This is a genomic window from Caballeronia sp. LZ003 (assembly GCF_031451465.1).
In the GTDB taxonomy this organism is placed as follows: domain Bacteria; phylum Pseudomonadota; class Gammaproteobacteria; order Burkholderiales; family Burkholderiaceae; genus Caballeronia.
The window spans coordinates 250,094-307,764 of record NZ_JARUXJ010000002.1 but is presented as its reverse complement, the minus strand read 5'-3'; the positions used below and the strand labels follow the sequence as shown (position 1 = coordinate 307,764).

The following is a 57,671-nucleotide window of genomic DNA, read 5'->3' as shown; positions in this document are numbered from 1 at the left end:
TAAGCGGCGAGCCGATCAGTCCCGCCAGCGCGAGCGCCGCGTAGAACATGCTGAGAATGCGAGCGCGCCAGTGCCTCGGAAACGACTGGCTGATATAGAAGATGATCGCCGGAATGAAGCCCGCTTCGGCGACGCCCAGCAAACAGCGCATGGCATAGAACTGCATCGGCGTGGCGACGAACGCCGTAAGCCCGGATACGATGCCCCACGACAGAATGATCCGCGTGATCCAGCGGCGTGCGCCGACGCGCTGCAAAATCATGTTGCTCGGCACTTCGAAGACTACATAGCCGAGAAAGAAGATGCCCGCGCCGAAACCGAAGACGGCATCGGAGAAGCCGAGTTGCTGGGCCATCTGCAGCTTGGCGAAGCTCACGTTCACCCGGTCGATATACGAGGTGATGTACGCGAACATCAGAATGGGAAGGATCTGTAGCGCGAGGCGCCGGAAAATCCGGTCCTCGGCGGCCGCGTCGCGCGCGGGTGCGGACGGCAGAGCGCCGCCCGGCATGCTGGTCGCATCGATTTCCACGTTTGTCTCCGTCATGTATGTACTGATTTTTTTAAAGCCCTGTCAGTGTCGCCGGATTCGTGGCAAACGGCGGACGCAGCAGGACATGAGAAATTTAGCCTGTGCCGCGCGCCGTCGATATGCGAATTCCTTGAAGCGGGCTTTCGAATTGTTCGAACGCCCGATGCGAGCGGCCACGCGCGTGCATCGCTCAGGGTAATCCTGTAGGGCGCGAAGACTGAGGGCCGCCGCGAGGGTGCCATACTGCGCGGCATGATCCATTCACGGAGCGTCTGGTTTGTTCGATCTCACCTCACTGGCTCTCTTTCTGCGCGCAGTCGAGACGGGGAGTCTGTCGAAGGCGGCGCAGCATTCGCATATGTCCTTGTCGACGGCCAGCCGGCGCATTGCGCTGCTCGAGCATCATTTCCGGGTGGTGCTGCTGAATCGAACTTCGGCGGGCGTCGAGCCCACGCCCGCCGGAGAAGCGCTCGCGCGCCACGGCACCGAGCTGCTGCTCAAGACCGACGCCATATATAGCGAGCTGTCCGACTACACGAAAGGCTCGGTGGGCCGGGTGCGCGTCTTCGCCAACATCTCCGCGATCAGCCAGGAGTTGCCCGAGCATCTGCGAGCGTTCTCGCAGAAGTATCGCGACATCAAGCTGCATATCAGCGAATTGCGCAGCGCCGACATCTTGCAGGCGTTGCGCGATGGCCGGGCGGATATCGGCGTCGTGACGTCGCAAACGGGCATGGAGGGCATTCGCCTCGCGCCTTATTGCAGCGACCGGATCAGCGTGGTCGTGCCGGAGGATCATGTATTGCAGGGAGACGAGATCGAGTTCGCCGCGCTGCTCGAACACGATATCGTCGCGCTCGACGACAAGGCCGAGGTCACGCGCATGCTGGTCAAGGAAGCGGCGCTGGCGGGCAAGACCATCCGCTTTCGCGTGCAGGTGCAGAGCTTCGAGGCCATGTGCCGGTTGATCGCCGTGGGGCAGGGTATCGGCGTGTTGCCCGAGGGCGCCGTGAAGCTGTTTCTTCAGCCGATGCGCTTGCGCTTCATTCGCCTGACCAATTCCTGGGCCGAACGGATGATGTCGGTTGGCATGCGCGAAGGCGCGGCGGCCTTGCCTACGCGCAGGCTGTTCGACTTTCTGAGTGAGATCGGACCCGCGAGCACGGCGCAACTCGATACCGAGCGCCCCGCGCGCTGAGCCCTTGCGGATTTTCGAAGCCACCGTTCCTCGATTCGCACTTCCGTCGTTCGAATGCGTCCGCTAGATTGGCATTCGACATAGTCCGATGCCCGGGCGCGGCCGCGCTCGCGAGCAAAAGAGACGCAGGAGACAACGCAATTTCCATAGAGGCGCGCCTTGGGTGCGCCCGCCTCCTGTGCCGTCTCGCCGGTCATTTCCGCGTCGCACTTTCGGAGGCTTTGCAGATCATGGCAACAACTCATAACATCGCCGTCATTCCCGGCGACGGCATCGGCAAGGAAGTGATGGTCGAAGGCCTGCGCGTGCTGAAGGCCGTGGCCGCGCGTTACGACATTGCGCTCAATTTCGACGAATTCGGCTCGTGGTGCACGGAGCATTACCTGCAACACGGCACGATGATGCCCGCGAATTGGGACCAGCAGATCGGCAAGCACGACGCCATCTTCTTCGGCGCGGTCGGCACGCCCGACGTCGTGCCTGATCACACCGCCGTGTGGGAATCGATCATCAAGATTCGCCGTGAATTCGACCAGTACGTGAACCTGCGCCCCGTGCGATTGATGCCCGGCGTGCCGTCGCCGCTCGCGAACCGCAAGCCCGGCGAGATCGACTTTCTGGTGGTGCGCGAGAATACCGAAGGCGAGTATTCGTCGGTGGGCGGGCGCATGTTCGAAGGCACCGAGCGCGAATTCGCCACGCAGCAGGCCGTGTTCACGCGCACGGGCGTGGACCGCATTCTCAAGTTCGCGTTCGAACTGGCGCAAAGCCGGCCACGCAAGCAACTCACGGCCGCGACCAAGTCCAACGGCATCTCCATCACCATGCCTTACTGGGACGAGCGTCTGGCCGAAGCCGCGAAGCGCTATCCGGACATCGAAACGCGCAAGTACCATATCGACATTCTGTGCGCGCACTTCGTGCAGAACCCGGACCGTTTCGATGTGGTCGTCGCATCCAATCTGTTCGGCGACATCCTGTCCGACCTCGGGCCGGCTTGCACGGGCACCATCGGCATCGCGCCTTCCGCGAACCTGAATCCGGAGCGGCGCTTTCCGTCGCTGTTCGAGCCGGTGCATGGTTCCGCGCCTGACATCGCCGGGCGCGGCATCGCCAATCCGATCGGGCAGATCTGGTCGGCGGCGCTGATGCTTCAGCATCTCGGACGCGGCGAGGCGCGCTACGAAGCGGCCGCCAAAACCATCGTCGCGGCGATCGAAACCGTCCTCGACAAAGGTCCGCGCACGCCGGACATGGATGGCGGCGCCAACACCGTCGAAGTTGGCACGGCGATCGCCGATGCCGTCACGGAACACGCACTGATCACGGAGTAAGACATGGAATATCGACACTTCATCGGCAACGCATGGAAGGCGCCGGATAGCGGCGCGACGCTCGATGTCATCGATCCGAGCACGGGCGAGCCGTTCGCTCACATCTCGCGCGGCAACGCCGCCGATATCGATGCTGCGGTCGCCGCCGCGCGCGGCGCGATGGGCGAAGCGCTCGATGGAGCGTGGGCCAAACTCTCGCCGGCCGAGCGCTCGAATCTGTTGTTCGCGTATGCCGCCGCCGTGCTCGAACACGGCGACGAACTCGCGCAACTCGAAGCGCGCGACACCGGCAAGGCGCTCAAGACCGCGCGCACCGACGCGGCCGTGCTCGCGCGTTATCTTCAGTACTACGCGGGCTGCGTCGACAAACTGCACGGCGAGACCTTGCCCTATACGACGGGCTTCACCGTGTTGACCGTGCGCGAGCCGATTGGCGTGACCGGGCACATCATCCCGTGGAATTATCCGATGCAGATTTACGGGCGCAGCGTCGGCGCATCGCTCGCGGCGGGCAACGCGTGCGTGGTCAAGCCTGCCGAGGACGCGAGCCTGTCGATTCTGCGACTCGCCGAAATCGCCGCGGACATCGGCTTTCCGGCGGGCGCGATCAACGTCGTCACGGGTCTTGGCAGCGAAGCGGGCGCGGCGTTGTCGGCGAACGAGGGCATCGGCCACATCTCGTTCACGGGCTCGACGGTCACGGGCGCGCTGGTCGGACGCACGGCGGCGGAACGTCATTGCCCGAGCGTGCTCGAACTCGGCGGCAAGTCGCCGCAACTCGTTTTCGACGATGCCGATCTCGACGAAGCGCTGCCCGTCATTCTCAACGCGATCATCCAGAACGCGGGGCAGACCTGCTCGGCGGGCAGCCGTTTGCTGGTCCAGCGCGGCATTTACGAAAGCGTCGTCGAGCGGCTCGCCGCGCGCTTCGAGACGCTGCGTTCCGGTCCGCCGTCGATGGACCTCGACATGGGGCCGCTCGTCAACGCGAAGCAGCAGGCGCGGGTGCGCGGCATCGTCGAGCGCGCGGAAGGCGAAGGTATACGTGTCGCGGCGCGCGGCAAGATCGCGGCGGAGTCATCGCGTAATGGCTTCTTCCAGGAAGCCGTGCTGTTTCGCGACGTGCCGCCGGACAGCCGGCTCGCGCAGGAAGAAGTCTTCGGGCCGGTGCTTGCCGTCATGCCTTTCGACGACGAAGCCGAAGCGGTGCGACTCGCCAACGGCACGCATTACGGCCTCGTCGCGGGCGTCTGGACGCGCGATGGCTCGCGTGGTCTGCGCCTCGCGCGCAAGCTGCAGGCGGGGCAGGTTTTCATCAACAACTATGGCGCGGGCGGCGGCGTCGAACTGCCGTTCGGCGGCGTGAAGGCGAGCGGCCACGGGCGCGAGAAAGGCTTCGAAGCGCTCTATGGCTTCACGAGCCTCAAGACCATCGCCATTCGGCACGGTTGAGGCGCACGCGCTTTCGCATCATGGCGAAACTCAACATCATCGGCGCGGGGCGCGTGGGCGCGACGCTTGGCAATCTGATCGTCGCGAACCGCGTGCTCGATATCGGCGATGTCTTCGATACCGACGCCAAACGCGCCGCCGAAGCGGTCGATTTCATCGGCGCGGGCCGCGTAGCCGAAGACTTGGCCACGATGCGCCCCGCCGATATCTGGCTCTTGTCGGTGCCCGACATGCGCATCGCCGAAGTGGCCGAGCAGCTCGCTCGCGCGCACGAAGGCCGGGGCGCGTCGGTGGCGGTGCATTGCAGCGGCGCGCTCGATGCCGACACGCTCGCGCCTTTGCGCGGCATCGGCTGGAGCGTTGCGAGCGCGCATCCCATGTTGAGCTTCGCCAACCCCGGCACCTCCGTCTTCCAGTTCGAAGGCACGCCATGCGGTCTGGAAGGCGACGCCGCCGCGCGTGGCGCATGGAGCGAGGTGCTGGGCGCGATCGGTGCGCGGTGTTTCGACATCGAGCCGGGCAGCAAGGCGCTGTATCACTCGGCGGCCGTCATGGCGTCGAACTTCTTGCCGGTGCTCGCGGCGATGTCCGTCGAGATGTGGCAAGCGGCGGGCATTCCGGACACGCTGATTCAGGACATGAGGCATACGCTTGCGCGCAATTCCGTCGATAACGTACTTGCCCTCGGCCCGCGCGATGCGCTGACAGGCCCCGCCGCGCGAGGCGACCGCGCGGTGGTGGAAGCGCAGTCGCGGGCTATCGCAGCGTGGGACGAGGTATCGCGCGAAGCCTACGATGCGTTGTCCGTGCTGGCCGCGCGCCTTGGGCGGACGGGAACGGTGCGGGGAAGTTAAGGGCACACGTCAGCACGCTATATCGCCGCGATGCAGTCAATCTCGATATCGAAATGTCCCGGCCACGCAGGCACATTGACGAAGATTCTCGCGGGCGGATTGGGGCCGAAGAATCGTCCGTAGATGTCGTTCACGACCGGGAAAGCGGCGACTGAGGTGCAATAGACGTTGCACTTGAGAACCTGATCCAGCGATGAACCCGCCGTCTCGACGCACAGCTTCAGTTGCTCCAACACGCGTTGGGTCTGCACTTCGATCGATGCTTGCATGATCTCGCCGGTCTGCGGATCGAACGGAGGAAAGCCTGACACGTACACCGTGTCGCGATGACGCGTGACGGCGGAGGTCGGCGCATTCCAGCGCTCGAGCCAGCTTGAAAGCGGTTCGACACGAATGATTTCCCGGCTCATGATGTGTACGCTCAAAGAGTTGTTCATCGAGTCCGCGAAGTTGCTAGCGGCGCGTGACTGCAGTATCGCCGATGCCTGAGTGGAAACGTTTTGAGTTGGAGTGAAGTGTGGAATGTCGACGATTGCATTCAAGCGCATGCTGCATGACATGGCCGGGGCAAGCGCATCACTCGAATTTACGGATTAGGGTAAACTACGAGCCTTCCCGGGCGATCTCGCGCCCACACCGAATTTCTCACGCACCCATGTAGCTTTCCGAGAACCTCCGACCGTTCAGACGGCTTTGCACCTTGGGGGTTCGCGTGTACGGGTGCGTTCGCCTGGCTTGCTTCAGGCGACGTGCTGCCATCTCGTCGATTCGACACCGGCGACTCCGTTCGACACCATCGGCGTTTTGCGCCGGCTTTCAAACGCAGTGCGCCATGTGCGGACTGCGGAACTCATTCGATGCAGATTCAATCTCTCAAGCAGCAATGGCTCACGCATGTTCCCGCGAATGTGCTCGCGGGCCTTACGTCATCGTTTGCGCTCGTTCCCGAGTGCATTGCGTTCGCGCTCGTCGCGCAGGTGAATCCCTTGATGGGCCTTTACGGCGCTTTCATCATCTGCGCGCTGACCGCCATTTTCGGCGGCAGACCGGGCATGATTTCCGGCGCGGCGGGATCGATGGCGGTCGTCATCGTCGCTCTCGTGGTCGAGCACGGCGCTCAGTATCTTCTCGCTACCGTTATTCTTGGCGGCGTGCTGATGACCGTCTTCGGACTTTTGCGTCTCGGCAAGCTGATCCGCATGGTGCCGCATCCCGTGATGATCGGCTTCGTGAATGGCCTCGCGATCATCATTGCCATGGCGCAGCTCGAGCATTTCAAACGCGCCACACCGCAAGGCGAAGTCTGGTTGCAGGGAACGCCGTTGATGGTCATGTCGGGTCTCGTCGCGTTGACGATGCTGATCGTGTATCTGCTGCCGCGCATCACCAAGGCGGTGCCGCCGGCGCTCGTCGCCATTCTGAGTATCGGCCTGATAAGCCAGTTGCTCGATTTGCCGACGCGGACACTGGGCGACATGGCGCACATCGCGGGCGCGTTCCCGAGCTTTCATCTGCCGACGATACCGCTCGATCTCGATACGCTCAGAATCGTCTTTCCTTACGCGCTTCTCATGGCGATTGTCGGCTTGCTGGAAACGCTCCTGACCTTCAATCTGACCGATGAGATCACCGAAACGCGCGGACAGCCCAATCGCGAATGCGTGGCGCTTGGCGTGTCGAATATCGTATCCGGCTTGTTCGGCGGCATGGGCGGTTGCGCCATGATCGGTCAGACCATGATCAACCTGAGTTCGGGCGGACGCAGCCGCTTATCAGGTGCGACGAGCGGCATCATGATCTTGCTGTTCATCCTTTTCCTGTCGCCGCTTATCGAACGAATTCCTCTCGCCGCGTTGGTCGGCGTGATGTTCGTCGTGGCGCAGCAGACCTTCGCGTGGGGATCGCTCCGTGTGCTCGGTAAAGTGCCGCGTAATGACGCAATCGTGATCGTTGCGGTCACGGTTATCACCGTGTTCACCGATCTGGCGATTGCGGTGCTATGCGGCATCGTGATCGCCGCGTTGAACTTCGCCTGGCAACATGCCCGCGAGATTCGCGCGGAGTCGAAATCCGATGAAAAGGGCACACGTACTTACGGATTGCACGGAACCCTGTTTTTCGCATCGACGGCGAATTTTCAGGACCTTTTCGATCCGCAGAACGATGCGGACGATGTCATCGTCGATTGTCAGCATCTGCATGTCGCGGATCACTCTGCAATCGTGGCGTTCGAAATGTTGCAAGACCGCTATCGAAAGGCAGGGAAGCGTTTGCAGTTCGCGAACTTGTCACCGCGTAATCAGCACATTCTCCAGCGCGCGGGCGTTTCGGTCGCGAATGCGTGAGACCTTGAAATGCGAAACACCCGGCGGAAGGCATGTTGAACCTTGCGCCGGGTGTTTTGGTACTACAGCAAAACTCGATTACTTCGAAGCCGCCACTGCTGCCTTCATCGTCGAATAGATCGCCTTCTTCGCGCCGCTATTCGTGAGAATGCCGTAGTCGCCGGTAGGATCGTCGTAGAGCTCGTACCACTGGAAGCCGATCACGTTATACGTGCTGCGTGCCGCGTAAAGTTCCGGGACCGTCTTCGTGATATAGGCCTGCGCCTGAGCCGTCGAAAAGTCCATATTCACGCCAATTTCCGTGAACATGATCGGCAGGTTGTACGTGTCGTGCATGATCTTGAGCACGTTGTAGTTGGTGCCGTCCTTGCCCCACGTGTTCTCAGGATCGAGACCGTCCGAGTACCAGTGCAACTGGATGATGTCGGTCTTCACCTTCGGATGTCCCGTCGAGCCATCCGGCTGCACGCCTGTCAACATGCCCTTGTACCAGCCGAGGTACAGGAAGCCCGCCGAAGCCGTGGCAATGACCTTCGTCTGTCCGGCCGTATCCACCGAGCGCCAGCCGTCGTAATAGCCGCGCAGCGCGCCGCGCCAGATTGGCCACGTGGTGTTGTCGTAGTCGGAAACGTTCACGCCATCGTTTGCAATCTTGCGGTTATGCGTGTCGAGGTCGTACTCGTTACCGAACTCGACGACCGGCACGCCCTTGAGCTTGGTCGCGGCGTAAGCGGCCATGGAATACGCATATGCGTAGGCGCTGTCTTCGGTCGGCGTCTTGCCGTTCAGCGAAGGGTCGTCCCACGGATAGGCATCGATCAGCGGCATCACCGTGACACTGGAACCTAATCCGGGAATGACCTTGTTCGCGAGCGTGTCGATCTGATCGTAACCGTGCACGTCCTGCCGAATGCCCGTCAGGCCGAGGTCGACCATGGTCGAAGCCTGCGTGCTGAGCGGCGTCGACGAATAGACGCCGCCGTAGGCATAGTGCTCGTTGACGCCGAAGAACGGCATGGCTGTCGTGGTCGAACCGGAAGCAGAGCCCGAAGTCGAACCCGCGTTCGTCGATGCCGGCGTGCTGGCGGGCGTCGAAGCTGCAGGGCGCGGATCGGCCGAAACTGCCCACGTGTTGTTCTGCCAGACCCACCAGAGCTTGTTCACGTTCTGCTGATAGATCTTGCCTGCGTACCAAAGCAGCGCGATCACGTCCTGCGAGAAGCCGGCTTTCTGATTGGCGCGATACACCACGCCGCTCTTGACCGTCCACACCGCGCCCGACGAGTCGCTGATCGACGTGGCCGGGGGAATGACGGTGCCGCTCACCGAAGCAGGATGCTTGGCGATATCCACCACCGCAACGGGATCGGTTGCGCTGTTGACGACGCTCGACGGCGTTCCGTCACTGCCACCGCCACCGCATGCGGACAAGATTAGGGTGCCTAAATAGCACGAAATTACGACCAGACGATTATTCTTCATTTTGGATAATGGCTCAGTGTGCATTGATTCTGACCGCGCAAAGGGTCTCCCCCGAGTGCCTTAAAGGACCTCGGTAAGCAGTGCTTTGGGAGAGAGAGGCGAATCAGCCTATGCGCCTGGACAATTAAGGCGCGACCGTCATCCGTTTATTGCCGGAGGGGTCATGAGGAATGTTACACAGTTGAAACGTCGTTAAGTACGATAAAAGACGTAACAGCATGTAACCAGTTGGACCAAACGGAAAAACGTACTTTTATAGTACAAAACCGTGAATAAATAATCTGTTTTCCACCCTAAAGTTTGACGCGAATGATGTTGGCTTTTGAATCGTTTTCAAACCTTTCAATAACAGGAAATTCTGTAATCTTCATACGCGATAGCGTCGCCGCGCCATTGTGGCTAAGGCTGTGGCGGAATGCGACAGCGTGCCTTTTCGGTCCGGATAAGAGCCGAATTTATTGCGTATTAATCGCCTGCGATCAACCGCGGTTTCAGTCGCGAAACGCACGAAGATAATCGCCCGCATAGACCGCGCACGAGTCCTGTGATTCCCCCCTTCAAACCGCTCGCCTAAAAGCTTTAGCCGGGCTTCAACTGGCATCGCGATAAGTGGCTTACCGCACGCTCGATGTGCTTGAGAGGCGGTTTGGACCGTGGCGCAAACGTTTAGCTGTCGCCCGCAAATTCATGCGTGCGTGCGCGCACAGAGTCACTTGTCGTACAAAGGTAATTTTCGGTCCTGAGACGAGTCCGGCCAGACTTGAATCGACTCTGCGCCAAGCGTGCAAAGAACACGAAGCGGTTGCCGATTTGATCGTGCAACCGACTTTTCCTTCCGACGGACATGCGACGGTCACTCGATGAACAAAGCATCACTAAAAGACAAGCTATGGGTTGCGACGTTTATCGTCGCAGTGGCGAGCGACGTGCTCTCCGGCGTGATCCGCTACTACACGTCGACGATGGGCATGGCGCCCGCCGCGTATCTTCCCAAGGTGCTGATGTTGGGCTGGGTGCTATACGTCCTTCTCACGCGGCCCAAGGCGACGCACGCGCTCATCGCGCTATATCTGCTTACGCAGACCTTCCTTTCGCTGTCGCACGGCGTCGAGCCTGCCGCAGTCGGATTCTGGCTGTGGAGCGTGACGCCTCTGCTTTTCGCACTCACCGCGTCCCGCGAGACGCTCGCGCTCATGAACGGACGCTCGGCGTTCCTCGGACTGCTCACACTCGCCGCGCTTTGCGGCATCGGTATTCTCGCCAATAGCATGCTGAAGCTGCCCTGGGTGGGCGCAAGCGTATCGGTCGGTGGACACAACGTGACGATGGCCACGTCCTCGTACGTCGGCGTTGCATCGCGGCTGTCGGGATTCGGTCGCGACAGCGCATCGGTGGCGCTCATGGCCGGCCTTCTGACCACGTGGCTTTTGATGCACATCCGCTCGAAGGCGCTGCAGTTCGTGCTGCTCGCGCTCGCCGGCGCCACCATCTACGCCACGACCAACAAGACCGCGCCGGTGTCGCTCGCAATCGTCGTCATCGTGCACATGCTGTTTTCTACGCGCGGCATCAAGCGAGCGTGTCTGTGGGCGAGCGGCTTCCCGATCGTCTTGCCGATCGTCGCATTCTTCGCCGCCTCCGCATTCAATCTGGCGAGCCGCGGATACGTCACGCTGTCGTCGTTCCAGGATCGAATGATCAACACATGGCCGCTTCTGATCGAAGGTCTCATGAAGCACGAACGCATCTGGTTCGGTCTCGGGCCGGGCGCGTTCGGCTCGGCCGCGAGCTATTACGAAAGCCCGTTCGGCTTCAACGTTGCGTATGCCGATAACACCGTGCTCTATGCAATTGCGTGCTTCGGTTTCGTCGGCGCGCTGGTGCTCGTCGTGTATCTCGTGCGGCTCATGCTGAATTCGGCGTCGAACGATCGCGCTGCGTGGTCGGTGCTGCTGTATCTCGTCTTCAGCGCGGCGAGCACGGACATCTGCGAATCGATCGGCTGCCTGCTGTTCCTGGGTCTTGCCATCAGCTACCTGCGACAGCCGGCGCTCATGGCTCGACCGGTTGCCCCGTGGTATCCGCAAGCGCCTTCGCGTGGCTATGGCTTTAACGGGTTCGCGCCACAGTCGAACGAACATTGGCTGCAAGCGAGCCGCGCGAACCAGCAGGTCGCGGCACTCGAAGCAAGCCGTCATACGTTCGGAAGGCATTCGTCGTGATCCGGACCAACGTAAGCTTGGCGCGGCGCATCGTGCTTGCCGCGCTCATCTCCCTTTGCGGTTCGCTGCACGCGGCGTCCGCCGCACCGACGCTCGTGCTCGACGGCGCGTCGCAATCGACGGAGCATCCGTACATCGAGTTGCCGGGCTTTGCCGCGTCGCGCGCGAATACGGGCGTCGCCATTCATCAAATCGCCGATCTGCATCTGCTCGATGCCGTGAAGGACGTCGGCTTCTCCTTCGTTCGCACGGACCTCTTCTGGGAAGCGGTGCAGGCGCCGGATGGCTGGCATTTCGGCGGCTTCGACGGTCTCGTCTCCAATCTTTCGGCACGCGGCCTGGGCGCGTTGTTCATCCTCGGCTACAAGCATTACGCCTTCAGCCCGGACCAGCCACCGACCTCCGCCGTGCAATTGAGCGCGTTCAGTACCTACGTGCACATGGCGGCGTATCGCTACCGTAACGCGCCGGTGCGTTTCGAAGTATGGAACGAAGAGGACGACGAGAAGTACTGGCTCGCGCCGCCTTCGCCGCGTGCCTATCGCACGTTGCTTGAAACAGCGGTGACGACGGCGAAGTCGGCCAATCCGCGTGCGATCGTCGCGACGGGCGGCGTGCAACAGATCGATCGCGCATTCATCCGTGCCGTGGGCGACATGAGCGCAACCGCGCGACAAGCCGGCAAGCCGCTCGGTCCCGATGCGGTGAGCGTGCATCCGTATCGACAGCAGAACCCGGAAACCGTGCTCGACGACTATCGAGTGTTGCGCGAAGACCTCAACGGTTATACAAAACGCCCCCAAGTGTGGGCAACCGAATGGTCGTACCCAAGCGTTGGATACGAATATGTGTCTGAGATCAACGACGGCCACGCACCCGAAGCAAGAGCGCGGCAAGCTCGCTACGCGGTGCGGCTACTGTTGATGAACTGGATCGCGCAAGTCGGACTGACGTCCTACTACGACATGCGCGACGATGGGACCGACCCGAAGGAAATGGAGCACAACTTCGGCTTGCTCGATGCCAACAATGCGAAGCTGCCCGCGTACGACGCAGTCAAGCATTTGTTCGGTTTCACCGCGGGCGAAGTGCACGCTCGCTATTTCATCGATGAGAAAGCGCGCTACGTCGTGCTGAAACTCGATGGCGCGCACGCAACGAAGTACGTCGTGTGGTGTTACGGGAATGGGAACGTGATGGACCTCGATGTATCGCATCTGCCGGCTGATGCGATCGTCACCGATGTATACGGCGTGCCGCACGGGGAACGTGGCACGCTGTCGTTGACCGAAGCGCGGGGACCGGTGTTCGTCACCATCGCTTCGAAGTAAGGCAGCAAGGCGCGAATGGACCAGCGCGCCACTTGAAGTTCGATTTCGATCGAATCACACAACGTTAGGTTTGACGGCGGACCTTGCCACTGACGTCACGACTTTTGTTTTCTTGGTTGGGATATAAAATGCTTACATATAATATGCAGCCCGAAATGACGGCGGCTTCGCAACGGGGCGATGGCGTCGTGGACCTCTGGCGCAGTGTCGTGCGCCACAAGACTCTGCTGGGTACGGTAACAGGCGTATGTTGCGCCGCTGGCGTGCTCTACGTCCTGCTTGCCACGCCGCAATATCGCGCCGAAGCGCTCTTGCGCGTGCAGAGCACCAAGGCGGGCACGTCGATCAGCTCGCTGAACGACGTCTCCGGCTCGATGGCGGCAGACGCCTCCGCGAGCGATGAAAGCGATGTCCTGACCTCGCGCTCGGTCGTCACCAGCGCCATTACGCAGACCGGCGCGGATGTCGTCGTCGAAACCGAAAGTCACTTTCCGCTGATCGGCCGCTGGTACGCCTCGCGTCATGCAGGCGACCGCGAACTCGCGCCTGCACCGTTCGGTCTCGATTCCTACGCATGGGGCGGCGAGCGCATGAAGGCCGGCGTCTTCAACATTCCGAGCGCGGCTTATCGCAACAAATTCCACGTGGTCGCCGACAAGGATGGTCAGTGGACACTCTTCGACAAGGACGATAAGCAACTCGCCAAGGGCCGCGTCGGCGAACTCGTGCCGTTCCAGGTCTCGACCGTCGACGGCCAGGCGCCTGCAGAAGTGCGTATCGACACCTTGCGTGCACGTCCCGGCGTGAGCTTCGAGATCACGCGTTACTCGCAGCAAATGACGCTCGAAAACGTGTTGCTGCGCATGCGTACGTCGATTCCGCCGCGCGATTCGTCGCTGCATGATCCGTCGCTGATCCATCTGAGCTATCAGGCCGAGTCGCCGTTCGACGCGCAAGCGATGGTCAACGCCATCGTCAAGACGTATCAGGAACGCGATGTCGAACGCCGCGCCGCGCAAGCCCAGACGAGCCTCGACTTCCTGAAGAAGCGCCTGCCTGGCCTCAAGCAGGATCTCGAAACCGCCGAAAGCCGCCTGAACGCATTTCGCACGCAGACGGGCACCGTGGACATGGCGCAGCAGAATACCGCGCTCATTACCCGCATGAGCCGTCTCGAAGAGCAGCAGACCACGTTGTCGCTCGCGCTGGATGCCGCGCAGCACAAGTTCCGTCCGGAAAACGAGAACTATCAGAGCGCGCTCACGCAATTGAATCAGGTGAAGCACGAGATCGCCGAGACGGCCAAGACGGCGGCGAACCTGCCGACCGTGCAACGTCAGTACGTCGAACTCGCACGCGATGTCGCCGTCACCACGCAGCTTTACACGAGCGTGCTGACCAACGCGCAGCAGCTCGAAGTCGCTGCCGCCAGCACGCCGCCGGGCGTGGCCGTGGTGGACTGGGCGCTCGCGCCCGAGAAGCAATCGTGGCCGCGCGCGTGGATCGTGTTGCTCGGTTCCATCTTCGGTGGCTTGTTCGTGAGCACGGTGGCGATCTATCTGATCGCGTTGAATCGCCGCGAATTGCGCAGCCCCGAGGAGATCGACAGCTTCTCGGAAATCCCGCGCCTCGCCGTGGTTGCCCGCTCCGCCGCGCAATTGCGCCAGGACGTTCGCGCACTGACACACAACGCCGCACCGGCCAAGCTGCTTGCCATGACGAGCCCGACCGACCCGAGCATCGAAGCATTGCGCTCCTTGCGCAGCAGCGTTCGTGCAATGCTGAACGGCGTGCCGATGACGGCTCATCCCGCGCTCAATAGCTGGAACCCGATGAACCCGACCGCGCCGATGAACCCCATGTCCACGTTGAGCGCCATGCCTTCGATGAACATGAGCGTGATGAACTCGGGCTATGTGGTCGATGCAGACAACCACGAAGGCAAGATCATCCTCTTCACGGGACCGACGCAAGGTGTGGGCAAGAGCTTCGTGTCGTCGAACTTCGCTTATCTGCTCGCCGAGACGCAGGCTTCGGTGCTCTTGATCGATGCGGACATGCGTCAGGGCCGGCTGCGTCATCTCGTCGACGGACGCACGGGTCCGGGCCTCGCCGAAGTGCTCGAAGGTTCGGCACGCGTCGAAGATGCCATCGTGCGGATTGGCACGAGCGGCCTTTCGATGATGGACGCAGGCGCGCTTTATCCGGAGAACCCGGCAGAGCTGCTTGGACGCCCGGCCTTCCAGGAAATGCTGGCGATGGTGCGTGGCATCTACGACTACATCGTGATCGATTCGCCGCCGGTGCTGCCTGTTGGCGACGCGCAATCCATCGCGATGCAGAACTGCGATCTCGTGCTGCTCGTGTCGCGTGCCGATCTCACTGGCGCACGCCAACTGGAAGAGACGCTGCGCCGCCTGCGCAACGTCGGCGCGAAGATCGGCGGTCACGTGTTCAACGGCTTTGCGCCGGGACGTTACGGCGCGCGCGAAGAGTACGGCTTCACGACGGCCACGCGTTAAGGAAGGGCGGGGCGAACGCCCTGCTCATCGCTGGTCTTGCGAACGGGCGCCGCATATGCGGCGCCTTTCGCATTGGCGGGAACGCTGTGATAACGTCACGCAAAACGCGCCAAGGAAACGAGAGTGACGTCGCAGATAAAACGAGCGGTAGACCGGCAATCGAGGCACGAGTCTTCGTCCACGGAAGAACACTTCGAACACGGGCGCGCGCTCATGCTGGCCGTTGCGTTGTCCCTGGGAAGCGCGATCGCGCTGGGGCTGGCCCGCTTTTCCTACGCGCTGTTGTTGCCCGCGATGAAGCTCGACCTCGGCTGGAGCTTCGCGCAAGCAGGCGCGATGAACACCGCCAATGCATTCGGCTACTTGCTAGGCGCGCTGGCTTTTCCACGCATGTCCCGCCGATGGCCGCCCTCCGCATTGCTTCTCGCAGGCTGCGCTTCCACGACGTTGTTAATGGCCGCAAGCGGCCTCGCGTTCTCGACCTGGCTGCTGCTGTTCCTGCGCGTTGCCACCGGCTGCGGCAGCGCGCTCATCTTCATCAGCGGCGGCGTGTTGGCGGCGCGGCTTGCATCGCTTTCCACGCGCGGGGCCGGGCTCTTGCTCGGCTTGTACTACGGAGGCACGGGCTGGGGCATCCTTGCGTCGGCGGTGCTCGTGCCTTTCACGGTGGCTCCGCGTCTGCATGGATGGCAATACGCGTGGTTCGCGCTCGCCGCAGTCTGCGCGCTCTGTTCAGCCGGGGCGATCGTGGCGGCGCGCAAGATCGAATCGAATCATGCGAGAGTTGCGCGCGGTGCCGAAGCGAATGCGGCGCCTCCGAGCGCAACGGTGGCAGTGTCGCGCATGTGGCTCGTGCTTGCGGGATACACGCTCTTCGGCGTTGGATACATCGGCTACATGACGTTCATCGTCGCGCTGCTTCGCAACGCCTCGATGAGCGCGACTGTCATCACGAGCTTCTATGTCTTGCTCGGCGTCGCCACCGTGGTTTCGGCGCGTCTGTGGTCCGGGCTGCTCGACCGCATGCGCGGCGGCCAGGCGCTTGCGGTGCTCAACGCGCTATTGGGTATCGCCACGCTCGTGCCCGGGCTCTTCATGCATCCCGTGGCGGCTTTCGCTTCGGGTCTCTTATTCGGCGCAACTTTCTTGTCCGGGGTCGCGGCAACGACAGCGTTCGTGCGGCACAACTTGCCGGCCGATCAGTGGGCGAGGGGAATCAGCGCGTTCACCATCGTGTTCGCGCTCGGGCAGATCGTCGGCCCTATTGTGATCGGATGGGTATCGGACGGCGCGGGGCTCGAACGAGGCATGCTCTACTCGGCGATGCTGCTCGTCCTCGGTGCAATTCTCGCTGCAAGTCAGAAGCCGTTGCAAAGCGCGATGGCGCGATAACCTCACTCGAACGCCTTCGCCGTCAACGCCTCGCATACTTCCCACAGGCGTTTGGCCGCGTCTTTATCGAGTGCCTGCGATGCAACCTTCGCCGGTCCCACGGTGTCGCCGCGTGCTTCGAATAACCCGAGCGGTCCGTAGTAACCGCCATCGACGACATCGGGCGCGGTCGCTGCATAGAGCGTTGGCAGCGCGCCGCTCAGATCGCTGTTCAATAACGCGCCGATAAACCCGCTCAACACGGTGCGCGCCGCCCGGCTCACAGCCGACCGATCGTCGCGAAACAGGTTCGTGTTGGCTACGCCCGGATGCGCGGCCACCGACATCACGCGCGATCCCGCCGCACGCAAATGACGGTCGAGTTCGAACGCGAACATGAGGTTGGCGAGCTTGGACTGGCGGTACGACGACATCGGCGAATAGTGACGCGTTGCCTGGAGATCGTCGAAATCGAGCCGTCCCGTCTTGTGCGCGATGGATGCAATCGTGACGATGCGCGGGCGCTCGGACGCGCTTTCCGCCGCCATTTCGATTGCGGGCAGGAGCAGGCCGGTCAGCGCGAAGTGCCCGAGCACGTTGGTGCCGAACTGAAGCTCGAAGCCATCGGCGGTTTCGGCGCGGCGCGGCGGCGCCATGACGCCCGCATTGTTGACGAGGATGTCGAGCGGCTTGCGTAAAGCGAGCTGACGGTCGGCGAAAGCGCGCACCGAGGAAAGATCCGCGAGTTCGAGTTGATCGAATTGCACGCGCGCGTCGGGCACTTCCCGTTGCAGCCGCGCGAGCGCTTGTGCGCCGCGCTGCGGATTGCGGCATGCGAGTACCACTTCGGCGCCGTGCCGGGCCAGCACGGCGGCGGTGTGATAGCCGATGCCGCTATTCGCGCCGGTGACGATGACCCGGCGGCCCGTCTGCGACGCGATGTCATCGATACTCCAGGGTTTGCTCATGTGCGTGCGGGTTTCAGTGCGAACAGCGGTCACTATGCCATGCGCGGTGCACGGCGCGCGGCAAAGAGGCCCGAGCGATCGCCGCATCGGACGCCAATTTTCGGCGATTCGACAACGGCGGGCGAATCGCCGACAATCGCTACTTCGCTTTTTCGCTGTCCAGATCGGGCCCCGCTGCGGGCGTGGGCCCCCGCGTCAGGTAATATGTCGGCGCTTGTCCAGGTAATCCAGGTAACCCTCAAATGACCACGATTCTCGAAAGCCTCCCCGTTCAGCAACGCGTCGGAATTGCATTTTCCGGCGGTTTGGATACCAGCGCCGCGTTGCACTGGATGCGTCTCAAAGGCGCAGTTCCGTTTGCATACACGGCCAATCTGGGCCAGCCCGACGAGGACGACTACGAGGAAATCCCGCGCCGCGCCATGCAATACGGCGCGGAAAACGCCCGCCTGATCGACTGCCGCGCGCAGCTCGTCGCCGAGGGCATCGCGGCGCTGCAATCCGGTGCGTTCCATATTTCCACCGCGGGCGTGACCTACTTCAATACGACGCCGCTCGGGCGCGCCGTGACGGGCACCATGCTCGTCGCCGCGATGAAGCAGGACGGCGTGAATATCTGGGGCGACGGCAGCACGTATAAAGGCAACGACATCGAGCGCTTTTATCGTTATGGGCTGCTGGTGAACCCGGATCTCAAGATCTACAAGCCGTGGCTCGACCAGACCTTCATCGACGAACTGGGCGGCCGCGCGGAGATGTCCGAATTCATGCGCAAGGCAGGGTTCGACTACAAGATGTCGGCGGAAAAGGCTTATTCGACCGATTCGAACCTGCTCGGCGCAACGCACGAAGCCAAGGATCTGGAAAGCCTCGAAAGTGGCATGCAGATCGTCAAGCCGATCATGGGCGTGGCGTTCTGGCGTGACGACGTGCAGATCGCGCGCGAGACCGTCACCGTGCGTTTCGACGAAGGCGTGCCCACCGCGCTTAACGGCGTGGAATTCGGCGATCAAGTCGCGCTGCTGCTGGAGGCAAACCGAATCGGCGGGCGTCACGGGCTCGGCATGAGCGATCAGATCGAAAACCGCATCATCGAGGCTAAGAGCCGTGGCATTTACGAGGCGCCCGGACTTGCGCTGTTGCAGATCGCGTATGAGCGGCTCGTGACGGGTATCCATAACGAAGACACGATCGAGCAGTATCGCGAAAGTGGCCGCCGGCTCGGACGCCTGCTTTATCAAGGCCGCTGGTTCGATTCGCAAGCCATCATGCTGCGTGAAGCCGCGCAGCGCTGGGTGGCGCGCGCCGTGACGGGCGAAGTGACCATCGAGCTTCGCCGTGGCAACGACTACTCGATCATGAGCACGAAGTCGCCGAATCTGACGTATCAACCGGAACGCCTGTCCATGGAAAAGGTGCAGTCGACGTTCTCGCCGCGCGACCGGATCGGCCAGTTGACCATGCGTAACCTGGATATCGACGACACGCGCGAGAAGCTTCGCGTGTATGCGCAAGTCGGCCTTCTGACGCCGGGCGATACCTCGGCTCTTCCGCAACTGGATGAGCCATCGAAGGCGGGTTCCAAGGAGTAACGCGTAAGAACGCGCGGGAGCCAGGTGAAAATCTGGCTCCCGCTTTTTTTTGGTTTGGCGTTCCGCCGCCGCGCGTGTTTGCGATCAGCCGCGCGAATTAAAGCATCCGCATGCATTCGAGCGCCAGTAAAAACCTCCAGCCGTAAAATCCCGTTTCGAAAAAATCGATTTTACGGGTCAGCGTGTCATGCGGTTTTCTTATGAAGGCGCGCTTTCTCGCCAAGTCTTTAGCTAAATCAAAACATGCACTATTCGCGTGATTTTCGGTTGCGGCGCGCGCCATCGGGAAAGTGGGCTTCGAATAAAGGGAAGAGTTACCCGCGAAATGAAACTTCCGAATCATTCCGCTTAAATCCATAATCGCAAACAAATAGACAATGAGCGAGGCGTTCGTCATTATCGGAGAGATTCTCACGCCGGAGCGCATGCATGATCCGATCGCAGGAAAACGCCATCGCCGGGCGGCTCTCGACCAGGAAGGTGCATACCAGTGCGCAAAAGGCGCGAGTATTGGTTGTCGATGACAATCAACACGGCGCGTGCGCCACGAGTGCGCTTCTCGACGCCGACGGTTTCCACGTAAGAACCGCTTTCAGCGGCGTGGAGGCAATCGAGATATTGCAAGACTGGATGCCGCACGTCATTTTGCTCGATATCAATATGCCCGAATTCGACGGATTCGCGGTTGCGTCCGTGATTCGGAGTATCGGCGCGACTAGCGATCTGGGCATCATCGCAATGACCGGTTACGACGAAGCGGAATTACGCCTGCGCGGATCGCTCGATGCATTCGACGGCTACTTCAGACGCGGAGACAGTGAGCTCAACCTTGTTGCGCTTCTTGAAGACATCGTCGAAGGGTGAGTGCAGCGACTGCTAATCTGCGCGATCAGACAGTTCGTACAGCGGTATTTGCGCAATGCTCGATTCAACCAGACTTTTGCCCTGAATCAGATGGGCCGTTAAATCGCGCGTGGTGGACGGGCGTGTCAACATCAGGCACGTCACTTCCGGCTGTTCCACTCTCGTCGCGTGCCACGTGCGCGGATGCATGCACAGTCCGGTGCCCGGCGCAATCTCGAACGCGCGCAGCGTTGCCGGATCGGGCAACCCTTCGGCATTCGATACAGCAACGATCTGAACAATCGGCCCGGTCAGCGGCACGATAGCCTGCTGCGTCAGAAGATGCGCTTCGAGTCGCGCCACCGTCGCGGGCTGCTTGCGATAGATCACCCAGAGAATCTCCGCGGGCTGATCGTCACCGGGCGCGAAGAGATGCGTGCGCCAGTAGTCGGACGCGGGGCTCAGGTAGGTGGCGGGATCGTCCGGGAGCGCGGGCGTGCCGAGCATCACGCCGTAGGGCGCGCAGGCGAGTGGATCGAGCGGTTCGATATCAAGGACGTTCGGCATAAGTCTCTAAGTGTTCAGGGCGAGGTACGGGCAAAGCCGGCGGCAATATCGTCAGCGGTTTCCGGCACGAGCGCGAAGCGCGGTCCGTGCTTCAGGCTGTAATCCAGCATGATCGCGCGTGCAAGCCGGGCGATGGACTCGGGCAACAGGCTGTCCGCGCTGCGCCGATACGACACGACGAGCGGCAGGCCAGGCACGTGGTGCGCGACACGCAGCGTCTGCAATTGCCCGCTTTCGATTTCGCGCATCACGAAGGCGGCAGGCACGGCTGCAATGCCGAAGCCATCGACGACGAGCCGGCTGATCGCCGCAGCGGACGAAAGACAATTGATCTGCACCTGGTTCTCGCCGGCCGCCGCGAACAGATCGACGAGAAAGGCGTGCGGCTGCGAGTGCCGCGCGAAGCTCACGATCTGAAACGCGGCAAGCTCGCTCTCCGAGAGCGTCTCGTCGGACAAGCCCAGCGCCGGGCTCGCGACCCAGCACATGGGCAAGCTGCCAAGCAATGCGTTGCCGACATCGGCACCGTTGATCGGCGTGCTTAGCAACGCGGCATCCAAATGACCGTGCGCAACTTGAGCCGACAAATTCGCGGATGTGTCGCTCGTCAATTCGAGCGTGAGACGCGGGTACTCTTCGCGCACCCGCTTGAGCAATTCGGGCAGCCATGTATGCACGACCGATTCGATTGCGCCGAGCCGCAACATGCCCGCGATGTTGCGCCGGTCGCCCACGCTCTCGACCATCGCGCGGTTGATCTGCACGATCTGTTCGGCGAAGGCGAGCGCCTTGGTGCCGTCCTGAGTCAGCGTGACCTCACGCGGACCGCGCTCGAAGAGCTTCACGCCGAGTTCGAGTTCAAGCGCTGAAATGCGGCTCGAAATCGCGGCTTGCGTGGCGTGCATGCGCTCGGCGGTCAGCCGGAAGCTACGCAAGCGCGCGAGCCAGACGAAGGTCTCGAGAAAGCGGACGTTCATGGTGGATGCCAGGGCGAGTCGTATCGGACGGCCCAGTGTAGCGCCGCAATAAGCGTCGAACGACAAGAAATTCTCCGCACTTGCCTCAAGTTTTATTTGTTGGACACGGCACGCGCTCGACGCGAACACTGTGGGCGTCGTCATCCTTATCTCGAAGCTCACATGTCAGCCATTTCATTCGTCATCGAAGATGGACCGCGATTCGCGTTCAGTCCCGCACGGCTCATTATCGCCGGCTGGGCGGGGCGCGACAGCGCTGAAGTCGAGCACCATATCGCCGAACTTGCCGCGCTGGGCGTAAAGCGCCCGGCCACGACGCCATGCTTCTACGAAGTCGCGGCGTCGCTGCTGACCGTGGACGAACGGATCGATGTCGTCGGCGGCAATTCTTCGGGCGAGGTGGAGGCCGTGCTCGTGTCGGACGCGAGCCATGGTCTGCTGGTCGGCGTCGGCTCGGACCATACGGACCGCAAGGCAGAAAGCTACGACGTGGCCGTTTCCAAGCAGATGTGCGCGAAGCCGCTCGGCGCGACGCTCTGGCGCTACGACGATGTCGCTGCCCATTGGGACCAGTTGATTGCGCGAAGCTGGCGTATCGATCCGCATGGCGAGCGCGTGCTCTATCAGGAAGGCTCGCTTGCACGATTGCTGCCGCCGGCCATTCTGTTGACCGGGCTCGGGCACACGCGTTCGTTACCTTCCGGCACGGTGCTTTATTGCGGCACGCAAGCACTGCTCGGCGCACTGCTGCCCGCGTGGAGCTTCGAGATCGAACTGCACGATCCGGTCTTGCGGCGCACGCTGGTTCATCGTTATGGCGTGAATGCGCTCGCGCACGTGGAGTGACGGCCATGCCGACCATCAGCACCATTCAGCACGCGCTCGCAACGGGGCAAGCCACGGCGTCGAGTCTCGTCGACGCCTCGTTCGAAGCGATCCAGCGCGATACCCACGTAGACCCGAGCACCTATGTGAGCGTGGATCGCGAGTCGTCGCACGCGGCCGCCATGACGAGCGATGCCTTGCGTCTGCGCGACTACGTACCGTCGTCGCTCGCGGGCGTTCCCGTCTCCATCAAGGACCTGTTCGATGTGAAGGGCGAAGTCACCGCCGCCGGCTCGCGCGTGCTGCAAGGCGCTGAACCGGCCACGCGCGATAGCGTCGCGGTCTCGCGTCTGCGCGATGCGGGCGCGGTCTTCGTCGGCCGGACCAACATGAGCGAGTTCGCGTATTCGGGGCTCGGGTTGAATCCGCATCACGGCACGCCGCGCAATCCGCATGATGCGCGTCGGGTGGCGGGCGGATCGAGTTCGGGCGCGGCGGTCTCCGTTGCGCGCTTACACGTGGCGTGGGCGCTCGGCACGGATACGGGCGGCTCCTTGCGCATTCCGGCGGCATTCTGCGGCCTCACGGCGTTCAAGCCGACCGCGCGTCGCGTGCCGCTCGACGGCGTATTGCCGCTCGCAAGCGCGTTCGATTCGGTCGGCGCGATTGCGAACAGCGTCGATTGCTGCGCGGCGGCCGACGCCATTCTGTCCGCCGAGACGCCCGATACCACGGCGCGCCCGCTCGATATGCTGCGCTTGTGCGTGACCTATGCCGATGTCGTCGATGACGCGGAGGATGCCGTGCGCGCGGCGTTCGAACGCGCCCTCGATGAATTGCGGACGGCGGGCGCGACTATCGAGTCAATCGACTTTCCGGAGTTGCGCGACGTGCTCGAACATGCGCCTCAACCGGGCATCACGGCATCGCAGGCGTGGGCGTGGCATCGGCATCTCGTGACTCGGGAAGGGCATCGGTACGACCCGCGCGTGCTCGCGCGCCTGCGTCGGGGAGAGCGTTTTCTGGCGGCGGATTACATCGATCTAATGGCCGCGCGCGAGCGTTTCATTCGCGGCGCACGACGACGGCTCGCGCCCTTCGATGCATGGCTCATGCCGACCGTCGCCATCGTTGCACCGTTTCTGGAAGCGCTCGAACATGACGACGAACACTTCTTCGCGGTCAATGCGAAGACCCTGCGCAATCCAGGCATCGTCAATTTGCTCGATGGCTGCGCGCTCACATTGCCGTGTCATCGCGAGGGCGAATTGCCGGTGGGAATGTCGATCGTCGGTCCCGCATTCGCCGATGCCGCCGTTCTCGCAATCGGTCGCGGCGTCGAGGCGCGCTTCAGGCAAATGCGCTCGAACGCTTAACGAATTCTTATCGCGGGCGACAGGAATTACTCGTTGGACAACGTATATCGGCCACCGAATACTGCGTTCACCTTGTTGCTAACCCCTTGTTGCCAACCCGATATCCACGATCAAAGAGGTCCAACCATGAAACCACGCGCTATGTATCCGTTGTCCGCGACGCTTGCTGTCTGTGCATCGTTCGCTCCGCTTGCCGCGCATGCCGCCGATGCGGTCGTGCTGATCGGTCATGCCGCGCCGTTGACCGGCCAGCTCGCCAACATCGGCAAGGACAGCGAGAATGCGGCGCGCTTGGCTGTCGATGAAATCAACGCGCGGCATCTCGTCATCGGCGGCAAGAACCTAACGCTGCAACTCGATTCGCAAGACGACGCGGCCGACCCGCGCACCGGGACGCAGATCGCGCAGAAGCTGGTCGATGATGGCGTGGTCGCGGTAGTCGGCGACATCAACTCGGGCGTGTCGATTCCGGCATCGCGCATCTATAGCGAAGCGGGCGTCGTGCAGGTCACGCCCGCGTCCACCAATCCAGCTTATACGCAGCAGGGCTACAAGACGGCGTTTCGTCTCGTGGCGACGGATGCCATGCAAGGTCCCGCGCTTGCACGCTTTGCCACCAACACGCTGAAAGCACGGCGCGTGGCCGTGATCGACGACTCGACCGCTTACGGGCAAGGGCTTGCCGAACAATTCTCGAAGGCGGTGTCATCGGGCGGCGGCGCTATCGTGACGCACGAAGCGACCAGCGACAAAGCCACCGATTTTCGCGCGATCCTGACCAAGGTTAAAGGTTTGAAGCCGGACGTCATCATGTACGGCGGATCGGATGCAACGGCTGGTCCGCTCGTCAAGCAGGCGGCCAATCTGGGCATCAACGCGCGCGTACTGGCAGGCGATGGCGCATGCACGGACAAGATGAGTTCGCTTGCGGGCGATGCCATCGTCAATCTGGTCTGCTCCGAAGCGGGCTTGCCGCTTGCACGCATGCCGCGTGGGGCGGAATTCGAAAAGCGCTATGTGGAACGCTTCAAGACGCCGATCAACGCGTATGCGCCGTTCGCGTATGACTCGGTCTATGTGATCGTCGATGCAATGAAACGCGCGAACTCCACCGACCGCGCGAAGATTCTGGCCGCGATGCCCGCAACTCGCTATGACGGCGTGACGGGCAATATCGCCTTCGATCCGCATGGCGATCTGACCACTGCGGCGATCACCGTGTATCAGTTCAAGGACAACAAGAAGATCGTCGCGGACGTCATTCACAACTGACCGTCTGCATCACGCGGCCTTGGAAAAACTAACGTTTTCTCCGCGTCCGTCTTCCTGAAAACATCGACGCTATCCGTATGCGAAGCCGCGAACGCCCTGACGAGCATCAAGCCGACGACACCGAGTATGACCGCGACCGAGGACAACTCATATAAAGACACGCTCATGAGAAATGCTCCTGGGATGATTGACATCCCAGTCTAAGCCGGCCCGGTGTCGTCGCAAAACGAGCATATTTCACGTGCATGTGAGAAATATTGAGATAACGCGCGACGCGCCCTCAAGCGTTCATTGCCGTTCCGGGAAGCGCAGTTTCGAATGTTTCCGGCCATACGACACATAGATCACCATGCCGATGACGAGCCAAACCACGAGCCGAACCCACGTGACGAGCGGCAAACCGGACATTAGCAGGAGGCAAAAGAGGATGCCCAGAATCGGGACGATGGGCACGCCCGGAACCCTGAACGGGCGATTGGCGCCGGAATCGCTGCGCCGCAGATAGATCACCGCGCCGCACACGAGAATGAACGCGAACAAGGTGCCGATACTGACCATCTCGCCAAGCACGCTGATGGGCGTGAGCGCCGCGACGATCGCCACGATCGAACCAATGAGAATCTGGCTCAAATGCGGCGTCTTGAGCCGCGGATGCACCCGCGCAAAAAGCCCCGGAAGCAGGCCGTCGGTCGACATCGTGAAGAAGATGCGGCTTTGTCCGTAGAGCAGCACGAGAATCACCGTGGTCAAACCCGTCAGCGCGCCGATCTTGATGAGAATGGAGAACCAGTTCATGCCGATGGCATCCACGCCCTTCGCGATGGGATCGGGCACGTTGAGTTCGCCGTAAGGCACGAGCCCGGTGAGCACGCCCGCAACGAGGATGTACAGCACCGTGCAGATGACGAGCGATCCGAGAATGCCGATAGGCATGTCGCGCTGCGGTTTCTTCGCTTCTTGCGCGGCAGTGGAGACGGCATCGAAACCGATGAACGCGAAGAACACCACGGCGGAGCCGCGCAAGATGCCGCTCATGCCGAAGTTGCCGAATTCGCCCGTGTTCGGCGGAATGAACGGATGCCAGTTCGCCGGCTTCACGAAGAAGATGCCGAGCGCGATGAAGGCCACCACGACGACCAGCTTGACCGCCACCATGATGTTGTTGAGCCGTGCGGATTCCTTCGTACCGAGCACGAGCAGCGTGGTCAGCACGCCGATGATGAACACCGCCGGTAAATTGATGACGCCCGTCACGGTGCTTCCGTCGGCGAGCTTGATGACGGTGCCGGGTGCGGCCGCGAGCGCAGGTGGAATCGTGACGCCCACGTTATGCAAGAGGCTCACGATATAGCCCGACCAGCCGACCGCCACCGTCGCCGCACCCATCGCATATTCGAGGATCAGATCCCAGCCGATGATCCACGCGAAAATCTCGCCGAGCGTGGCATACGTGTAGGTATAACTACTGCCGCATACAGGCAGCATGGCCGCCAGTTCCGAATAGCACAGACCCACGAACGCGCATGCAATGCCACCCAAAACGAACGACAACATGATGCTCGGCCCCGCGAATTGCGCGGCGGCGGTGCCCGTCAGCACGAAGATGCCAGCGCCGATGATCGCGCCGATACCCATTGCCGTAATGCTCGTGGCGCCGAGGGTTTTCGATAGGTGACTGCCTTCCGCGTCCGCGCTTCCCACGATATCGGCGACGGATTTGCGCGCCATGTAACTCGTATCGGCCATGATGAGTCGTCCCGTTCAAATGATGTTGGGCACGGACCGACTCGACATGCTTCGGCTCGCGGAGGACTACAAACGCGCCTGCTGAGGAGTTGATGGGTTAATCGGTGGATAGGCGATGAATTCAGTGTAGACCGAAAATAATAAAGTCGACCAATGGATTTCCCGCGCCCGCCGCGCGCAAGGCCCGGCGTTCGCGGATTGCCACGAGCGATGGATTTACTTCGGAGAGACGTCGATATCGCCGAGATATTTCCTTGCCAGGGTCTTGACCGTGCCGTTCGCCTGCAGTTTGGCGATAGCCTTGTTCAGGCGCTCCTTCAACGCGCCGTCGTCCTTGCGCACACCGAACGCAATGCCGCTGCCGAGGATCGCGTCGTCGTTCACCGGGCCGCCCGCGAAGGCGTAGCCCGCGCCATCCGGTTTCGACAGGAAGCCGGATTGCCCGGCGGCGGAAAGCACCAGCGTGCCGTCGATACGGCCGGACTTGAGGTCCGTATAGATCTGGTTCTGGTCCTGATAGGTCGTGACGGTCACGCCGTTATTGGCCCACTTCGCCTTTGCGTAAGTCTCTTGAGTGGATCCCTGCAACACGCCGATGTTCTTGCCTTTGAGCGATTCGGGTGTCGGCATGAGGCCGATGCCCGCTTTCGCCACGAGTTGCGTCGGCACCTTGTAGATGATGTTGGTGAAGTCGATGATCTGTCGACGCTTCTCCGTGACGTTCATCGCCGAATTGATGACGTCGAATTTGCGCGCCTGCAACGCGGGGATGATTCCGTCGAACGAACTCTCGGTCCATTCGCATTTCATCTTGAGTTCGGCGCAGACCGCGTTGCCGATATCGACGTCGAGACCCTGCAGTTCGCCCGATGCCGACTTGAACTCGAACGGCGCATACTGCGCTTCCAGCCCGTAGTGAACCGTTCCGGCCGCCGATGCGGCGCCGGCACCGAGCGTCGCGGCGAGCAGGACAGCAGCCTTGAAAGAGGCGATCGACGTTACATTCCTCATTGCTTGATCTCTTAAAGGGGTTGAGGTTCGCTTCGCCGGATTAAAGCATAGGAAACGCATGGACAAACCGGCGCGGCAGCACTCGATTTAAGCAGGAAAACAATCTGGAAAAGTATTAATGCGGGTCGGGTTGCGGCTTGCCGGTAGGACGGCCTTCACGCTTACGTTCTGCATTTGCGCTACCCGATCCGGTCGATCGGACGGAAAACGCCCGTCTGAAACGGCATCGTTTTTGCTCCGCCGTTGGCTCTTAATCGTTGCCCGTGCGTCCCGACGCACAAGCCCAGGCGCGCGGCTCGTTCCAACTTACCTTCGCGAGGACTTATGCATCTTCTTCATGTGATTGGTTCGCCCCGTGCCGGGCGTTCCGCTTCGCAGCAAGTGGCCCGGGCGTTCACCGATGCGTGGAAGGAGCGCCACCCCGATGGAAGCGTCGATGAACTGAACGTATGGGAAACCGATCTGCCCACGTTCGATGGCCCGATACTCGAAGCAAAATACGCGGGCATCCAGGGCCGTGAGCTCGATGCCGCTCAGGCATCCGCATGGCGGACCGTGCACGCGCTCGCCGAACGGTTCACGAAGGCCGACGTGATCGTCTTCAGCGTGCCGATGTGGAATTTCGGCATTCCGTATCGCCTGAAGCATCTGATCGATGTCATCTCGCAGAAGGACGTGCTCTTTACTTTCGACGAAAACGGCTTGAACGGCCTGCTCGGTGGAAAGACGGTCGTGACCATCGCCGCGCGCGGTGTTCAGATTGGAGGGGACTTTCCGCCGGAGGAATACGATTTCCAGTCGGACTATCTGAAGATGTGGTCGCGCATGGTCGGCATTACCGATGTGCGCGTCGTCACCGTCGAGAAGACCCTGGCGGGTCCCGAGCAGGACCATGCATCGCGCAATGACGCAAGCGAGAAGGCACGGGAGCTTGCCTTGAGCCTGTGAGCGCTAAGACGCGGCGCTCGAATACGCGGCAGAAATGAGCCGAACGGCACGTTTGCGCGACACGAGCGAAAAAGCGTTTCACTTCAACGCGATACGTCTTTCGCGAGCGAGTTATCCACGATCTTGTCCACTGAAACTGTGGACAAGATCGTGCGACTTCGATCAGTCGCCGTGACCGTGGCCATGACCGTCGTGATCGTGCTCGTCGTGCTCGTGATCGTGACCGTCGTGATCGTCCCGGCATGCGCGATCGTCGCGGCCACCCGCTCCGGGCAAGCGCTGCGCCACATATCCCGGCAGATCCGCCGAATCCATGGCAAATACGAAGAACCGGTTCGGATTGTCGATCCCGTTCGGATGATTGGTATCCGTGACCGTTCCCACGAAGTCGTTGTCGTTAGCGATGAAGAGCGTGTGCCTGACCGCGCCCTTCACGCGGATATCCGGCCCGAACGCGAGGCTTTCGAGCTTGGCGGGAATGTCCGTCGGCGCGAAGCCATAGGCCGTCAAGGCCGCGACGACATCGAGGAAGAGCGTCTTGTTCAACGCGTAGGGCGCGAGGCCGCTCGCGCCGCTTGCCTGGCTCACGTCCTGCGCGCCGTTCAAATCGACGTGGTACACACGTTTGAACGCGGCCTTCGAATCGTCGCCGAGACCTTTGCCGTCGCGTTCGTCGAGCAGCAATTCATGCTCGTTCACGGCGACGATGTCGCTGATGGTGGGATAGTTCGGCTTCGCGTCCGTGCCGATGTTGGTCAACGGATATGCAAACTGCGTGGTCTTGCCGGTACGCACGTCGATGCGCAGGATTCGCGTGTACGGGCCGTTCGTGCCGCCGTCCTGAATCAGCGGGCTTTGCATCACGCCGAAGAGCGTATCGCCATCGGGTGAAATGGCGAGACCTTCCATGCCCTTGTTCGCCACGCGGCCCGAGGTGTTCTCGCTGATCTCATCGTTGCCGATGGACGATAGCGTCGTCACGGCGAACGAGGCCGGCACACGATACACGGCGATCCGCTCGCCCGTGCGACGATCGAAACGATAGATATACGGACCGTACTCATCGGAGATGGAGACGCTCGCGCCATCGCGCGCCACGCGAATGCTTTCCGGGTCCAGACGCGCATCGCGCGGATACGTGGACGGCTGCGTCGGCGTGAAGTTGTCCGAGCGCCCGGTGAAATAGTGCGTGTGATTGGTGGCGTTCAGCGCAGGCGCGCCATTGCCGACGCCGGCCGCCGCGCCATCGCCATAGACGAGCGGCTCATGGCTGTGCAGCAAGGTCGTGTCGAGCAGCTTCGGGCTCAGCGAATACGGCAGCTTGCTGCCCTTGCCGCCGGCTTCGAGACGCAGCGAGAAGGTCTGGAAGCGATTGATGTAGGACGCCGTATCGTCGATAGCCTTGTTATAGGAGATCGCGTTCGGGCCGCGGTCGGGCACGGCGAGGAAGGTATCGCATCCCGCATACGCGAGTCCCGAGCCGACGCCGCCGAGAAGGTTGCCCGGCGCGCCGTTTTCGAGCGGCGCGGCCGTCGCTTTCGAACGGTCGCCGATGTTGCCGCTCAACTGGCCGATCGCGACGAGATCGACGCTCGCCCACGCGGACGTGCAGGCGATGGACATCGCGGATACGGCAAGCGACAAGGCAAAGACACGGGCTCGAACCATGAACGTCTCCTTCGATGGAATGATCTGAATGGCGCGCGTCGTAAATGGAAACTCGTAACGCGCGCGAAAAGAGTGCGGATAGCTGGCGACCGGCGCGCAGCTTGCAACGACATAAAAACCCGCCGCGCATTATTACGATCGAAAGATGACGTTCGTGTGACTGTCGAGCAGGCGAGGCGAATGTTCGCGAAGGGTTCGGGATACGCTTGTCGCGCGAGCGGCGCATAATTCGCGGTGGCCTTTGTTTGTCGCGACACCGTTCGATCAGAGACGAAATGAATACTCGCTTTATCAGTCTTGCACGTATCCCGTTTTTCTTGCCGCTAGCCGGCGCCATTTTGATGCTCGGCGTTGCGCTCTCTTTCACCGCGCCGTACTTGTCGCTGTTCAGCGTCGAGCAGGCCGACATGACGCCGCTGCAACTCGGCGTCTTCATGACGGTCATCGCGGCAAGCGGCGTGGTCGCCAGCGCGTTGGCAGGCAAGTGGTCGGACAAGCATGGGCATCATCGAGAGTTGCTGCTTGGTGCGCTGATCGCATCGGCAATCGGCTTCTTGCTGATGTGCTTCCTGCGCAACTTCGTCTCGCTCGTCGTGGTCGGCATCGCGTTTCTCGGGGCCGGTGGCTCGGCCATGTCGCTGGTGTTCTCGTTCGCGCGCTCGGCATTGCCCGTCGATGACGCAGCGGAGCGTTCGTTCGCGCTCGCCACGCTGCGCACGGTGCTTTCCATGGCCTGGGTATTCGGGCCGTCCGTCGGCGCGCTCGTATTGGCAGGCGCGGGCTTCTACGGACTCTTTTTGTTTGCGGCGGCGTGCTTCGCGGCGTGCGGGGCCATAGTCTGGCGGATGCATGACTCCCCCAAGGGCGATCCGCACAGCGCCCCCGCGCATTACGCGGGCGATCCATCGTCATTGCTCGAAGTCACGACGCCTGAGACCGAGGAAGTGATCGCGCCGCATGAAGGCGCGCCGCACACGCGCGCCGAGATCTGGCGCGCGACCATTGCGCTCACGCTTATCGGACTCGCCGCGAGTGCCACGATGATCGTTCTGCCGCTCTACGTCGTGCATGGCATGCATGGCTCGCGTATCGACGTGTCCGTCATGCTCGGCCTCGGCGCGTTGCTCGAAATCCCGATGATGCTCGTACTCGGCGCACGTGGCTCGCGCCTTAACAAGCAGCGCTGGCTCGCCTCGTGCGCGGCCGTGCATGTGGTGTACTTCATCGCGGTCGCCGCTTCGCAAAGCGTTCAGTTCCTGATTCCGATGCAGGCGTTCAATGCGTTCGTGGTCTCGGTGACGTCGTGTCTCGGCATGACCTATATTCAGGACCTGATGCCGCGCACGCCAGGCGCCGCGACGGCGCTCTTCTTCAATGCGTCGCGCGTGGGTTCCATTCTCTCGGGCGTGCTGTCCGGCGTGCTCGTGGCCGCGCTTGGTTATCGCGGCACGTTCCTTATTTGCGGATGCCTGACACTCGGCGCGCTCGTGCTTTTCTCCAATCCACCGTTCAAGCTGATCGCATTGCGGATGATTGCGTGGGTGAGAGCGCGGCGGCAAGCGGCCTAGCGTCTGTCGTGTCATTCCGCTTTGTCGAACGATCCCGTGCGGACCTCGCCATCGCGCACATAGCGCGTGACCAGCACGCCGCCTGGCGTGCTCACCGATTGCGCCAGCGTGAACGCGGACGGCAGCGCGTCGTTGGCGAACAAACGCTTGCCGCGTCCCAGCAAGACGGGATAAGTCAGTAGACGAAGCTCGTCCACGAGGCCCGCCGCGAGCAACTGGCGCACCATGTCGCCGCTACCGAACGTCAACAGATCGGCGCCCTCCTGATGCAAGAGCGCGCGGGTTGCATCGGCGAGATCGCCTTCGAGCGCTTGGCTGTTGTGCCAGCCGAGCGATTCCACGCGATGCGTCGTTACGTGCTTGGGCACTTTGTCGAACAGGTCGGCCATCGCGCGATTGGGCGAATCGGCCGGAACGTGTGGCCAGTACGACGCGAAGATGTCGTAAGTGCAGCGGCCTAGCAGCAAGTCGAACGGCCGTGAGAGCAGATCCTGCAAGTTGTCGCCGATGGCTTTATCGGCAAAAGGCACGATCCAGCCGCCGAAGCGAAACCCGCCGCTGCGATCTTCTTCTGGGCCGCCAGGCGCCTGAATGACGCCATCCATGCTGATGAACGTGGAAACGATGAGCTTGCGCATGATGTCCTCTTGGTAGGCAGACGCGATCGGTCCGTATATAGACGACGAACGATTCGCGGATGAATCGACACGGCGCTCGTTCAGGGGTTATCCCTGATCCCGAAGCTGTCGAATTCAGCGACGATGCATCGTCGTAGCAGTGTGTCCAACTTCTCGAAGCGAGGCGAATTTCATGGCTACCGGAACCGTCAATCTTCACCGCGTCTTGCGCGCGCCGCCCGAACGCATCTACCGCGCATTCCTGGAACCCCATGCCATCGCAAGGTGGCTTCCGCCGTACGGGTTAATTTGTCAGGTCCATCACATGGATGCGCGGGAGGGCGGCACTCACAAGATGTCGTTTCACAACTTCCGCACGGGCCAGAGCCAGTCCTTCGGCGGCGAGTACCTCGAACTGAAACCGTTCGAAAAGATCCGCTACTCGGACCGTTTCGACGATGCCAACCTTCCCGGCGAAATGCGCGTCACCGTTTCGTTGCGGCAGGTGTCGTGCGGGACCGAAGTTACCATCGTGCAGGAAGGCATACCCGAGGTCATTCCGGCGGAGTTGTGCTATCTCGGCTGGCAAGAGTCGCTGCTGCAACTGGCGCACTTGGTCGAGCCCGAGATCTCCGGCTGAACTCGCGGAACTGGCGGGACTGGCACAATCGAGTGGATATCAGCTCCGCTCGGGAATTAACATGTCCGACCCTGTCAGGTCTTCGTCGTCTTCATCGTCTGCGCGTTCTTCCTCCGGTGTCGCACAGCTCTTCGCCTTGTCTCCGTTCCTGCGTCCGTATGCCGGACGCTGGGCGCTCGCTTTCCTTGCGCTGGTGACATCGGCGGGCGCGACGCTGGTGTTGCCGGTCGCGTTCAAATACCTCATCGATCGTGGCTTCGCCGAGGGCGACCGGACGCATATCGATCGATATTTTCTGGCGCTCCTGGTCGTCTCGCTGGTGCTGGCGGCCGCGACGGCGCTGCGCTTCTATCTCGTCTCCTCGCTGGGGGAGCGCGTAACGGCCGATTTGCGTCGAGCCGTGTACGACCACATGCTGCGGATGAGCCCGCAGTTCTTCGAAACCACACAGACTGGTGAAGTGCTGTCGCGACTCACCGCCGACACCACGCTGATTCAAACGGTGGTGGGTACGAGCCTGTCGCTCGGGCTGCGCAATTTCTTCCTTCTGACCGGCGGCGTGGCGATGCTCGCGGTCACGAGCCCGATGCTGTCCGCGTACATCATCGCGACGCTCGTCATCGTGGTCGCGCCTGTCGTGATCTTCGGGCGGCGCGTGCGGAAACTCTCGCGCGCGAGCCAGGACAAGATCGCGAACACGAGCGCGCTGGCAGGCGAGGTGCTCAACGCGATGCCGACCGTGCAGTCGTACACGCAAGAGCCTTTCGAGACGAAACGATATGCCGGCGCGGTGGAAGCCGCTTTCGAGACCGCGCTCACGCGCATTCGCGCTCGCGCCTGGTTGACGGCCGTGGTGATCGTGCTGGTGTTCAGCGCAATCGTCTTCGTGCTGTGGCTAGGCGCGCAGGCAGTGCTCGCCGGTCGCATGACGGCGGGCCAGTTGTCCCAGTTCATTCTCTACGCGGTGTTCACGGCAGGCGCCGTGGGCGCGGTCGCCGAGGTATGGGGCGATCTGCAACGCGCCGCCGGCGCCACCGAACGCTTGCTGCAATTGCTCGCCGCACGCTCGCCGGTCTTGGAGGCCGAGAGCACGGTCACGCTGCCCGCGCGAGGCGAGGGCATCCGCTTAGAGAATATCGGGTTCTCGTATCCGTCGCGGCCGGGTATTGCCGCGCTTTCGGGGCTTTCGCTGCAGGTTCGTCCGGGCGAGCATGTCGCGTTGGTTGGGCCATCCGGCGCGGGAAAATCCACGCTGTTTCAACTGCTGCTGCGTTTCTACGATCCTCAGTCAGGCCGAATTCTGATCAACGGCGTGCCGACGCGCGATGTGCCGCTCGTCGAATTGCGCAAGGAGATTGGCGTGGTGCTGCAGGAATCGGTGATCTTTTCTGGCAGCGTGATCGACAACATCCGCTACGGCTCGTCGGACGCCACGCTCGCGCAAGTGCAGCGCGCCGCCGACATGGCCGCCGCGGCCGGGTTTATCGAGGAACTGCCGGAAGGCTACGACACGTTTCTCGGCGAACGCGGCGTGCGATTGTCAGGCGGTCAGCGCCAGCGTATTGCGATTGCCCGCGCGATTCTGAAGAACCCGCCCATCCTGCTGCTCGATGAAGCCACCAGTGCCCTCGATGCCGCCAGCGAACGGCTCGTGCAAAAGGCGCTGGACAACGCGGCGCACAACCGCACGACGCTCGTCATTGCGCATCGGCTTGCGACGGTTCAGCAGGCCGATCGCATCGTCGTGATGGAACAGGGGCGTATTGTCGCGCAGGGTCGTCATGCGGAGCTGCTCTTGAGTTCGCCGCTTTATGCGCAGTTGGCTGCGTTGCAGTTCGGGGATCAGATGGGGGTTGCCGGGATTGCTCGCGGGCATGAGGCTTCGGCTTGAGCTTCGCATGACAGCCGTCGCTTGCTCAGCACACGCGTTGAGACGGCTCCCGCTACAGCGCTGCAACTTGGCGCATGACGGCATCGGACGGTCGATGTGGCAACCCGGTCGCTCTATCGGCCAAAGCATCGTGGCCAACGAAGCGTCCCGACGGCCGACGAACAAGCAGTCGTCGTTTGGCCGAGCGACGACATCGAAAAGATCATGCCGAACACGCCGGGTGCAATGACGCTTACTGCTCTCTTTGTAGCACCTCGTGATCCGACTCGCATGCGCACTCGTAGGCCGATGATCGTCCCCAATTGAAGAGCCGCGAGGTCTTGCCGATGCCTGGATTGAAAGCATTGGTCGGGTCCAGTTCTTCGTAGAACCGTGCAAGAGACGCTTTCGCTTCGTACAGGTGACCGACGTTGTGTTCGGCGGGATACTCGGCGCCCCGCGCGGCGAGCAGAGCGAGGATGTCGTCCTTGATCCGGTCGCAATCGACACCTTTCTTCACCAGGTATTCCTGGTGCAGAACGTGGCAGAAGAAGTGGCCGCAATACATCGTGAACTCGATGTCTTTCAAAATATGCGCTGGCAACCGTTCGAACCAGTCGGTCGTGTTCCGTGGAAGCGCAACGTCGAGCGCGACGATGTCCTCCACGGTTCGCGAATGGACTGCCCGATAGCGCACCATGGCGCCTCCAATCGCGAAGCGGTTGAGGAAAGCCGCCTTGCCTTCCTCGGGCGTGCATTCGAAATAGCCACCCTGTTGCGACGGAAAACGCGACTCGAGGTAGGTTCGCGCTTCGTGCACCCCGTCGTTGCCCATCTTCAGCAACAGATGATGCTCGAACCGGTCGCGATACTCGATGAGCCGGCGCGGCAGATGCTCGGGCAAAAGCCGGCTCGCCGCCTGCAACAGCCGATCGCTGATGCCGTTACCAAGACGCGCTTTCTCGGTGAACCCGTCGAACCTGCTCTTCGCCGCGAATGCATGCGGCACCTTATCCGTGCCGAACGCACGAATGTACATGTACATGTCCTTGCCGTAGCGACGGGCGATATCGAACGCTCCGCGGTGCATGTACTCACCGGCGATCGGTAGACTACGGAAGCCATTTAGTATGTCGCGGCGTATGGTTTCCAGCTCGGCGGCGTCGTTGCTGCCGATATAGAACACCTGGGTTTGTTCGTCCGCCGCAAAGGTGTCGAGCCGCAGAGCGAAAACCGCAAGGTGTCCGGCCGAGCCCGATGCTTCATAGAGACGGCGCGGGTCGGCATTGAAGCGCGCGGGCGTCGACGCATCGATGTCGCGCACATGGGTGCTGTACTCGTTGTCCGAAGCGAGCAGCCCTGCGGCTGCCGGAATATCGTCCGGCAATTCGCCCGCGTCCAGATGGCCGAGTATGACTTCGGCGGAGTCGCCCAGATCGATTCCCAGATGATTGACGAGGTTCAGCTCGCCGTCCGCCGTGACGCGCGCGTGGATCGACAATTGGGTGAATGCGGGTCCTCGGCGAATCAGCGAGCCGCCCGAATTGTTGCAGATGCCGCCCGTTACCGAAGCGCCGATGCAGCTTGAGCCGATCACCGAATGCGGTTCGCGGCCGAGCGGCTGCAGTCGCTTTTCAAGCTGATCGAGCGTCACGCCCGGCTGGCAGATGACCTGCTCGCCGTTTCGAATCACGTCCAGCCGCCGCAATCGCATGGTGTTGAGCACGACGACCGGGCGGTCGTAGCCGCCGTCCGCAGGCGTCGATCCGCCCGTCAACCCGGTGTTCGCCGCCTGACAGATGACGATAGTCCGTGCACGATGACAGGCCTGAAGCGCCCGCCACATTTCGACCAGCGTGCCGGGCTGAATGGCCGCCAACACCTGGCCGCTGCCATAGCGATAACCCTGCCGGAAGCGGCGCGTTTCAGTGGCGCCCGTGAAGACGAACTGGCTGCCGACGATGTCGCCAAGCGACTGAATGAGTTCATGCATGGTTGAGGACTTTGGCCCCTGGGGCGGTCATGACGAGTTTAAGAATCGAACGGTGAAACTTTACGCGATTCATCCGGAAATGACATGGCCGGACACGTCGAGATCGAAACCGGACGGCTCGCTTTACGTCGTTCCAGGGTTTTAACGAGTAGGTCGGACTATGCGATGTACTTTGGCATCGACGGTGGGCAGTTTTCGCATCTGAAAAATGCGGGCCGCTTGTCGCCGGTACACGACGAATCGAGGCAGCCATGCGGCGCACCATTTAATTGCGCCTCTCGAAACTTCAAGGCAAAAAAAACCCGCGAAAATCGCGGGTAATAGCACTGATGGGCCCTCTCGGCTCTCTACCAGTGAACCGCACCGAACGACGAGCCAGCATTTCCTGCTCTTCTCGATCAGTCGTTATCGGCCCTCGGGTTCAAACGAAGATTATCCAGATCAACTTGCGAGAAGGTCGCATTTAAACCACACGGTTTGGATATTTTAACTATATAGGTAGTATATTCCGACTGAGCCACTTTTCTTGGAGCGATTAGCCAGAGATCGCGAGTGATTTGCTTGAGCGTCAGTGTAGAAGTGGGTAATTCGTGGCGCTCAACCGTAAAAAAAAAGCCCATACGTGTTATTAACGAGTGCCCGCAATGCGAATTTCTTTTAAGGCATGATCCGAACGGACGTGTTGAATTACCCGCACGTCAGGCCATATTTTCAATGGCTTGCACCTTTGGAGTGAATGACAAGCGCTAACGGGGACATTTCGCGAAAATCGTGACATCGATTGAATATCGCGCGCGATCCGAGACTCGCATGTTCATAAAAAAGCAGGCTTGGCGCGCTCGGTCGGCTATCATGCCTATCCTCTTCGAAGTAGCTCTCTATGATTTCCGTCCGTAATGTCACGCTACGCCGTGGCGTCAATGTCGTACTCGACTCCGCGTCCGTCACCTTCACCCCCGGCGAAAAGATCGGCCTCGTAGGGCGCAATGGCGCCGGCAAGTCGTCCTTCTTCGGCCTTCTCAATGGCACGCTGCACGAGGACAGTGGCGAGTTTTCGATTCCCGCTGCCTGGAAGATGGGTCAGGTCGCGCAGGAGATGCCGGAGACCGAGCAGAGCGCGACCGACTTCGTAATTGAAGGCGACACTGTGTTGCTGGCCGCGCAGATCGAAGTCGCCGCCGCGGAGACCGACGACGATGGCATGCGCATGGCGCACGCCTACATGGCCCTTCACGACGCCGGTGCGCACGATGCCCCCGCGCGTGCCCAAGCGCTGATCCTGGGGCTCGGTTTCAGTGCTGCGCAACTTAGCCAGCCGGTCAATAGTTTCTCCGGCGGCTGGCGCATGCGGCTGCAACTGGCGCGCGCGCTCATGTGTCCGTCCGACTTGCTGTTGCTCGACGAACCGACCAATCACCTGGATCTCGACGCGCTGGTCTGGCTGGAGGCGTGGCTCAAGCGTTATCAGGGAACCTTGGTCGTGATCAGCCACGATCGCGAATTCCTCGATGCGGTCACGCAGGTAACGGTCCACGTCGATAACGCCAAGCTCGTGCGTTACGGCGGCAACTACAGCAAATTCGAAGACATGCGCGCCGAGCAGATGGCGTTGCAGCAGGCCTCGATGGCCAAGCAGGCGGACAAGATCGCCCACCTGCAGAAGTTCATCGACCGATTCAAGGCAACGGCTTCGAAGGCGAAGCAGGCGCAGAGCCGGGTCAAGGCGCTCGAACGCATGGAGAAGATCGCGCCCGTGCTCGCCGACGCAGAGTTCAACTTCGAGTTCAAGGAGCCACTCAACGTCCCAAACCCGTTGTTGTCGATGCTGGACGCGACCTTCGGCTACCCGGCGCCGAGCGATGCCGAGCCCGGCACGCCGCCGACGGTCATCGTGCGAGGCATCAACCGGTCGGTGCTGGCCGGACAGCGCATTGGTATTCTCGGTGCCAACGGCCAGGGTAAGTCCACGCTGGTGAAGACGGTGGCGCACGAACTTGCGCCAATTGCGGGCGAAATCAGCGAAGGCAAGGGCCTGAACATCGGCTACTTTGCGCAGCAAGAACTCGACGTGCTGCGTCCTCTCGACACGCCGCTGGAACACATGATCCGCCTTGCCAAGGACACGCCCGCGAACATGCGTGCGCCCGGCCAAAGTGGCACCGAACAATCGCTTCGCACGTTCCTAGGTACTTTCAACTTCAGTGGCGACATGGTGCATCAGGCAGTCGGCACGATGAGCGGCGGCGAAAAGGCGCGGCTCGTGCTGTGCATGATCGTATGGCAGCGTCCTAACCTGCTGCTGCTCGACGAGCCTACGAACCACCTCGACCTGGCCACACGCGAAGCGCTAGGCATGGCACTCAACGAATTCGAAGGCACGGTGATGCTGGTCAGTCACGACCGGTCCCTGCTGCGCGCGGTATGCGACGAGTTCTGGCTCGTGACCAAGGGCGGCGTCGAACCCTTCGACGGCGATCTGGACGATTACCAGCAGTTCCTGCGCGACGAAGCACGTCGCATGCGCGAGGCCGCTGGAGAGCAAAAGGTCATCGCCTGAGTTCACCCTTGGCATTGCCGCGTAAGCATCAGGTTCAGGTTCTGGACCGCAGCGCCGGATGCCCCTTTGCCAAGGTTGTCGAACACCGCGGACAGCAGAACCTGCCCGTGTTCCACGTTGGAAAATACGCTCAGGTGCATGTCGTTCGTACCGTTCAGCGCCTGAGGATCGAGATGCCGCAAAACGCTCGATTCATGCGGCGGCAAGACATGCACGTGGGCCGCGTCCGCATAGTGGCGCGCGAGGCAAGCGTGTAACGTGGCGCCATCCACGTCGGATGCGAGCAGCCGCAACTCCAACGGCACCGTCAACACAATGCCCTGGCGAAACGCAACATACGCAGGCACGAAAATCGGGCGCTGCGCGAGTCCGGCATGCGCCTGGATTTCCGGCGTGTGCTTGTGCGCGAGCTCTAGACCATATACCTGGAATAAAGGCGCGTTGACGGCATCTTTACCTTCGTGTTCCTCCACGCCGGCACGACCGCGTCCGGAATAGCCGGATACCGCATGAATGCTGACAGGATAGCCGCCGGGTATGAGTCCGGCCTGCAACAGCGGACGCAGCAAGCCAATTGCCCCTGTCGGATAGCAGCCGGGATTGGTGACGCGACGGGCACTTGCAATGCGATCGGCTTGTCCTGCCGTCATCTCCGGAAAGCCGTATGTCCAGCCCGGCTGTATGCGGTGGGCCGAACTCGCGTCGATGACTCTGACGGCAGGATTGACGATAGCGTCCACTGCCTCGCGTGCGGCGGCATCGGGCAAACAAAGAATTGCAATGTCGCAGGCGTTGATGGCTTCCGCGCGACGGCGTGCGTCTTTGCGTTCTTCGGCGGCAAGCGTGAACAGCGTGATGTCGGTCCGATCACGCAGCCGTTCGTGGATTTGCAATCCGGTGGTGCCTTGGTCGCCATCGATGAAAACAATGGGGGCGCTCATACGCGAGATACTCCGAGTGGTGGTAACGAGCAGAACGAGCGCCTATGTTCATCCAATCGTTAGAATAAGAAAATTCGAATTTCATGACTTGAACATTCAACTTTTCTGAATTTGGACGCCAACATGCGAGAGATCAGCCTTGACCGTTTGCGCACTCTCATCGCGGTTGCCGAGCGGGGCTCATTTGCCGATGCAGCGCGCGCTCTGCATCTGGCGCCTCCGACGGTCAGTTTGCATGTCGCTGAACTCGAAGACCGCATTGGGGCGCCGCTCTTGTCACGCAAGCGCGGGCAGGTCAGGCCATCGGCAATAGGAGAGCTGCTGGTGGAACGCGCGCGTCGGCTGCTGGCCGATGCGGAGCAGGCGTTGGACGATATCGAACGCCAGGTGCAGGGACTCGAAGGGCGGGTGCGGCTCGGTGCATCGACTGGCGTGATCGCGCACTTGTTGCCGCAAGCGCTCGACGTGTTGCGCCAGCACAATCCCGCAATCGATATTCAGCTTGCGGTGCTCACGTCGCATGAAACGCTGTCCCAATTGGCGGATGGGAGACTGGATGTCGGGCTGGTCGCGCTGCCTCAACTCCCCGTGGCCGGACTCGTGATAAAGCCTTGGCGCCGCGACCCGGTGATGGCGTTCGTGCCCGCGCATTGGCGTTGTCCCGCCCGTGTCACGCCTGATTGGCTGGCCGCTCGGCCTCTCATATTGAATGATGCGACTACGCGTCTCTCGCGTCTGACAGCGGAGTGGTTTGCGACGGCGGGTCATCATCCGACGCCGCGCATTCAGCTGAACTACAACGACGCGATCAAGAGTCTCGTGGCGGCAGGTTACGGCGCGGCGCTTCTGCCGCATGAGGCCACGACGCCATCGCACGACGGACGCGTCGTCATGCGTCCGCTGCGCCCGGCGTTGTGGCGTCGGCTAGGCATTGCACACCGTGTGGGGCACGTTGAGCGCACCACTCGACAGGTACTCGATGTCTTGTGGGATCTGCGACTAGCCTAGCGTTGCCGGGTCGAGGCTCACGAAACTCCCGAAGAGAACGCCGACCACGCTTAGTGGATCGTAGAGAGCTTGGTCGTGATGGCGGAAAAGGTGGTCGACAGTTGAGTGGCGACGCCGCTGACGGACGTCATGATGCCGAGCGCAAGTACGCCGGCGATCAGGCCATATTCAATCGCGGTAATGCCGCGCGTATCCTTGAGATAGCGCTTGAAGAAGTGCGTCATGATTTGATCCTCGGGTTCAACGTTGTGGTGTCTTTGCCCGGTGTACCGATTGGTCGTCTGCATCGGTAGTCGTCTCTCTCAGTTGACGAATCCGAAGGTTTTGAATGCGCAGAAGCTTCATCGTGTACCCGGGCCTACGGTTCAGGCTCTGGGTATGAAGCGTCGCTTGAGCGTACAGTGCCTGATGCGATGCTCCATGTATCCAATAACGGCTCCCGGCGATAGAACATGAATGAGCGAGAGGGGATTTGTTCCGTCGTGGCGTCGGGGGCGCACCTTTTTACCGAAACTGCGGTTGCGTAAGCTGGCTCGTAATCGATATGCGAGCCGCCGAACCATTCTTTTCGAAACGATACGGTCGTACTACGCACATTCCCTTATGCGCAAGGGCGATTGTGACGAAGCAGGGAAGTTCTCGATTCGGATTACTGGGTGGTTGCCGCCTCGGGAACGCAGACGGGGACTGGCTCTCGCGCCGAATGGGCCGTCATCTGCAGTGTGAATCGACAGCGTCCGGTATAACGCAAAGTCATACCGCTATCAAAAAGTCTCAGTACCCGGCCTGTAAAGTTTTCGCTAGATTCACTGCAAAGTCATAAGTGCCTATCCATGCCGGATAAACCGCTCCGGGCCAACCGCAGACGACAACAAACAGAAGCCGTCATGACTCGACACGACACAGAGAAGACATTGCGCGTAGCCATCGTCACGGGAGCAGGCAGCGGTATTGGTCGGGCAACGGTGCACGCGCTCGCGAACGATGGCTGGTGTGTCGCGCTCGCCGGACGTCGGCAAGAGGCGCTCGACGCGGTCATTCGAGACTACGAGCAACACGTTCCCGAATCCGCCAGCAAGTTGATGGCCATTGCCACCGATGTCACCGACTCGGCATCGGTACAACGTCTCTTCGACACGGTGCAGGAGCGCTACGGTCGCCTCGATCTGCTTTTCAACAACGCGGGAGTGGGCGTGGAAGGCGTGTCGGTCGAGGATCTTTCGATAGAGCGCTTTCGCACGATGCTCGATATCAATGTGATCGGCACGCTTTTGTGCACGCAAGCCGCCTTTCGCCGGATGCGTGCAAATAACCCGCCAGGCGGCCGGGTCATCAACAACGGCTCCTTGTCGGCGCATACGCCGCGTCTTCATTCCGCGGATTACACGGCAAGCAAGCACGCAGTCAGTGGCTTGACGAAGGCCTGCGCGCTGGACGGGCGCAAGTACGACATCGCGGTCTGTCAGATCGATTTCGGCAACGTTCTGACAGAGATGGCCGCGGGAATGGCCGGTGGCGTTCTTCAGGCAAACGGCGAGCGAGCGCCGGAGCCGACGATGGACTTGGCGCATGCGGCGCAATCCGTCGCTTACATGGCAAGCATGCCGCCCGGCGCGAACGTGCAGTTCATGACGGTGATGGCAACCAAGATGCCGTTCATAGGACGCGGCTAGACAATCGAGCGAGCGCAGCGTGTACTGGTTGATTGGAAACCGGTGCCCCGCAATTAGAAGACAAAACAAATCGATGGAGACAGGTATGCTCGAAACGCTGACCGAAATACCGGAGATGGATACCGCTGCCGAGGCGCACCTCTTCAATAAAGTAACCCGACGTATCGTTCCCTTGATCCTCGCCTGCTTCGTGGTTGCTTACCTCGATCGCGTGAACATCAGTTTCGCCAAACTGCAAATGCAGGCTCAACTCGGCTTCAGCGACGCCGCGTACGGCTTTGGCGCAAGCGTGTTCTTCGTCGGTTATTTGCTGTTCGAGATTCCAAGTAACGCGATCATGGTGCGCACCGGTGCGCGACGCTGGATCGCGCGCATCATGATTTCGTGGGGCATCGCGTCGGCGGCAATGATGTTCGTGCGCGACGAAACCTGGTTCTATATCCTGCGATTTCTCCTCGGCGCACTCGAAGCCGGGTTCGTGCCGGGCGTGCTCTACTTCTACACGCAGTGGTTTCCCGCCGAACGGCGCGGTCGCGTGAACTCGTATTTTTTCGGGGCGATTGCACTTTGCGGAATCATCGGTGGCCCGATTTCCGGCGGCATCCTGAAGTTCTTCGATGGCTTGAATGGCATGCCCGGCTGGCAGTGGCTGTTTTTGCTCGAAGGTTTGCCCTCGGTTCTGCTCGGCATCGTGGTGCTGATCGTGCTCGATGACCGGATGGAAGACGCCAAGTGGCTGACGCCTGCGGAGAAGACGCTTCTTGCCTCGATCCTCTCGCGCGACCGCAAGGTCGACAGCACGCATTCGTTCCTCGTTGCGCTGCGCTGGCCCGTGATTTACTTGTTCTCACTGATCTATTTCGGGCTGTGCATGGGGATCTACGGCTTCCTCTTCTGGATGCCGCAACTGGTGAAGAGCGCGGGCACGAGCGACCCGCTCATCATCGGTCTGATCACGATGATTCCCTATCTCGCGGCAATGGCTGGCACGGTGCTCATCAGTCATAGTTCGGACCGTACCGGTGAGCGTCGCTGGCATCTGGCCGGCTGCGCGATCGCGGCGGCACTCGGCTATCTGATCAGCGCCACATGGCCCGGTCATACGGTGTTGCTCGTGCTCGGCCTCAGCATCTCCGCTACGGGTGTCATCGCTTCGTTCGGCATTTTCTGGATGTTCCCGGCCAGAATGCTGACGGGTGCCGCGGCGGCAGCCGGGCTTGCGCTGATCAACTCGCTTGGACAGTTCGGCGGCATCGTTGCGCCTTATATGGTCGGCAAGGTCAAGGACCTGCTGGGGAGCCCGTCGATGGGACTCTATGCAATCGCCGTGGTGTGCGCGATTACGGCTGTGCTCATCGCGTGGGGATTGCCCCGGAAGATTCGGTTCCGCGATGTCGTGGTGGCGCGAGGACAAAACTAAAAATACGGCGCGAGGCGTGGGAACCTGGAAAGTGGTCCACGCCTCGTTCCCACGCGAGCCACTCACTGCGTCAAGCGATCCATCCATCATCTAGCCGCCAGCATCCCGAGTCGTATTGGCGACTGCTCCGGTGCGTTCCGCACCTGCAACGCAACATCGACGCCTTCGTCGAGAACGTAGTCGATGCTGAGGTCAAGGCGTCGATCGAGGAAAGACTTGAGCGCCGGCGAGACACGCAGCCGCGCCCATGCGCGGTCTTCCGAAAAAACCGTCCGACGAATCGCGCACCGCCTGCTCGGCTTGCTCCGCCTCTGCGATGGTCCGGCGCGCGTGCAAATAAAGCGCTGACCGGCTTTCGTCGGCGCGAGCCCTCGTGTCGAACGCAGCGGCAGACGCGCGCCTAGACGTTCCGCCATGTGCGCAACCGTCTTCGCTACGGCCGGCTGCTCCAACTTCTTCTGGCGCGCGGCGCGGAGAAGGAGCCCGCGTTGACAACCCCTAAGAACATCTAAGTCGCTGCGGCCTATGTCGGTCGCGGATATCGCCCGCGACATCGTGCGCGGTCAGTACGCGGCGGGCGCGGTTCATCGCCGCCATGCGGGCCATGCGCATTCTGCGGGCAGAGCGGTTAGCGAGAACGCCGTGTTGCGATGCGTTGACCAACGGCTCAACGCCTAAGTGCAAGCGTCTCTCGGCAACCGGCCGCAGTCCATCTCGTAAACCCGCTTGCATCGTAATTTTGATCGGCCTATATTGCCATTCACCATCAACTATTGCGATGCGATAATTATGAGTGAAGACGTCCTGTTTTCCAGTCATGGCCGCGTGGCGGTCATTACGCTGAATCGTCCCGAGCGCCTCAACGCGTGGACCACGCCGATGCGTAACAAGATCATCGACGCGCTCGATCGCTACAACGACGACGATCAGGTCGCCGCGATCATCATGACCGGCGCCGGCAACCGCGCATTTTCGGCGGGGCAGGATCTGTCGGAAGCGCACGACTTCGACGGCGAGCGCGCCGTGGAATGGGTCAAGGAATGGCAGCGCTATTACGCCGCGCTGCGCGGCCTTCAGAAGCCGCTCGTCATGGCGCTCAACGGCACGGCCGCCGGCTCGGCATTTCAGGTCGCGCTGCTCGGCGACATTCGCGTCGGTCATCCGGGCGTGCGCATGGGTCAGCCGGAAATCAACGCGGGTATCGCCAGCACCACAGGTCCGTGGATCATGAACTCGATGCTCGGCATGTCGCGAACCATCGAACTCACGCTCACCGGTCGCCTGATGGACGCGGATGAGTGTCACCGCATCGGTCTCATGCATCACCTCGTGCCGGAAGAAAAGGTGTTCGAGAAGGCGCTCGAAATCGCCACCGAACTCGCGGACAAGCCACCGGTTGCCATGCGTCTGGACAAGCAGCGTTTTCGCGAGATGACGGAGCCGGGTTTCGTCGATTGCATCGAAGCGGGCATGCGCATTCAGCGCGAAGCGTACGACTCCGGGGAGCCGGCTCGCATGATGGAAGCGTTCTTCAAAAAGCGCGCCAAATAAATCGGGCTGAAGCCGAGCCGTTCCTTTTCAATCCCTGTGCGGGAGACCTGAAACATGACGCAAGACTTCAATCCGACGCGACGCCGCGCCCTGCAAGGCGCGCTTGCGCTAGCCGTAACTGGCGCAATGCCGCTTGCAGCACGCGCGCAGAGTAAGCAGATCGTGGTGTCGGACCCGGGCGGCCCGTACACGACGGCGTATCGCGAGGCCTTCTACGATCCGTTCGAGAAAGCCACCGGCATCAAGGTGGTGAGCGTCGCGCGCGAATCGCAACCGGTGGCGCAGTTCGCCGCGATGGTGCAAACCAAGAACTACGTGTGGGACGTAACCACGCTCACGTTGTCCGCCGACATTCCATATCTCGAGTCGAAAGGTCTGCTCGAACCGATCGGGCTGAAGGCGAGCGACTTCCCGGACATCATGCCCGAGGCGATCACGCCGAACTGGCTTGGTGTGGACGTGTATTCGACGGTGCTTGCCTATCGCGCCGACAAGTTCAAGGACAACGGCCCGAAGTCGTGGGCGGATTTCTGGGACGTGAAGAAATTTCCCGGCCGCCGCTGCCTGCGGCGCAGTCCGCTCGACACGCTGGAGCAGGCGCTGCTGGCCGACGGCGTGCCGCTCGACAAGCTCTATCCGCTTGACGTTGATCGCGCCTTCAAGAGTCTCGACAAGATCAAGCCGCATATCGCCATCTGGTGGACCTCGGGCGCGCAGGCCATGCAGGCGATCCAGAGCGGCGACGTCGACATGATCTCGACCTGGAATGGCCGCGCGCAAGCCGCGAAGGATTCGGGCGCGCCGGTCAACATCGTGTGGAATCAGGGCCTGTATTCCATCGAGGGCTGGGGCATTCCGAAGGGCACGCCGCGCGCCGATGCAGCCAGGCAGTTCGTGCGCTTTTGCGCCGATGCGAAGCGCCAGGCCGCGCTCACCCGCACGCTGGCTTACGGACCGACCAACAAGAAGTCGTTCGAGACCATCGACAAGGAGCGTGCCGCGCTGTTGCCGACGGCGCCGGAAAACATCAAGGACATGAAGCTGCCGAGTCCGCAATGGTGGGAAGAGAATCGCCAGAAAGTCACCGAGCGGTTCAATTCGTGGATCATTTCGTAAGGAGCGGAAGATGAGCTCGAAACTCGAGGCAATCGGCATCGCGAAGCGTTATGGCGACGCCATCGCGCTGGAAGCGACGGACCTCGCCGTGCAGGCGGGCGAGTTCCTGACGCTGCTCGGTCCCTCGGGTTCGGGCAAGACCACGTTGTTGCAGATGATCTCCGGGCTCGTTGCGCCGAGCGCGGGGCGTATCGAGATAGATGGCCGCGACGTGACGCATGTCGAGCCGGGCAAGCGCGGCATCGGCATGGTGTTTCAGAGCTATGCGCTCTTTCCGCACATGAGCGTGTGGGACAACGTCGCATACGGTCTGCGCATGCGGCGCAAGTCGCGCGAGGACGTGCGCGCCGCCGTGGACGACGCGCTCGCCATGGTGCGCATGACCGAATACGCCAAGCGTTTTCCGAAGGAACTGTCGGGCGGCCAGCAGCAGCGTATCGCGCTGGCGCGATGCTTTGCGTATCGTCCGTCGGTGATCTTGCTGGACGAGCCGCTCGGCGCGCTGGACAAGAAGCTGCGCGAGCATATGCAGTCGGAAATCCGCCGTCTGCACAAAGAGCTTGGCGCGACCTTCGTCTACGTCACGCACGATCAGGACGAAGCGCTCACGCTTTCGGACCGCATCTGCCTCATGAATCAGGCGCGCATCGAACAGGTAGGCACGCCCGCCGATCTCTACGACCGCCCGGCGACGCGATTCGCGGCGGGCTTCATCGGTCACTCGAATCTGCTGGAAGGCGCGCTCGACGACACGCGCGGCAAGGGCGGCGAGCCCATTCTGCTTGCCGCCGGCGGACGCATTCCCTTGCCGATGAACGCGCAAGTCGCACCGTCGACGCGCCACACGCTGTTGCTGCGTCCCGAGGCGCCGCGCCTCGTGGAACCGAAGAGCGGCTTCATCGACGGCACCATCGCCGATGTCGTTTTCTTCGGCAGCGATACGCGCGTGCAACTCGCCATGAACGACGGCAGCGAGATCACGGTGCGCTGCGAGCGCAGCCTGTCGCCACGCGTCGGTGAAAGGGTGGGCCTCGTGTGGGACCCGTATCGCACCACGTTGCTGCACGCCTGAGGACGCGCATATGACCATCGCACTTCACGCGCAACGCGAGAACGAAGGCTCGCGGCGCGGCCGGTCCGTGTGGACCGCGCGCACGTTGCGCATCCTGCCTATCGTGCCGACCTTGTTGTTCCTGCTGGTGTTCTTCATCGTGCCGGTCGGCGAGATTCTGCAAGGCGGACTCGTCGGCGCGGACGGGCAATACGGTTTCTCGCAGTTCGAACGCATCGCGCGCACGCCGGTTTATGCCAAGGTTTTGTGGATTACGTTCGGCATCTCGTTCATGACGGCGGCGTTGTCCATTCTGCTCGGCTATCCGGTTGCGTACATGTTGAGCCGTCTGTCGGAGCGCGTGCGCGAACGCTGGCTGTTGTGGATCATGCTGCCGTTCTGGACCAGCTACCTTGTCAAAACCTATGCGTGGATGCTGCTGCTCTCCAAGACCGGCGTGCTGTCGACCATCGCGCTGTCGCTCGGTCTCGTGCGGGAAACGAGCGGTACGATTCCATCGCTGACCGGCGTCCTGATCGGCATGGTGCATTCCATGATGCCGCTCGCCGTGATGACCATGCTGCCTGTGATGCGCGGTATCGACGACCGTCTGACACAAGCCGCCGAAACGCTCGGCGCGCAACGCAGCATGAGCTTTTTCACGGTGTTTCTGCCCTTGTCGTCGCCGGGTGTCGCGGCGGCGGGACTGCTCGTGTTCATCTCGAGTCTCGGCTTCTTCATCGTGCCGGCGCTGCTTGGCTCGCCGAAAGAAACGATGATCGCGCAACTCGTGATCTCGTCCGTGCTCGAACTCTTCGACATGCGGTTCGCCGGCGCGCTCTCGACCGTGCTGCTTGTCTGCTCGATCGTGATCTTCTTCGTCTATGACCGCATGGTCGGCCTGACTTCGCTCACGGGCGACGTCACCGAGCGTTCGCGCGGCTCGCGGGCGCAAGGCATCAAGCTCGCCGTTCTGATGCTGGCCGGCCGCCTCTTCGCGCCGTTTCTCATGCGCCGCAATCCGCATGCGGATACCGCCGCGCGCGCAGCCAGTCCGCTCGGCGTCTACACCTGCGCGATCATGGTGGTGCTGGTCGCGCCGGTGCTGTCGGTGATTCCGTACGCGTTCACGAAGAGCGACTACATCGCGTTCCCGCCGAAGCTTTTCAGCGGCAAGTGGTTCGGCACCTTCATGGATTCGCCCGTGTGGCACAGCGCGATCTTCCGATCGTTCGAAGTGGGATTCGGCACCGCGGTGCTGTCGCTGCTGCTCGGCTTCGGCGCGACGCTCGCGATGACGCGCATGCCGCGCCGCGCCAGCAAACCGGTGTTCGCGCTGCTGGTCGCGCCGTTGATCGTGCCGCGTATCGTGGTGGCGGTCGGGCTCCTGTATCTGTTCGGACGCTTCGGGCTGACGGGCACCAACCTCGGGCTCGTGATCGGGCATACGGTGCTCGCTATTCCCTACGTGGTGGTGACGCTTGCAGCCGGCTTCCAGCGCTTCGACTGGCGTCTGGACGATGCCGCGCGGGTCATGGGCGCATCGCCGCTGCGGCGTATCACGTCGATCGTGCTGCCGCTTCTGATGGCGAGCGTGACGGCGGCGTTCCTGTTCGCATTTCTGGTTTCCTTCGACGATCTCACCATTGCGATCTTCGTGAGCGGCGGCATCAACTCGACGCTACCCAAACAGATGTGGGACGACATCCAATTGGCCGTGACGCCCACGCTCGCGGCGGTATCGACCACGCTGATCGTGCTGATCGCGCTGGTGGTGGCGGTGTCGTCGTGGATCAAGCGCCGCGCGCGCTGATTTCGACACCATTCAGCGACACCTAGCCATAGAAGCAGTCCATAACCCGATCCGAACATGCATCGTTATTCAGAATACTTTGGCCACCGGCACGCGAACGACGAACTCGATTGCGCGCCGCTCCTCGCGGCCGGATTGCGCGCCACGCCCGCGCGCACCGTCGTGCATTTCGACGATCATGCAATCTCGTGCGCGGACGCCTCGCGTCATATCGTGCAATTGCAACGCTGGTTCGCGGGTCAGGGGCTCGTGCCGGGCGATCGCGTCGCGGTGATGCTCGGCAACAGTCCCGAACACATTCATCTGATTTACGCACTCGTGTTGAGCGGCCTCGTCTGGGTGCCGGTGAACATCAAGTTGCGCGCGTCGGGCCTCGACTATCTGCTGCAACATGCAGAACCGAAACTCTTCGTCATCGACGGCGAGTTCGACGCGATCACGGCATCGATCGACTGCGGCATGTCCAAACGCACGCGCCTGCCCGCGTTCGATGCGGCGGATACGAACGCCGCGTTCGCCACGCCGGCGATCCCCGTCGACGCGCCGTTGTGCATCATCTATACATCCGGCACGACGGGCGCGCCGAAGGGCGTCGTATTCACGCATCGCATGATGCGCATTGCGAGTGAAGCGGCGTTGCGTGTCGCCGACGTGCGCGAGGGCGACCGCCTGTTCCTGTGGGAGCCGCTGTGCCACATCGGCGGCGCGCAGATGCTGTTGCTGCCGTTCCTCGAACCGGTGACACTGCATGCGGTGCCGCGCTTCTCGGCTTCGCAGTTTTGGCCGCAAGTGGAGCGCGCGGGCGCGACGCAACTGCATTACCTTGGCGGCGTGCTCGATATCCTGATGCAGTTGCCCGAAGCCGCGCAGCCTTCAGCGCATTCGTTGCGCGTGGCGTGGGGCGCGGGTGTGAGCGCGTCTGCGTGGGAGCCGATACAAACGCGCCTCAAGGTGCGTCTGCGCGAGTGCTACGGCATGACGGAGTGTTCTAGCTTCGCTACCGCGAACGTTACCGGCAAGCCGGGGTCCATCGGCCGCGCGCTGCCGTGGCTCGATATCGAATTGCTCGATGAACACGGCCAGCCGGTGCCGCCAGGCGAGGCGGGTGAGATCGTGTTGTCGAGCAAAGTGGAAGGGACCTTTTTGCCAGCGTATCTGAAGAATCCCGAGGCGACGAAATCTGCGCTTCGCAACGGCAAATTGCACACGGGCGATCGCGCGCGCCGCGACGCCGATGGCGATCTGTATTTCGTCGGCCGGCAGACGGACAGCATGCGTGTGCGCGGCGAGAACGTGTCGGCATGGGAGATCGAACGCGTCTTCGCGACGCATCCGGCGGTGCGGTTGAGCGCTGCGATGGGCGTGGCGTCGGCGGTCGGCGAGCAGGACATTCTGCTCAACGTGCAGTTCAAGGACGAGCCGGTGGACTGGGAAACGCTGCACATATGGGCGCGAGAGCGCCTCGCGAGTTTTCAGTTGCCGCGTTATTACCGCGCGGCGCCGGGCTTCGAACTGACGGCGAGCGAACGCATCAAGAAGCATCTGCTGTCGCGCAGCGTGGAAGACGCGTGGGATCGGCTGGCCAGCGTGAAAGCCTAAGGAGTTATCGCATTCAGATAGGGTAATAGGGCTATGCGATAATTTTGCCATCGACGACAAAAGCATACGAGAGATGAGCGACGAGTCCAAAGCCCCGCGAAAACGCAAGAACGCCGCCGCGAAAGGGGCGGGCGAGGCGGTGGACGCAACTGCGTCGTCGCTGTACGTGCAGTCCGTCGAAAAGGCCATGAAGGTGCTCACGGCTTTCGACGGTAGCAAGCGGCAGTTGTCGCTTTCGGAAATCTCGGCCATCACGGGCTTCGACATGAGCGCGACGCAGCGCTTCAGTTTTACGCTGGCGGCGCTCGGCTATCTGTTCAAGGACCCCGACAGCCGCAAGTACGAACTGTCGCCACGGCTGCTGGACTTCACCTATCACTACCTCACGTCGAACGATCTCGTGAGCCGCGCCACGCCGTATCTGCAGCAACTCGGATCCGAGACGGAAGAGGCCACCAATCTCACCGTGCTGGACGACACGGACATCGTTTTCGTGCTGCGCATCGTGAGCCGCAACGTGTTCAACGCGCACGTCATCACCGGCTCGCGCTTGCCGGCTTATTGCACGGCGCCCGGTCTCTCGATCCTCGCCACGCTCGCCGACGGCGAGATCGACGACATTCTCTCGCGTACCAACCTCGTGCCCTATACGGCCTCGACGGTGTATCAGCCGCGCAAGATCAAGGAGCGTGTTGCACAGATTCGCAAGCAGGGCTATGCGCACACGGAGGACGAATATTTCGTCAGCGACATCTCCACCGCGGCCGCCATCACCAATGCGCACGGACGAGGCATCGGCGCGGTGAACATTGCGGTGGCGCGTTCGCGCTGGCAGGCCGATCGCGACGAAAAGCGCTTCGCGGATCTCGTCATTTCCACGGCGTCCGCCATTTCCACGCGCAGGCGCATCGAATAAGCCGCAACGGATACGTTCGACGCCGCTTGGAGCGCGACGATCGGCACGCCCTCGAACGACGGGCACGACAGCGATACTGTGTAGATTCAAGCGCCGGCAAAAAGCCGCGCAAGCGCCGCACGATAGTCGCGATAATGCCGCGCTTCATCGTGATGCCGACGCTCACGGATCACGCACTCGCCGCCAACGAACACATCGCGCACGGGCGATTCGCCGTGTTCGCAGAATACGACGGAAGAGAGCCACGTCGCGCTCGTCTGTTCCGCGAGATTCGGATGATCGGCGTCGAGCACAATCCAGTCCGCGCGCGCCCCCGGCATGAGCGCGCCGACTGCGCGGCCGGTCGCGCATGCGCCGCCTTCGAGGGCGTCGCGAAACAGGCGATCGGCAACCTGCGCCGTTTCGTGCGATGCCAGCACGTTACGCTGCCGCCGCGACAGACGCTGGCCATATTCGAGCAGTCGCAGTTCCGCGCGCCAGTCCACGCCGACATGACTATCCGAGCCGATACCGAAAGCGCCGCCTGCGTCGAGGTATTCGTTCGCGGGGAAAATCCCGTCGCCGAGATTCGCTTCGGTGGTGAGGCACAGGCCCGCAATGGCGCCGCTTTTCGCGAGCGCAGCGGTTTCCCTGGCGTCGATATGCGTCGCATGCACGAGGCACCAGCGCGCGTTCACGTCGAAACGATCCAGCAGCCATTGCACGGGCCGCGCGCCCAGCGCGGCAAGCGAAGCATCCACTTCCGCCGTTTGCTCCGCGATGTGGATATGAACCGGCGCGTCAGGCGAGATGTCGTTCAACGCTTCGATGACGACGCGCAGAGACGCCTCCGACACCGCGCGCAGCGAATGCGGCGCGACGCCGTATCGCAGTGCGCCATGTTCGGGCCGGGCATGACGCAACGCGGCTAGCAGATCGAGATAGCCTTCGGTCGTATTGACGAAGCGCCGCTGATCGTCGCGAGGCGGCTCTTCGCCGAAGCCGCTGAACTGATAGAGCACCGGCAGCATCGTCATGCCGATGCCGGTTTCGCTCGCCGCATCCACCACGCGTTGCGCAAGCTCGGCGGGGTTTGCATGGCGCGTTCCATCCTCCGCGTGATGCACGTAATGGAACTCGCAGACGGACGTGTAACCAGCCTTGAGCATCTCGACATACAGCCAGCGCGCAATGGCGCCGAGCGTCTCGGGCGTGATGCGCGCGGCGAAGCGATACATCAGTTCCCGCCAGCTCCAGAAACTGTCGGTCGCGTTCGCGCGATACTCGGTGAGTCCGGCCATCGCGCGCTGAAACGCGTGCGAATGAAGATTCGGCACGCCGGGAATGACCGGTCCGGCGGCGCGCGCGACGTCGGCGGGCGCATCGCGCTTATCGGGTGTGACCGCCACGAGCGTACCTGTGGCGTCCCATTCGAGCAGCACGTCGGTGCGCCAGCCTTCGGGCAAAAGCGCATGCGCCGCAAAGAGTGATTTCGTGCGTGTATTCATGAGCGGACTACTCGGTGTCGGGCATCGGTGAAACATTCACGCACGCGACAAAACCGCTTGCAGGAACGAGCGTGTACGAGGCTGCGTGGGTGTCGAAAAGATTTGCGAGGGCGGGCCCGCCTCGACGATCTCGCCGCCATCCATCACGACGACGACATCCGCCACTTCTCTCGCAAAGCCCATCTCATGCGTGACGACGAGCATGGTCATGCCTTCGGCGGCGAGCAGCTTCATCACCTGAAGCACTTCGCCGACGAGTTCGGGATCGAGCGCGGACGTGGGTTCGTCGAAGAGCATGACGCGCGGTTGCATGGCCAGCGCCCGCGCAATGGCGACGCGCTGCTTCTGGCCGCCCGACAAACTCGCGGGCATGGCATGCGCCTTGTGTTCGAGGCCGACTTTCCTGAGCAGGCCGAGCGCGGCCGTTTCGGCATCTGCCTTCGATGCACCGCGCAACATCCGCGGTCCCACGGTAATGTTGTGCAGCACCGAAAGATGCGGGAACAGGTTGAACGACTGAAACACCATGCCCACTTCCGTGCGCAATGCATTCAGCGCGCGCTCCTTGAGCATGGTTCCCTGATCGACGAGACGATGCCCGCAGATGTCGATGGTTCCGCGCTCGGGCTGCTCCAGACCGTTGCAGCAGCGCAGAAACGTGCTCTTGCCGGAGCCGCTTGGCCCGATCACCACGACAACTTGACTCGGCTCTATATCGAAGTCGATACCGTTCAATACGCGATGCGTCCCGAACGACTTGGTGAGATCGCGAATGCTGAGAATGGGTTGGGCGCTGTTCATTGCACCATGCCTCCTGCGCGCAGCCGTCGCTCCACGCGATGAAGAATGTAGTTCGTCGTCTGCGTCAGGACGAGATAGACGAGCGCGACGACGAGATACACCTCCAGCGACCGGTACGACACGCTGATGATCTTCTGTGCTTCGTGCATGAGATCGTCGATGGTCAGAAGCGACACCAGCGCCGAGTTCTTGATGAGCGCGATGAACTCGTTGCCGAGCGGCGGAATCATGCGCACGACGGCTTGCGGAAGAATGATCGCGCGCATGGCCTGACCTGCCGACATGCCGATGGAGCGCGCAGCTTCCATCTGTCCACGATCCACCGATTGAATCGCGCCACGCACGACCTCCGACACGTAGGCCGCCGAATACAGGCCGAGCCCGAGCATGCCGCACACGAAGGCAGGCAGCAGGATATTGAACTGCGGCAGGCCGAAGAACAGCAGAAACAGTTGCACGAGCAAGGGCGTGCCGCGAAAGAAGATCAGATATCCGGTGCAGAAGCCGTAGACGATGCGCCGCTGCGGCGAGAGCCGGCCGATGCCGATCAGAAGTCCGAGCAGGCACGAGAGCACGAGCGCGGCGGCGGTCACTTCCACCGTGACGAGCGCGCCATGCGCCAGATCGTCCCAACCGGCGAAGGCTGGCGTGAAGTCGAGTTGCATGGCTCAGGTCCGCCGGCTTACTTCGCGCTTGCCGTCGTGCCGGCGCTCGCGCTGAACCACTTCTTCACGATCGCGTCGTAGGTGCCGTCCGCTTTGATCTTGGCGAGCGCGGCGTTCATCTGATCGCGCAATTGCGGCTCGTCCTTGCGCACCGCGATGCCATATGCCTCGGTCGTCAGCTCCTTGTCCAGCACGCGAAAGCCGGGGCGCGTGCGCGCAAACTGGAATGCGGCGGGCTTGCCCGTCACGGCGGCATCCGCGCGGCCGATGCCGACCAGATCGAACATCTCCTGATTCTTTTCCACTTCCACGCGCTGCACTTGCGGATAGTTGTCGCGCAGGAAGTTGACCGATTTCGTGCCGACCTGCACCGTCACTTTCTTGCCGTTGAGATCGGCGAGCGTCTTGATCGGCGAATCCGCCTTGACCAGTGCGGACAGGCCGCCCGCGAAGTACGACTGGGTGAAATCGATCACCTGGGCGCGTTCCGGCGTGATGTAGATGCCGGAGATGGCTGCATCGAAACGATGGGCGACGAGGCCCGGAACCAGTCCCTTGAAGTCGATATCGGTCCACTGGATCTGCTTGCCCATGCTCTTGGCGAGCGCGTTCATGATGTCGATATCGAAGCCGGTGCGCTGACCCTTGTCGACGAACTCCATCGGCGGGAAGGTAGCGTCCGTGGCGACGTTCAAAACGTTCGAGTCTTGCGCGGTCGCGGCGCCAGGCAGCGCGGCAATCATCATGGCGATACCGAAACTCGCGGCGGAAAGCAGGTTCTTGATTTTCATGGCGTGGCTCCAGGGGTGTGGTCTGTCGTTGATTGGCGGTTCAGGCGGCCTGCAGCCGCGCGGATATGGCATTGGCGGCGCGCACGGTCCAGTCCGCGAGTTGCTGCTCCCGGCCTGCCGCGCGCGAGGAGGGCGCCATCAGCGTGATCGATGCGCTCGCGCCCGCGCTGCGCGACGCGCGCCGGAACACGGGCGCGCTTACGCCCCATACGCCGGGATCGACTTCGCTTTCGCTCACCGCGAAGCCGCGCGAGCGAATGCGCTCCAGTTCGGTTTCGAGGGTGGCGCGGGTGGCATCGTCGTTGGCGAACAGACGCTCCAGCGTCTCGGCGCGCAGTTTGTCGGCCATGAAGGCGAGCAGCGACTTGGCGGATGCGCCCGAGCGCAACGGCACCGAGCGTCCCTTTTCGAAAGAACAGCGCAACGACTGCGTGCTCTCGATCATTTCGAGGCAGATCACCTGATCGTTCACGGCGACGATCAGGCCGACGCTTTCCTGCGTGGCGTTCGCGAGCTTCAGCATGCCTTCGCGGCTCGCTTCGACCAGCAGCGAATTGACGTCGAAGCCGAGCGCGAGTTGAAGACTGATCGGGCCGGGCGCGTAAAAACCGGCGTCCTCGGTGACGAAGCCCCAGCGTTTGAGCAACGCCACTTGCCGATAAAGCGTGCTCTGCGCGAGACCGGTGGCGGCGAGTATGTCCTTCGCGGACATGGCCTTGCCGTGGCTGGCGAGCGCGGTCAGCACGAGCAGCAGGCGCTCGGCACCGGTGACGTTAGATTCCCGTTTCACTGTGATGTCCAGCCGGAAAGGCGATGTCGATGAGCGCAGAATGCCACATCGCTCCCGGCGGACAAAAAAGGGATTCCCAGCGATTGGGAATAAAGGTGAGGTTTTTAGCCGAACGTGAGGGAGTCATGCACGCGAGGCGCGGCAAGGTTTGCCCGATACGCCTCCTGGGTCAGCGCATGTCGATCGATTCAGTCAGTTCCGGCACGAGCGAAAACAGGTCGCCGACGACGCCGTAATCCGCGACGCTGAAAATAGGCGCTTCCGGATCTTTGTTGATGGCGACGATGACCTTGCTGTCCTTCATCCCGGCCAGATGCTGAATCGCGCCCGAGATGCCGACCGCCACGTACAACCGCGGCGCGACGATC

50 protein-coding genes (1 of these 50 cut by a window edge) are annotated in these 57,671 nt (G+C 61.8%); 28 read left to right on the top strand and 22 right to left on the bottom strand.

Annotated features, from left to right (window positions below; translation table 11 throughout):
• Positions 1-532 carry the beginning of an MFS transporter gene (locus QCE79_RS16020; RefSeq protein ID WP_404989376.1) on the bottom strand. The gene continues 794 nt to the left of window position 1, outside the view, so the window shows 532 of its 1,326 coding nt (coding positions 1-532); it begins with the start codon at positions 530-532; its stop codon lies off the left edge, out of view.
• A 277-nt stretch (positions 533-809) separates the two neighbouring features.
• Here QCE79_RS16020 and QCE79_RS16015 point away from each other — a divergent pair, with 277 nt between their 5' ends.
• From QCE79_RS16015 to QCE79_RS16000, 4 genes are all read left to right on the top strand, one after another.
• The gene (locus QCE79_RS16015; protein WP_309845888.1) at positions 810-1,730 is read left to right on the top strand and encodes a LysR family transcriptional regulator; all 921 of its coding nucleotides are present in this window, start codon (positions 810-812) and stop codon (positions 1,728-1,730) included.
• Between the two features lie 230 nt (positions 1,731-1,960).
• Complete coding sequence (locus tag QCE79_RS16010) at positions 1,961-3,064, top strand: tartrate dehydrogenase (RefSeq protein WP_309845885.1); 1,104 nt, start codon at positions 1,961-1,963, stop codon at positions 3,062-3,064.
• Between the two features lie 3 nt (positions 3,065-3,067).
• A complete protein-coding gene (locus QCE79_RS16005; protein WP_309845882.1) occupies positions 3,068-4,516 on the top strand; it encodes an aldehyde dehydrogenase family protein in 1,449 nt (482 codons plus the stop codon).
• A 20-nt stretch (positions 4,517-4,536) separates the two neighbouring features.
• Positions 4,537-5,370, top strand: coding sequence for a DUF2520 domain-containing protein (locus QCE79_RS16000; protein ID WP_309845879.1), 834 nt, complete (start codon positions 4,537-4,539; stop codon positions 5,368-5,370).
• 17 nt (positions 5,371-5,387) lie between these two features.
• Here QCE79_RS16000 and QCE79_RS15995 read toward each other — a convergent pair whose 3' ends face one another.
• Positions 5,388-5,807 carry a RidA family protein gene (locus tag QCE79_RS15995; RefSeq protein ID WP_309845876.1) on the bottom strand — a complete coding sequence of 140 codons (420 nt, stop codon included), beginning with the start codon at positions 5,805-5,807 and terminating at the stop codon, positions 5,388-5,390.
• A gap of 420 nt (positions 5,808-6,227) precedes the next feature.
• Here QCE79_RS15995 and QCE79_RS15990 point away from each other — a divergent pair, with 420 nt between their 5' ends.
• Positions 6,228-7,715 carry a SulP family inorganic anion transporter gene (locus QCE79_RS15990; protein WP_309845873.1) on the top strand — a complete coding sequence of 496 codons (1,488 nt, stop codon included), beginning with the start codon at positions 6,228-6,230 and terminating at the stop codon, positions 7,713-7,715.
• Positions 7,716-7,793: 78 nt separating this feature from the next.
• Here QCE79_RS15990 and QCE79_RS15985 read toward each other — a convergent pair whose 3' ends face one another.
• Complete coding sequence (locus QCE79_RS15985; RefSeq protein ID WP_250494804.1) at positions 7,794-9,146, bottom strand: glycosyl hydrolase; 1,353 nt, start codon at positions 9,144-9,146, stop codon at positions 7,794-7,796.
• Between the two features lie 911 nt (positions 9,147-10,057).
• Here QCE79_RS15985 and QCE79_RS15980 point away from each other — a divergent pair.
• The 4 genes from QCE79_RS15980 to QCE79_RS15965 all read left to right on the top strand — a co-directional run bounded on the left by QCE79_RS15980 (position 10,058) and on the right by QCE79_RS15965 (position 16,664).
• Positions 10,058-11,419 (top strand): hypothetical protein, encoded by a 1,362-nt coding sequence (locus QCE79_RS15980; protein WP_244831472.1) that lies wholly within the window; start codon positions 10,058-10,060, stop codon positions 11,417-11,419.
• On the top strand, positions 11,416-12,750 hold the full coding sequence (locus QCE79_RS15975) for a glycosyl hydrolase family 5 (protein ID WP_309845867.1): 1,335 nt from the start codon (positions 11,416-11,418) through the stop codon (positions 12,748-12,750). The genes QCE79_RS15980 and QCE79_RS15975 overlap by 4 nt, the downstream gene beginning before the upstream one ends.
• Positions 12,751-12,878: 128 nt before the next feature.
• Complete coding sequence (locus tag QCE79_RS15970) at positions 12,879-15,272, top strand: polysaccharide biosynthesis tyrosine autokinase (protein ID WP_244831469.1); 2,394 nt, start codon at positions 12,879-12,881, stop codon at positions 15,270-15,272.
• A gap of 213 nt (positions 15,273-15,485) precedes the next feature.
• On the top strand, positions 15,486-16,664 hold the full coding sequence (locus QCE79_RS15965; protein WP_309846555.1) for a YbfB/YjiJ family MFS transporter: 1,179 nt from the start codon (positions 15,486-15,488) through the stop codon (positions 16,662-16,664).
• Between the two features lie 2 nt (positions 16,665-16,666).
• Here QCE79_RS15965 and QCE79_RS15960 read toward each other — a convergent pair whose 3' ends face one another.
• A complete protein-coding gene (locus QCE79_RS15960; protein ID WP_309845863.1) occupies positions 16,667-17,611 on the bottom strand; it encodes an oxidoreductase in 945 nt (314 codons plus the stop codon).
• Positions 17,612-17,853: 242 nt separating this feature from the next.
• Here QCE79_RS15960 and argG point away from each other — a divergent pair, with 242 nt between their 5' ends.
• Positions 17,854-19,203 carry an argininosuccinate synthase gene (argG, locus tag QCE79_RS15955; RefSeq protein WP_250469556.1) on the top strand — a complete coding sequence of 450 codons (1,350 nt, stop codon included), beginning with the start codon at positions 17,854-17,856 and terminating at the stop codon, positions 19,201-19,203.
• Positions 19,204-19,300: 97 nt separating this feature from the next.
• On the opposite strand, the gene QCE79_RS15950 is transcribed toward argG, so the two are convergent.
• Positions 19,301-19,630 carry a hypothetical protein gene (locus QCE79_RS15950; protein WP_309845860.1) on the bottom strand — a complete coding sequence of 110 codons (330 nt, stop codon included), beginning with the start codon at positions 19,628-19,630 and terminating at the stop codon, positions 19,301-19,303.
• A 2-nt stretch (positions 19,631-19,632) separates the two neighbouring features.
• Between QCE79_RS15950 and QCE79_RS15945 the strand changes: the two genes are divergently transcribed.
• Positions 19,633-20,067 (top strand): response regulator, encoded by a 435-nt coding sequence (locus QCE79_RS15945; RefSeq protein ID WP_250528226.1) that lies wholly within the window; start codon positions 19,633-19,635, stop codon positions 20,065-20,067.
• Positions 20,068-20,079: 12 nt separating this feature from the next.
• Here the strand turns inward: QCE79_RS15945 and QCE79_RS15940 are convergent, their stop codons facing one another.
• Positions 20,080-20,613, bottom strand: a complete 534-nt coding sequence (locus QCE79_RS15940; protein WP_309845856.1) for an ureidoglycolate lyase — start codon at positions 20,611-20,613, stop codon at positions 20,080-20,082.
• Positions 20,614-20,627: 14 nt separating this feature from the next.
• Positions 20,628-21,590, bottom strand: a complete 963-nt coding sequence (locus QCE79_RS15935; RefSeq protein WP_244831457.1) for a LysR family transcriptional regulator — start codon at positions 21,588-21,590, stop codon at positions 20,628-20,630.
• 162 nt (positions 21,591-21,752) lie between these two features.
• Between QCE79_RS15935 and QCE79_RS15930 the strand changes: the two genes are divergently transcribed.
• The 3 genes from QCE79_RS15930 to QCE79_RS15920 all read left to right on the top strand — a co-directional run bounded on the left by QCE79_RS15930 (position 21,753) and on the right by QCE79_RS15920 (position 25,063).
• Positions 21,753-22,436, top strand: coding sequence for a DUF2848 domain-containing protein (locus tag QCE79_RS15930; protein WP_250469554.1), 684 nt, complete (start codon positions 21,753-21,755; stop codon positions 22,434-22,436).
• A gap of 5 nt (positions 22,437-22,441) precedes the next feature.
• A complete protein-coding gene (locus QCE79_RS15925; RefSeq protein ID WP_309845853.1) occupies positions 22,442-23,791 on the top strand; it encodes an amidase in 1,350 nt (449 codons plus the stop codon).
• A 141-nt stretch (positions 23,792-23,932) separates the two neighbouring features.
• A complete protein-coding gene (locus tag QCE79_RS15920; RefSeq protein ID WP_309846553.1) occupies positions 23,933-25,063 on the top strand; it encodes a branched-chain amino acid ABC transporter substrate-binding protein in 1,131 nt (376 codons plus the stop codon).
• Here the strand turns inward: QCE79_RS15920 and QCE79_RS15915 are convergent.
• The 3 genes from QCE79_RS15915 to QCE79_RS15905 all read right to left on the bottom strand — a co-directional run bounded on the left by QCE79_RS15915 (position 25,054) and on the right by QCE79_RS15905 (position 27,820).
• Positions 25,054-25,230, bottom strand: a complete 177-nt coding sequence (locus tag QCE79_RS15915) for a hypothetical protein (protein ID WP_309845850.1) — start codon at positions 25,228-25,230, stop codon at positions 25,054-25,056. The two genes, QCE79_RS15920 and QCE79_RS15915, sit on opposite strands and share 10 nt — an antisense overlap.
• 121 nt (positions 25,231-25,351) lie before the next feature.
• A complete protein-coding gene (locus QCE79_RS15910; RefSeq protein WP_244831453.1) occupies positions 25,352-26,809 on the bottom strand; it encodes an amino acid permease in 1,458 nt (485 codons plus the stop codon).
• A 216-nt stretch (positions 26,810-27,025) separates the two neighbouring features.
• Positions 27,026-27,820, bottom strand: a complete 795-nt coding sequence (locus tag QCE79_RS15905) for an ABC transporter substrate-binding protein (RefSeq protein ID WP_244831452.1) — start codon at positions 27,818-27,820, stop codon at positions 27,026-27,028.
• Positions 27,821-28,144: 324 nt separating this feature from the next.
• On the opposite strand from QCE79_RS15905, the gene QCE79_RS15900 reads away from it, so the two are divergent.
• Entirely contained in the window at positions 28,145-28,768 is a 624-nt protein-coding gene (locus QCE79_RS15900) for an NAD(P)H-dependent oxidoreductase (protein ID WP_309845843.1), read from the top strand.
• Between the two features lie 162 nt (positions 28,769-28,930).
• Here the strand turns inward: QCE79_RS15900 and QCE79_RS15895 are convergent, their stop codons facing one another.
• Entirely contained in the window at positions 28,931-30,436 is a 1,506-nt protein-coding gene (locus QCE79_RS15895) for an esterase-like activity of phytase family protein (RefSeq protein ID WP_309845840.1), read from the bottom strand.
• A 275-nt stretch (positions 30,437-30,711) separates the two neighbouring features.
• Here QCE79_RS15895 and QCE79_RS15890 point away from each other — a divergent pair, with 275 nt between their 5' ends.
• On the top strand, positions 30,712-32,004 hold the full coding sequence (locus QCE79_RS15890; RefSeq protein WP_244831449.1) for a sugar efflux transporter: 1,293 nt from the start codon (positions 30,712-30,714) through the stop codon (positions 32,002-32,004).
• 11 nt (positions 32,005-32,015) lie between these two features.
• Here the strand turns inward: QCE79_RS15890 and QCE79_RS15885 are convergent, their stop codons facing one another.
• Entirely contained in the window at positions 32,016-32,642 is a 627-nt protein-coding gene (locus tag QCE79_RS15885; protein WP_309845838.1) for a dihydrofolate reductase family protein, read from the bottom strand.
• A gap of 172 nt (positions 32,643-32,814) precedes the next feature.
• Between QCE79_RS15885 and QCE79_RS15880 the strand changes: the two genes are divergently transcribed.
• Together QCE79_RS15880 and QCE79_RS15875 are read left to right on the top strand one after the other, a co-directional pair.
• Positions 32,815-33,261, top strand: a complete 447-nt coding sequence (locus QCE79_RS15880) for an SRPBCC family protein (RefSeq protein WP_244831447.1) — start codon at positions 32,815-32,817, stop codon at positions 33,259-33,261.
• Between the two features lie 61 nt (positions 33,262-33,322).
• A complete protein-coding gene (locus QCE79_RS15875) occupies positions 33,323-35,152 on the top strand; it encodes an ABC transporter transmembrane domain-containing protein (protein ID WP_309845834.1) in 1,830 nt (609 codons plus the stop codon).
• A gap of 232 nt (positions 35,153-35,384) precedes the next feature.
• Here the strand turns inward: QCE79_RS15875 and dld are convergent, their stop codons facing one another.
• Positions 35,385-37,124: a D-lactate dehydrogenase gene (gene dld, locus QCE79_RS15870; RefSeq protein WP_309845830.1), complete on the bottom strand. Its 1,740-nt coding sequence runs from the start codon at positions 37,122-37,124 to the stop codon at positions 35,385-35,387.
• Positions 37,125-38,004: 880 nt separating this feature from the next.
• On the opposite strand from dld, the gene QCE79_RS15865 reads away from it, so the two are divergent.
• Entirely contained in the window at positions 38,005-39,681 is a 1,677-nt protein-coding gene (locus tag QCE79_RS15865; protein ID WP_244831443.1) for an ABC-F family ATP-binding cassette domain-containing protein, read from the top strand.
• A gap of 2 nt (positions 39,682-39,683) precedes the next feature.
• Here QCE79_RS15865 and argC read toward each other — a convergent pair whose 3' ends face one another.
• Complete coding sequence (gene argC, locus QCE79_RS15860) at positions 39,684-40,622, bottom strand: N-acetyl-gamma-glutamyl-phosphate reductase (RefSeq protein ID WP_309845826.1); 939 nt, start codon at positions 40,620-40,622, stop codon at positions 39,684-39,686.
• A 123-nt stretch (positions 40,623-40,745) separates the two neighbouring features.
• On the opposite strand from argC, the gene QCE79_RS15855 reads away from it, so the two are divergent.
• Positions 40,746-41,630 (top strand): LysR family transcriptional regulator, encoded by an 885-nt coding sequence (locus tag QCE79_RS15855; protein ID WP_309845823.1) that lies wholly within the window; start codon positions 40,746-40,748, stop codon positions 41,628-41,630.
• Positions 41,631-41,680: 50 nt separating this feature from the next.
• Here the strand turns inward: QCE79_RS15855 and QCE79_RS15850 are convergent, their stop codons facing one another.
• A complete protein-coding gene (locus QCE79_RS15850; RefSeq protein WP_244831949.1) occupies positions 41,681-41,854 on the bottom strand; it encodes a Flp family type IVb pilin in 174 nt (57 codons plus the stop codon).
• 663 nt (positions 41,855-42,517) lie between these two features.
• Between QCE79_RS15850 and QCE79_RS15845 the strand changes: the two genes are divergently transcribed.
• Complete coding sequence (locus QCE79_RS15845) at positions 42,518-43,303, top strand: SDR family oxidoreductase (protein ID WP_309845815.1); 786 nt, start codon at positions 42,518-42,520, stop codon at positions 43,301-43,303.
• An 85-nt stretch (positions 43,304-43,388) separates the two neighbouring features.
• Positions 43,389-44,723, top strand: a complete 1,335-nt coding sequence (locus QCE79_RS15840) for an MFS transporter (protein ID WP_244831439.1) — start codon at positions 43,389-43,391, stop codon at positions 44,721-44,723.
• An 86-nt stretch (positions 44,724-44,809) separates the two neighbouring features.
• Here QCE79_RS15840 and QCE79_RS15835 read toward each other — a convergent pair whose 3' ends face one another.
• Positions 44,810-45,175: a LysR family transcriptional regulator gene (locus QCE79_RS15835; RefSeq protein ID WP_404989368.1), complete on the bottom strand. Its 366-nt coding sequence runs from the start codon at positions 45,173-45,175 to the stop codon at positions 44,810-44,812.
• A gap of 337 nt (positions 45,176-45,512) precedes the next feature.
• On the opposite strand from QCE79_RS15835, the gene QCE79_RS15830 reads away from it, so the two are divergent.
• From QCE79_RS15830 to QCE79_RS15805, 6 genes are all read left to right on the top strand, one after another.
• On the top strand, positions 45,513-46,274 hold the full coding sequence (locus QCE79_RS15830; RefSeq protein WP_309845808.1) for an enoyl-CoA hydratase/isomerase family protein: 762 nt from the start codon (positions 45,513-45,515) through the stop codon (positions 46,272-46,274).
• Positions 46,275-46,328: 54 nt separating this feature from the next.
• Positions 46,329-47,390 carry an ABC transporter substrate-binding protein gene (locus QCE79_RS15825; RefSeq protein ID WP_250469540.1) on the top strand — a complete coding sequence of 354 codons (1,062 nt, stop codon included), beginning with the start codon at positions 46,329-46,331 and terminating at the stop codon, positions 47,388-47,390.
• Between the two features lie 10 nt (positions 47,391-47,400).
• Positions 47,401-48,462 carry an ABC transporter ATP-binding protein gene (locus tag QCE79_RS15820; RefSeq protein WP_309845805.1) on the top strand — a complete coding sequence of 354 codons (1,062 nt, stop codon included), beginning with the start codon at positions 47,401-47,403 and terminating at the stop codon, positions 48,460-48,462.
• Between the two features lie 10 nt (positions 48,463-48,472).
• A complete protein-coding gene (locus tag QCE79_RS15815; protein WP_309845802.1) occupies positions 48,473-50,254 on the top strand; it encodes an ABC transporter permease subunit in 1,782 nt (593 codons plus the stop codon).
• A 57-nt stretch (positions 50,255-50,311) separates the two neighbouring features.
• Positions 50,312-51,853, top strand: a complete 1,542-nt coding sequence (locus QCE79_RS15810; protein ID WP_250469537.1) for an AMP-binding protein — start codon at positions 50,312-50,314, stop codon at positions 51,851-51,853.
• A gap of 73 nt (positions 51,854-51,926) precedes the next feature.
• Positions 51,927-52,769, top strand: a complete 843-nt coding sequence (locus tag QCE79_RS15805; RefSeq protein ID WP_250494786.1) for an IclR family transcriptional regulator — start codon at positions 51,927-51,929, stop codon at positions 52,767-52,769.
• Between the two features lie 86 nt (positions 52,770-52,855).
• Here QCE79_RS15805 and QCE79_RS15800 read toward each other — a convergent pair whose 3' ends face one another.
• The 6 genes from QCE79_RS15800 to QCE79_RS15775 all read right to left on the bottom strand — a co-directional run.
• The gene (locus QCE79_RS15800; protein WP_309845798.1) at positions 52,856-54,256 is read right to left on the bottom strand and encodes a formimidoylglutamate deiminase; all 1,401 of its coding nucleotides are present in this window, start codon (positions 54,254-54,256) and stop codon (positions 52,856-52,858) included.
• Positions 54,257-54,292: 36 nt separating this feature from the next.
• The gene (locus QCE79_RS15795; protein ID WP_244831437.1) at positions 54,293-55,057 is read right to left on the bottom strand and encodes an amino acid ABC transporter ATP-binding protein; all 765 of its coding nucleotides are present in this window, start codon (positions 55,055-55,057) and stop codon (positions 54,293-54,295) included.
• Complete coding sequence (locus tag QCE79_RS15790; protein WP_250469534.1) at positions 55,054-55,722, bottom strand: amino acid ABC transporter permease; 669 nt, start codon at positions 55,720-55,722, stop codon at positions 55,054-55,056. Before QCE79_RS15790 ends, QCE79_RS15795 begins: the two co-directional genes overlap by 4 nt.
• Positions 55,723-55,739: 17 nt before the next feature.
• Positions 55,740-56,513, bottom strand: coding sequence for a transporter substrate-binding domain-containing protein (locus QCE79_RS15785; protein ID WP_309845794.1), 774 nt, complete (start codon positions 56,511-56,513; stop codon positions 55,740-55,742).
• A 40-nt stretch (positions 56,514-56,553) separates the two neighbouring features.
• Positions 56,554-57,303 carry an IclR family transcriptional regulator gene (locus tag QCE79_RS15780; protein WP_250469532.1) on the bottom strand — a complete coding sequence of 250 codons (750 nt, stop codon included), beginning with the start codon at positions 57,301-57,303 and terminating at the stop codon, positions 56,554-56,556.
• Between the two features lie 169 nt (positions 57,304-57,472).
• Positions 57,473-57,671: FAD-binding protein (locus QCE79_RS15775; RefSeq protein ID WP_309845792.1), on the bottom strand; the 199-nt coding region annotated here is incomplete at its 5' end.

What these genes read in the sequence shown, in the direction of transcription:
- QCE79_RS16010 (WP_309845885.1), top strand. Translation starts at nt 1,961, where the DNA reads ATGGCAACAACTCATAACATCGCCGTCATTCCCGGCGACGGCATCGGC.
- QCE79_RS16005 (WP_309845882.1), top strand. Translation starts at nt 3,068, where the DNA reads ATGGAATATCGACACTTCATCGGCAACGCATGGAAGGCGCCGGATAGC.
- QCE79_RS16000 (WP_309845879.1), top strand. Translation starts at nt 4,537, where the DNA reads ATGGCGAAACTCAACATCATCGGCGCGGGGCGCGTGGGCGCGACGCTT.
- QCE79_RS15995 (WP_309845876.1), bottom strand. Translation starts at nt 5,807, where the DNA reads ATGAACAACTCTTTGAGCGTACACATCATGAGCCGGGAAATCATTCGT.
- QCE79_RS15990 (WP_309845873.1), top strand. Translation starts at nt 6,228, where the DNA reads ATGCAGATTCAATCTCTCAAGCAGCAATGGCTCACGCATGTTCCCGCG.
- QCE79_RS15980 (WP_244831472.1), top strand. Translation starts at nt 10,058, where the DNA reads ATGAACAAAGCATCACTAAAAGACAAGCTATGGGTTGCGACGTTTATC.
- QCE79_RS15970 (WP_244831469.1), top strand. Translation starts at nt 12,879, where the DNA reads ATGCTTACATATAATATGCAGCCCGAAATGACGGCGGCTTCGCAACGG.
- QCE79_RS15965 (WP_309846555.1), top strand. Translation starts at nt 15,486, where the DNA reads ATGCTGGCCGTTGCGTTGTCCCTGGGAAGCGCGATCGCGCTGGGGCTG.
- QCE79_RS15960 (WP_309845863.1), bottom strand. Translation starts at nt 17,611, where the DNA reads ATGAGCAAACCCTGGAGTATCGATGACATCGCGTCGCAGACGGGCCGC.
- argG (WP_250469556.1), top strand. Translation starts at nt 17,854, where the DNA reads ATGACCACGATTCTCGAAAGCCTCCCCGTTCAGCAACGCGTCGGAATT.
- QCE79_RS15950 (WP_309845860.1), bottom strand. Translation starts at nt 19,630, where the DNA reads ATGCGCTCCGGCGTGAGAATCTCTCCGATAATGACGAACGCCTCGCTC.
- QCE79_RS15945 (WP_250528226.1), top strand. Translation starts at nt 19,633, where the DNA reads ATGATCCGATCGCAGGAAAACGCCATCGCCGGGCGGCTCTCGACCAGG.
- QCE79_RS15940 (WP_309845856.1), bottom strand. Translation starts at nt 20,613, where the DNA reads ATGCCGAACGTCCTTGATATCGAACCGCTCGATCCACTCGCCTGCGCG.
- QCE79_RS15935 (WP_244831457.1), bottom strand. Translation starts at nt 21,590, where the DNA reads ATGAACGTCCGCTTTCTCGAGACCTTCGTCTGGCTCGCGCGCTTGCGT.
- QCE79_RS15930 (WP_250469554.1), top strand. Translation starts at nt 21,753, where the DNA reads ATGTCAGCCATTTCATTCGTCATCGAAGATGGACCGCGATTCGCGTTC.
- QCE79_RS15925 (WP_309845853.1), top strand. Translation starts at nt 22,442, where the DNA reads ATGCCGACCATCAGCACCATTCAGCACGCGCTCGCAACGGGGCAAGCC.
- QCE79_RS15920 (WP_309846553.1), top strand. Translation starts at nt 23,933, where the DNA reads ATGTATCCGTTGTCCGCGACGCTTGCTGTCTGTGCATCGTTCGCTCCG.
- QCE79_RS15915 (WP_309845850.1), bottom strand. Translation starts at nt 25,230, where the DNA reads ATGAGCGTGTCTTTATATGAGTTGTCCTCGGTCGCGGTCATACTCGGT.
- QCE79_RS15910 (WP_244831453.1), bottom strand. Translation starts at nt 26,809, where the DNA reads ATGGCCGATACGAGTTACATGGCGCGCAAATCCGTCGCCGATATCGTG.
- QCE79_RS15905 (WP_244831452.1), bottom strand. Translation starts at nt 27,820, where the DNA reads ATGAGGAATGTAACGTCGATCGCCTCTTTCAAGGCTGCTGTCCTGCTC.
- QCE79_RS15900 (WP_309845843.1), top strand. Translation starts at nt 28,145, where the DNA reads ATGCATCTTCTTCATGTGATTGGTTCGCCCCGTGCCGGGCGTTCCGCT.
- QCE79_RS15895 (WP_309845840.1), bottom strand. Translation starts at nt 30,436, where the DNA reads ATGGTTCGAGCCCGTGTCTTTGCCTTGTCGCTTGCCGTATCCGCGATG.
- QCE79_RS15890 (WP_244831449.1), top strand. Translation starts at nt 30,712, where the DNA reads ATGAATACTCGCTTTATCAGTCTTGCACGTATCCCGTTTTTCTTGCCG.
- QCE79_RS15885 (WP_309845838.1), bottom strand. Translation starts at nt 32,642, where the DNA reads ATGCGCAAGCTCATCGTTTCCACGTTCATCAGCATGGATGGCGTCATT.
- QCE79_RS15880 (WP_244831447.1), top strand. Translation starts at nt 32,815, where the DNA reads ATGGCTACCGGAACCGTCAATCTTCACCGCGTCTTGCGCGCGCCGCCC.
- QCE79_RS15875 (WP_309845834.1), top strand. Translation starts at nt 33,323, where the DNA reads ATGTCCGACCCTGTCAGGTCTTCGTCGTCTTCATCGTCTGCGCGTTCT.
- dld (WP_309845830.1), bottom strand. Translation starts at nt 37,124, where the DNA reads ATGCATGAACTCATTCAGTCGCTTGGCGACATCGTCGGCAGCCAGTTC.
- QCE79_RS15865 (WP_244831443.1), top strand. Translation starts at nt 38,005, where the DNA reads ATGATTTCCGTCCGTAATGTCACGCTACGCCGTGGCGTCAATGTCGTA.
- argC (WP_309845826.1), bottom strand. Translation starts at nt 40,622, where the DNA reads ATGAGCGCCCCCATTGTTTTCATCGATGGCGACCAAGGCACCACCGGA.
- QCE79_RS15855 (WP_309845823.1), top strand. Translation starts at nt 40,746, where the DNA reads ATGCGAGAGATCAGCCTTGACCGTTTGCGCACTCTCATCGCGGTTGCC.
- QCE79_RS15850 (WP_244831949.1), bottom strand. Translation starts at nt 41,854, where the DNA reads ATGACGCACTTCTTCAAGCGCTATCTCAAGGATACGCGCGGCATTACC.
- QCE79_RS15845 (WP_309845815.1), top strand. Translation starts at nt 42,518, where the DNA reads ATGACTCGACACGACACAGAGAAGACATTGCGCGTAGCCATCGTCACG.
- QCE79_RS15840 (WP_244831439.1), top strand. Translation starts at nt 43,389, where the DNA reads ATGCTCGAAACGCTGACCGAAATACCGGAGATGGATACCGCTGCCGAG.
- QCE79_RS15830 (WP_309845808.1), top strand. Translation starts at nt 45,513, where the DNA reads ATGAGTGAAGACGTCCTGTTTTCCAGTCATGGCCGCGTGGCGGTCATT.
- QCE79_RS15825 (WP_250469540.1), top strand. Translation starts at nt 46,329, where the DNA reads ATGACGCAAGACTTCAATCCGACGCGACGCCGCGCCCTGCAAGGCGCG.
- QCE79_RS15820 (WP_309845805.1), top strand. Translation starts at nt 47,401, where the DNA reads ATGAGCTCGAAACTCGAGGCAATCGGCATCGCGAAGCGTTATGGCGAC.
- QCE79_RS15815 (WP_309845802.1), top strand. Translation starts at nt 48,473, where the DNA reads ATGACCATCGCACTTCACGCGCAACGCGAGAACGAAGGCTCGCGGCGC.
- QCE79_RS15810 (WP_250469537.1), top strand. Translation starts at nt 50,312, where the DNA reads ATGCATCGTTATTCAGAATACTTTGGCCACCGGCACGCGAACGACGAA.
- QCE79_RS15805 (WP_250494786.1), top strand. Translation starts at nt 51,927, where the DNA reads ATGAGCGACGAGTCCAAAGCCCCGCGAAAACGCAAGAACGCCGCCGCG.
- QCE79_RS15800 (WP_309845798.1), bottom strand. Translation starts at nt 54,256, where the DNA reads ATGAATACACGCACGAAATCACTCTTTGCGGCGCATGCGCTTTTGCCC.
- QCE79_RS15795 (WP_244831437.1), bottom strand. Translation starts at nt 55,057, where the DNA reads ATGAACAGCGCCCAACCCATTCTCAGCATTCGCGATCTCACCAAGTCG.
- QCE79_RS15790 (WP_250469534.1), bottom strand. Translation starts at nt 55,722, where the DNA reads ATGCAACTCGACTTCACGCCAGCCTTCGCCGGTTGGGACGATCTGGCG.
- QCE79_RS15785 (WP_309845794.1), bottom strand. Translation starts at nt 56,513, where the DNA reads ATGAAAATCAAGAACCTGCTTTCCGCCGCGAGTTTCGGTATCGCCATG.